We start from the raw sequence: 57,135 nt of genomic DNA, 5'->3' as shown, positions 1-57,135 counted from the left end.
AAGGACTTTGCTGCGATCGGAGCGAAAGTCCATGGATCTTCGATCCCCGGCCCTCACGCACGGCGTTCGGGCGTTCGAGACGGGCGCGAGCCAATGGCTCGCAAACGCCCGCTCTCACCCCCGCCTGCACGGGGATGACGGCACTGTCAACACTCGGGCAAAAATGCGCTAGGGCAATTTCATATCAAGTGTTCGCGTATGTCACCGGAATGCGTCCCTCTCCCGCTTGCGCCAAAACCGCTCTAGGGCGCCTGTCACGCGTCCTGCGCCGGTGAGTCGCCGTATCTTCGGCTGTAGGCCCCGCACCGCGCTGTATCCGCGCGGCGCCCGGCTGTTCCGGCCGTGGAACGCAGTACCCCGGTGCCCGGGCCCGGGATTCCGGAGACGGCGGCGGCCGGATCGCGTAACGTCTGGCGCTGGCCACTGCCTCCGGACCGCCGACATGCCCGAGTCGTCCCAGCTGCTCGCCTTCGCGCTGATCTCGCTCGGCATGGTGCTCACGCCCGGGCCGAACATGGTCTACCTGATCTCGCGTTCGATCAGCCAGGGCGCGACCGCCGGGCTGATCTCGCTCGCCGGCGTCGCGCTCGGTTTCGTGTTCTACATGGTCTGCGCCGCGCTCGGCATCACCGCGCTGGTGATGGCGGTGCCGTACGCCTACGACGCGCTGCGGCTGGCCGGCGCCGCCTATCTGCTGTACCTGGCCTGGCAGGCGGTGAAGCCCGGTGGGCGTTCGCCGTTCCAGGTGCGCGACCTGCCGAAGGACGGCCCGCGCAAGCTGTTCCTGATGGGCCTGCTGACCAACCTGCTGAACCCGAAGGCCGCGGTGCTGTACCTGTCGCTGCTGCCGCAGTTCATCAGTCCCGAGCACGGCAACGTGCTGATGCAGTCGCTGCTGCTGGGCAGTGCGCAGATCGCGATCAGCGTGATGGTCAACGCGCTGATCGCGATCATGGCCGGGTCGATCGCCGGATTCCTGGTGGCGCGGCCGCTGTGGCTGACGGCGCAGCGCTGGCTGATGGGCACCGTGCTGGCCGCGTTCGCGGTGCGGATGGTGAGCGAGGCGCGGCGCTGAGCAGGCATTGTCGTCGGGTGAAGCATGTGTTCGTAGGAGCGCGCCATGCAGTCCTTTCCGCCGCAGTGAAAAATGGGCCGTCGCCACGGGCGGTGTCAGTGAATAGCCCGCACCTGGAGCCAAAGGAAGATGAGGTGTTAGTCCATCGTGATGGGCTTGGCTATTGATTGGCACGGCCCGTGGCGACGGGGCTTGTCTCACCGCAACGGTGAAGACTGCCTGGCGCGGCATCGCGCGCATGGCGCGCTCCTACGGTGGATCAGGCCGGACCGTTCGGCGGTGCGGGCGCCATCGCCACCGCCGCGCCACGCTCGGCGCTGTCGCGCGCCGCTTCCAGGACCCGCATCACCCCGAGCGCCTGCGGCGCGGTGACCGGCGGCGGGGCGCCATCCACGATCGCGTCGCGGATGCCGGTGTAATAGTCGCGGTAGTCGCCGGGCACGCTCGCGGTCGTCTCCCGGCGCAGGGCCCCGCCGTCGGCGCGCACCAGCTCGCCCGGCAGCGGGTCGTGGTCCGAACCTGCCGATCCCGGCGCGATGCCGGCGCGCAGCCGGTCCTCCTGCGGGTCCAGCCCGTGCTTGATCCAGCTGCCGCCGGTGCCGTGCGCGGCGAAACGCAGGCCATTGGCAACGACCAGGGTAGACGCGTGCAGCACCACCCGCCGCCGCGGCCAGCGCAGCGTCACCTGGAACCAGTCGTCGACCTGCGCGTCCTCGCGCATCCGGGCCAGGTCGGCCTGCACCGCGTCGGGCATGCCGAACAGTTGAAGCGCCTGGTCGACCAGGTGCGGGCCGAGGTCGAACCACAGCCCGGCGCCCGGCCCCGGGCGCTCGCGCCAGCGGTCCGGCACCTGCGGGCGGAAGCGGTCGAAGTGCGAGTGCAGTTCGACGATCGCGCCCAGCGCGCCCTCGCCGATCAACTTGCGCAGGGTGAGAAATTCGGTGTCCCAGCGCCGGTTCTGGAATACGCTGACCAGGCGCCCGACGCGGTCAGCCGCGGCGACGACGGCTTCCGCCTCGGCGACGGTGACGGTGAACGGCTTGTCGACCACCACGTGTCGCCCGGCCGCGAGCGCCGCCAGCGCCAACGGCGCGTGGGTGCGGTTGGGACTTGCCAGCACCACGAGGTCGACGGCGTCGTCGTTGAACGCGGCCTCGGGATCGACCCGCACGCGCACGTCGGGGAAGTCCGCCCGCACCTTGGCGGCGTCGCCCGACACCACCGTATGCAGCCGCAGCCCGGGCGTGTGCGCGATCAAGGGCGCATGGAACACCTTGCCGACGAAACCGTAGCCGACCAGGGCGACGTTCAGCGGCGTCACCGGCACGCCACCGCCCGGCGAGGCTGGCGACTCGCCTGCACGATCACCACTCGAACAGCTTGAAATAGGTCTGCGGCGGGTTGTCGCCCTCGGCATCGACGATGCCGTCGCCGTCGCGGTCGTACAGGTGGTACACCGGACCGCGCGAGGGCTGCACCCGCACCACGCGCACCTGGCCGGCGACACGGTACTCGGTGATCACGTCGCCGTTGGCCTCGGTGCGGGTGTTCTCGACCGCGTCGGCGGGGATCTCCGGGCCGGGGGGCGCCCCGTCCATGGTGGCGCAGGCGCCGAGCAGCAGCAGTGGGATCAGCAGCAGGGCCTTCATCGCGGACTCCGGGACGGGATGCCGCAATTATGCGCCGGTTCGCGGCCACGGGCCGTGATCGTTGCCCGGCAGGTGCTGGGCCGTATCGACATTCAAGCCCAAGCTCGGTGGTCCCCCTGTGGGAGCGACGGAAGTCGTGACTGGCCGCCCGCGGAGTCGCGACTCCCGTCGCTCTCACAAGAACGGTTGCGCCCGTTGTGAACCATTGCCGCGACTTCCCGGCGCCTGCACCCGCACACCGCCTGAATCATGAAGCGAATGTCGATACAGCCTAGAATCGGCGCATGACACGCCTGGTCCTGATCGACGGTTCCTCCTACCTCTACCGCGCCTTCCATGCGCTGCCGCCGCTCACCAATGCCCAGGGCGAGCCGACCGGCGCGCTGTTCGGCGTGGTCAACATGCTGCGCGCCACCCTCAACGAGAAGCCCGACTACGTCGCCTTCGTGGTCGACGCGCCCGGCAAGACCTTCCGCGACGACATCTATCCCGAGTACAAGGCCAACCGCCCGCCGATGCCGGACGAGCTGCGCGCGCAGGTGCAGCCGATGTGCGACATCGTCGAGGCGCTGGGCATCAGCATCCTGAGCGAGTCGGGGGTCGAGGCCGACGACGTGATCGGCACCCTGGCGCTGGCGGCGGCGCAGGACGGTATCGAGGTCACCGTCTCCACCAGCGACAAGGACTTCGCCCAGCTGGTGCAGCCGCGGATCGCGCTGGTCAACACCATGAGCGGCAGCCGCCTGGACAGCGAGGAGGCGGTGATCGGCAAGTTCGGCGTCCGTCCGGCGCAGATCGTCGACCTGCTGGCGCTGATGGGCGACACCGTCGACAACGTGCGCGGCGTCGACAAGTGTGGCCCCAAGACCGCGGCCAAGTGGCTGGGCGAGTACGAATCGCTGGACGGCGTGATCGCCAACGCCGGCGCGATCAAGGGCAAGATCGGCGACAACCTGCGCACCGCGCTGCCGCGATTGCCGCTCAATCGCGATCTGGTGACGATCAAGACCGATGTCGCCATGGCGCGCGGCCCGCGGCAGCTGCAGCTGCGCGAGCGCGATGCCGACACGCTGCGCGTGCTGTACACCCGCTACGGCTTCACCCAGGCGCTGCGCGATCTGGACGCCGCCGCCGCCGCGCCGCCGGTCGCCGGCGAGGGGCGACGGATCGGCGTGCGCGGCACCGAGGCCGGTTATGCGCGGCCGGCGGCGAGCGCGGACGGCACCGCCGATCCGGCGTTGGCGGTCGCCGGCGAGTACGAGGCGATCCTCGAGCGCGCGCAGCTCGATGCCTGGATCGAGCGCCTGCGCGACGCCGGCGAGTTCGCCTTCGACACCGAGACCGATGCGCTCGATCCGATGCGCGCCAACCTGGTCGGCATGAGCTTCAGCGTCGAGCCCGGCAGGGCCGCGTACCTGCCGCTGGCGCACGACTACGGCGGCGCGCCGCCGCAGCTCGACCGCGACGAGGCGCTGGCGGCGCTGCGGCCGCTGTTCGAGGACGCGAGCAAGAAGAAGCTCGGCCACCACGGCAAGTACGACCTGCACGTGCTGCGCCGGCACGGCGTCGACGTGCAGGGCTATGCCGACGACAGCATGCTCGAGAGCTTCGTCTACAACGCCACCGCCAGCCGCCACGACATGGACTCGCTGGCGCTGCGCTACCTCGGCTACACCACCATCAAGTACGCCGACGTCGCCGGCAAGGGCGCCAAGGCGATCGCGTTCTCGCAGGTCGCGATCGACGACGCCACCCGCTACGCCGCCGAGGACGCCGACGTCACCCTGCGCCTGCACCGGCTGCTGGCGCCGAAGCTGGTCGCGGTGCCGTCGCTCGAGCGCGTGTACCGCGAGATCGAGATCCCGCTGGTGCCGGTGCTGGCGCGGATCGAGGCCAACGGCGTGCGCATCGACGGCGACGAGCTGCGCCGGCAGACCGCCGACCTGTCGCGGCGCATGCTCGCCGCGCAGCAGAAGGCGACGGAACTGGCCGGTCGCACCTTCAACCTCGACTCGCCCAAGCAGCTGCAGGCGCTGCTGTTCGACGAGCTGAAGCTGCCGGCGGTGCTGAAGACGCCCAAGGGCCAGCCCAGCACCAATGAAGAAGCGCTGGAGGCGATCGCCGACCGGCACGAGCTGCCGCGGGTGATCCTGGAGTACCGCGCGCTGGCCAAGCTGCGCAGCACCTACACCGAGAAGCTCGCGGACATCGTCAATCCCGACACCGGCCGCGTGCACACCAGCTTCCACCAGGCCGGCGCCGCCACCGGGCGGCTGGCGTCCAGCGACCCCAACCTGCAGAACATCCCGATCCGCACCGAGGACGGCCGCCGCATCCGCCGTGCCTTCGTCGCCGATCCCGGCAACAAGATCGTCGCCTGCGACTACTCGCAGATCGAGCTGCGGATCATGGCCCACCTGTCGCAGGACGACGGGCTGCTGCAGGCGTTCGCTTCCGGCGCCGACATCCACCGCGCCACCGCGGCCGAGGTGTTCGGGCGGGCGATGGACCAGGTGACGCCGAACGAACGCCGCGCCGCCAAGGCGATCAACTTCGGCCTGATGTACGGCATGAGCGCGTTCGGCCTGGCGCGCAATCTCGGCATCGGCCGCGGCGAGGCACAGGACTACATCGCGCTGTATTTCTCGCGCTATCCGGGCGTGCGCGACTTCATGGAACGCACCCGGCAGCAGGCACACGACCAGGGCTACGTCGAGACGGTGTTCGGCCGGCGGCTGTACCTGGAGAACATCGCCGCCCGCAACCAGGGCCTGCGCGCCGGCGCCGAGCGCGCCGCGATCAACGCGCCGATGCAGGGCACCGCCGCCGACATCATCAAGCGCGCGATGATCGCGATCGATGCCTGGCTGCAGACCCAGGCCGGCGCCGCGCGGATGATCCTGCAGGTGCACGACGAACTGGTGTTCGAGGCGCGGGCGGACTTCGTCGACACCCTGCTGGCCGAGGTGGTGCCGCGGATGACCGGCGCCGCCGAGCTGCGGGTGCCGCTGGTGGTCGACAGCGGCGTCGGCGACGACTGGGACCAGGCGCACTGAACCGGGCCGCCCGGAACGAGACGGCTCCGGACGATTTCGTAGAGCCGAGCTTGCTCGGCTGCGCGGGCGCCGGAGCCGGGAGCAGCGGAGCAAGCTCCGCTCTACGGGACAGGGATGCCGCGCCGGCCGGTGGCGGGCCGGCCCCCCGGGTAAACGGGGGCTGAATTCTTCCGGGAAATAATCGAAATCTTCACGAACCATCCATGTAGGAAGTGGTCATATAGCTCGCGACAGATGCAACGTCTGTCGCCGATCTCTCCCTTCCCCTGGAGTGATCCCGGAACGTAAGGCTTCTCCCCGAGCCCCGTTCCACCGAGCCCCGCCGGCCCCCCCTGCCTGCGGGGCTTTTTATTTGTGAAGCCGGGAATGGGGAATCGGGAATCGGGAATCGCAAAAGCAAGCTCGGAGGCGGCGGGCCGAAGCCTGGTGGCGCCTGGCTTCATACCATTCCCGATTCCCCATTCCTGGCTCTTCAGTCCGTCTCCCGCCGCCAATTCAGCGAGCCGCGGTTCTCGAGGGTGCTGGACTCGATCTCGATGTCGAAGCCGCGGCTGAGCAGGTATTTCAGGGTCAGCACCTGGCCGGTGCCGAGCAGGGACACGCCGAAACCGACGTACAGCCGCGGCGACAGCTGCTTGCCGACGCCGAGCACGCTGCCGCCGAGCGCGCGGGATTGGCTGACGCCGGCGTTGTCCAGGCCGATGCTCGAGCCCAGCTGCGAGGCCAGGATGCCGCCGCCGGCCGACAGCGCCGCCGAGGCGGCATCGAGCTGGCGGCTCTCGTCGCCGCTCGTGCTCGACAGCGAGCGGCCCAGCGCCAGGTAGGCCAGGGCCTCGGACTGGTCGCGGGCCGGATCGGTCCAGACGTCGGCCTGCGGCGCGGAGGCGCGGCCGGTGACGTCGATCCCGGCGGTCAGCTGCTCGGCCTCGATCCGCCGCTCGGCGCGGATGTCGAGCACCGGGTCGGAAATGACGTCGTTGCTCCAGACCAGGTTGCCGCGGGTGATGCGCAGCGCCTGGCCGTAGGCCTCGTAGCGGCCGCCGACCTGCAGCGAGCCGCTGCCGCGCATGTCGCGCCCGGGCGTCTGCCGCACCCGCAGCTGGCCGCCGAGCGTGCCCTCAAGGCCGAAGCCGTTGAGCACGACGTCCTCGCCCATCACCAGGGTCAGGTCGAGCTGCAGCGCGGTCGGCGGGCCATCCTCGGGGTCGACCGGATCGAGCACCACCACGTCGGGCGAGGCCGACACGCCGTCGTCCAGCCGTTCCAGGTCGATCCGCGCCTCCGGCACCGTGACCGTGCCGGCGACCTCCAGCGGCCGGCCGGCGCCGTAGCGGACGGTCAGGTCGGGATCGGCGATCGCGCGCAGGTCGCGGGTGTCGGAGACCAGCAGGTTCTCGCCGCGCAGGGCGAGCTCGAGCGGCGTCGCCGCGGCGTCGCCGCTCCATCCGAGCGAGCCGTCGATGTTCAGGATGCCGTCGCCGGAGCGCACGCTGCCGGCGATCCGGGCGCTGCCGTCGGCCAGCGCATCCAGGCGCACGTCGCCCTCGGTCAGCACGATCGCCAGCGACGGGATCTCGGTGCTGAAATCGCTCAGCCGTGCCTGGCCGGCCAGCTGCGGTTCGGCGCGAGTGCCGCCCAACGTGACCTGGCCCGCCAGTTGGCCCTGCGGCTCGACGATGTCGGGCGAGAACAGTTCCAGCCAGGTCAGCTCGTCGACGTCGAGGGTGACCTGGCCGGCCAGCGGCGAGTAGGCGTCCCAGCCGGTGCGCACCTCGGCGCGTACGCGGCCGCGCTCGCCGATCACCGTCGACAGCGTGCCCGTGATCGCCCGTGGGTCGAACTCGGCCTCGAGCTGCAGCGCGTCGTAGCCGATCACGTCGCGACGTGCGCGCTCGCTGAAGCGCAGGCCGCCCTCGTCCGAGCGCACGCTGACGTTGCCGCTGTAGGCGTTGCCGACCGGGCGCACACGCGCATCGAGCGCGACCTCGCCGCGCAGCTGCCAGGGGCGGCCGTCGTCGCGCTCGGGCAGGTACGGCTCGGCCAGCGCCAGCGGCAGCTGTCGGCCGGTGGCGGTCAGGCCGTTGCGCGGCCAGTCGGCTTCGATGCATAGCGAGCCGCCGCCGTCGCTGCCGAAGCAGGACTCGGATACCCGCCAGTTGGCGCCGTCCTGGGCGAAGCGCGCCGGGCCCTGCAGGGTCCAGGCGGCGCCGCGCGCCGGCGCCAGCCGCAGCGATTCCAGCACGCCCCGCCAGCCGCCGCCGCGCTGGTCGGCGCTGCCGGCCAGGTCGAGCGCCCCGATCTCGCCGCGCGCGCTGGCGCTCGCGCGCAGCGATTCGATCGCGCCGCTGGCCTGCACCGACACCGTGTCCAGCGCGACGCCCGCGTTCACGCCGCTGGCGTCGATGTTCAGCTCGCCCTGCCGGCCGCGTTGCCACGGCAGCCGGCCGCGCACGCTGGCGCGTTCGGCGCTGTAGGTGCCCCAGGCCAGGCCGCTGCCGTCAAGGTCGACGTCGATATCGGGCGCGGTGCGCGCACCGGTCAACCGCAACTGCCCGTCGAGACGGCCGTGCGCGTCCGGCAGGAAGTCGTCGAGCCGCAGCGGCGCCAGCTCGGCGTCGATGTCGAGGGTGTCGGTGACGCTGCCGCGGGCATCGACGCGGCTGCCGCCGAGTGACAGCGCGATCTCGCCCTCGTAGTGGCTGGGCGCGCCCTCGGCGGCATCGGCGGCCGGGCCGTGCATGGCGAAATGGCCGCGGCCGTCCAGCGCGCGGCCGCGCAGGCGACCGCCGAGTTCTTCGGCATCGACCTCGATGTCGAGGCCGCCGTCGTCGCGGGTGGCGCCGCGGGTCGCCAGGCGGCCGTTCACCGCGCCGTTCCAGTCGGGCACGAAATAGCCGGGATCGAAGCCGTCGAGCACCGCGTCGATGTTCCAGCCCAGTGCCGGCGCCCAGGCGACCTCGCCTTCGCCTTCGAGGGCGCCGCTCGGCATCGTCGCGCGCAGCGCCCGCAGGGTCATGCGCTCGCCGTCGCCGCGGCCGTCGAGTTCCACCGTCGCGCTCTGGCCGTCGCGGGCCAGGGTGGCCTTGCCGATCGCGGCCCAGGCGGCCATGCGCCCGGCGATGCCGAAATCGGCGTCGGCCGTGACCGGCACGCCGGGCGTGCCGTCCGCGGACGCGGCGGCGCCCCAGCGCAGCCCGCGCGCCGTCACCGCGAACTTGCCGGTGGGGTCGGCGCTGTCGCGGAAATCGGCGCGCCCGCGCAGGGTCACGGTGCCGTCGAACAGTTCCAGTGCCAGCGGCTCGGCCTCCAGCACCTGGTTTTCCAGCCGCAGCACCGAAGGCAGCACGATGGCGGCGAAGTCGCCCTGCGAAAACCGGCCCTGCAGCTTGGCTTCGCCGCCGACGCCGTCGGCGGTGAGCGAGAACGCGACCGGGGTCCCCGGCTCGCCGCTGCCCGTCAGCAGGCCGGGATCGAGCGCCTCCGAATCGGCGCGCAGGCGCCAGCCGGGATCGTCGCGGCCGCGCAGGGTGAGCACTGCGCGCACCGGGGCCGGCGCATGGCCGGAGACCGCCACGTCCAGCCGCGTCACGTTGCCGCGCGCGACCAGGCCGATGCGCGGCCGGGTGCGGCCGGCCGGGGCCGGCAGCAGCGCGCTGCCGGTCAGGTCCATGCGGTAGTCGGCGCGCGGCGCGTATTCGCCGTGCAGGGTGAAACGGCCGCGATCGCTGTCGGCCTGCAGCCGCTCGACGCGCAGGCGACCGTCGCGCGCGTCGAGCCCGCCTCGCAGGCTGTGGATGTCGATCAGCGGCCCTTCCGCGCCGATCACGCGGAAGCCGTCGACGACGATCGCATCGGCCTGCAGCGCCAGCGGAAGCGGCCCGATCCGTGGCAGCGACTCCGGCCAGCGCGGCAGCTCGACCGGCTCGTCGCCGGACGGCGGCAGCGTCAGCACCGCATCCTCGACTTCCAGCGCGTCCAGCCGCAGCAGGCGGCCGAGCAGCGGGCGGATGTCGGGGTCGATGGTGACGCGTGCGGCCGCGAACGACAGCGTGCCGGGATCGGTGCACTGGCCGAACGGCACCGGCTCGCCGTCGCGGTCGGGACAGCTCTGCATCGCGAAGCGCACGTCGTGCATGGTCAGCGGGCCCGAGGCCGGCCCTTCCGCCTCGCGCCATTCCAGCGTGGTGCCGGCGGGCAGCCGCGCGACCACCTGCGCCAGCAGGAAATCGCGGCCGCCCAAGGTCATCAGCAGCCAGTAGACCAGCAGGCCCGCCGCCAGCAGCAGCACGCCCAGGCCGATCGCCGAGCGCAGCGCCAGCCAGCGCAGCCGCGCGCGCCGGCGCGCGCGCAGTTCGGCGATGCGCGCGTCGCGCTCTTCTGGCGTGAGGTCCGGATCGAGCCGGCGGCGGCGGAGGATCGGGGCCATCAGAACGCCGAGCCGATGTCGAGGTGCAGGGTGAACGGCGAGTCGGGATCGTCGAGGCCGCGGGCGATGTCGAAGCGCAGCGGGCCCACCGGCGAGCGCCAGCGCACGCCGATACCGACGCCGGTATGGAAGTCCGGGTTGTCACCGTCGAAGGCGCTGCCGCTGTCGACGAAACCGGCGACGCCGAAGCTGTTCTCGAAATAATGCTCGAACTCGACGCTGCCGGTGACGACGTTCTTGGCGCCGAGCGCGAAATTGCCCAGCTGCGGACCGACCTCGCGCCAGTCGTAGCCGCGGATGCTGCGGTCGCCGCCGGCGTAGAAGCGCAGGCTCGGCGGCATGTCGACCAGCGCGTTGGTATAGGTGTGGCCGAGCTCGCCGCGCACGATCAGCCGGTTGCGCTCGCCGATGCCGTGATACCAGCTGGCGCGGGCGTGGATCTGGGCGAACGAAGCGTCCGAGCCCACGCCCTCGACGCCGCCGCGCAGCACGACGTTGCCGCCGATGCCGCGGGTCGGGAAGATGCGGTCGTCGACGTCGACGTATTCGGCGCGCAGCGACGGATAGCTGAAGGTCGCGTAGCGGTAGTCCGGCACCGCGTCGGGGTCGTCGCCGTTTTCCTCCACGTAGGCCCAGCGCTCGCGCAGCACGTGCATCGAGGCGATCAGGTTGATGTGCTCGTTGTACTGGCCGCTGCGGCTGCCGACCAGCTCCACACGGCGGGTGTCGATGTAGTCGGTCTGCTCGTCGGCGGCCTGCAGGCTCACCGTGTACCAGCCGTCGAGCCAGGCGAAGGCGGGAATGCGGTACTGCAGGGTGAGGGTCTTGCGGCGCTGCGCGTAGTCCAGCTGCCACAGCGCCTTGTGGCCGCGGCGGTTGACGTAGCGGCGTTCCTCGCCCAGGCGGATGCCGGCGCCGCTGTCGGTGCCGTAGCTGATGCCGGCGGTCTGGACCTTGCGCTTGGCCGGCGTCAGGGTGACGTCCACCGGCACGCGGCGGTCGGCGACCGCGTTCTCCGGTTGCGGGTTGATGTCGATGCCGCTGAAGTAGTCGAGCCGGGTGAGCGAGGTGCGCAGGCGGTCGAGACGGCCCTGGTGGTAGTACTCGCCTTCCTGCCAGTAGATCAGCTTCTCCAGCAGGTCGTCGTTGACGATCGACTTCGGCGTCTGGGCGAAGGTGACCGGGCCCATGTTGTAGCGCTCGCCGCTGGTCCAGACCAGCTCGATGTCGGCGGCCCGTTCGGCGCGCGTCACCGCCACCCGGCGGGCGCTGAAGTCGGCGTCGAAATAGCCGCGTTCGGCCAGGCGCCGGCTGATCCGCGCCTTGCTCGCTTCGTACACGGAATGGTCGAACACCGCGCCGCGCGACGGTGCGAACGCGCCCAGGTCCTGGCGCAGGTAGCGGTCGTCGCCGCCGGCGCCGATGATGGCGATGTCGCGGTTGCGCACCCGCACCGGCTCGCCGGGGTCGACGGTGACGGTCACCGACACCGCGCCGTCGCTGCGCGTGCGTTCGACCCGGATGTCCGGCGAGTAGTAGCCGAACGGCTCCAGCGCCTCGCGGGTCTGATCCTCGGCCTCGCGGATCATGTAGCCCAGGCGCCGGCCGGGCACGTCCTTGCCGACGGCATCGACCAGCGACAGCGACACCCGCACGTTCTCGGTCATGGCCTCGTCGAGGCCGCGGATCTCGACCTCGCCGACCTGGACGGCATGGGCGGTACCGCTGCCCAGCAGCAATACGAATGCGAGGATGCCGGGCAGACGCACCACCACCGGAGGCGGGCACTTTGCAATCGGGGAGCGTAAGCAAACGGGCATGCACCGAGCATACCGGGCCGCCATCAATTCTCCATTAACGTAGTCGGGTCGATCACGGCCGGGACGCCGGCGACAACATGCCGAAACACATGGAGGTCACGCGCGACGAGCGTCGCTCAGATCGCCCCTCCCGGCATGGAATCGCGAGACAACGGCAAGAGATGGGCGAGACAACGGCAGGAGATGGAAACCGGCCGGGAGCATGCCTCCCAGCCGGTGCGGGCCCGCGGGGGAACAAGCAGGGGATCAGCTGCGATTGAAGACGATGCCGCAGCGCTTGCGTTCGGATGCGGCTTCCAGGGCTTCCATTTCACCCTTCATCGTGGCCAGGTCCGTCGCAGCTCTGTGGCCGTGGGTAAAGAACAGCGCAGGCCAGAACACGACCAGGCCCGCGGCCACGATGGCCTGATCCTGGTGGTGATGACGGCGCTCGGCCTTGACGGCGTCATGGGCCTTGTTCGAGACCTGGATCGACTCCGCGGCGATCTGGTCGCAGGACAGATTTTCGTAAGGCGCTTGCGCCGTGTAGGCCGGCCTGACGTTCTCCGGTTTCGGGGCGCAGGCCGCCAGGGCGATGGCCGCGACGGCGGCAAGACAGGGAAGGGTTTTCATCGGTATCGGCTCCTCTTGAGTGGGTATACCCACCCTTCTGCTTCGGGAAAAGGAAACCGCACAGGACACCGTTGGCGCGAGTGCATTGCAATGTGTCGGACCACATCAGTCGTGGACGATCTCCACGCGCAGGACCAATACGGTGCGATCCGGACGGATGACGCGGACCGGCATCACACCGCGTGCGTCCGCGGGAATCCGCAACCGGAACCGCAGGTCGCCGCCGACATCCACGACCTGACCGGCGGCTTCGACCCGTGAGCCGGCCGGCGCGCGCCCCTCGACGGTGCTGCTGGCCCGGGCACGGCCGGGCACGCCAACATGGCTGCCGGGAACGGTGAAGCCGGGCTGGCGATAACGGGGTCGCTCCATGGCGGGTTCCGGTCGCGATGGGAGGGAGGCGGCCTGATCCTCGACCTCGGTCGCCGGGGGCGACAGGCTGCCGGCGACGCCGATGGTCATGAGCAGGCTGATCCCTGTGCGCCGCGTGACGCTCATCACACCACCTGGTGTCTGTCGTACTCAGCGGAGTCCGGCAAGCGTTTCGCGAGCCATCCGGCCATGCCTGTCCCGCGCGCCCTAGAACCTCACCGAGAAACGGGCGTTGACGCCGTGCTCGCGGGCATCGCTGCCGAACTGGCCGCCGTAGCCGAATTCGAACAGCGAGTGGGCGCTGGTGCGGGCCGCGAATCCGGCTTCGGCCACCATCGCATTTTTCTCCACCGGCACGCCGCGGACGCTGAACGCGTCGCCGCCATCGAACGCCAGCCAGGTCTCCGGCGTGCGGTGGCCGCCGACGCGCCGGTAGCCCAGCATGCCGCGCAGGCTCAGCCAGGTCTGTTCCTGGCCGGTCGCGTTGAGATTGATTGCGAAGCGTGCGCCCAGGGTGCCGACGTTGACCCGATTGGCGACCCGCGGGCCGTGCAGCGCCGCCAGGCCGCCGGCCTCGTCGATCGCGCCGTGGTGGACCCGGATGTTGGCGTACTGCAGGAACGGCTCGACCTCCCAGCGCTCCCGGTCGAACCGGTAACCGGCCTCGATCACCGCCTGGCGGGTGCGGCCGTTGAACGTTGCCGATGCGCGCTCGTCGAAGTCGGCAAAGGCGATCCGGCGTTCGGTATCGATGTCGTGGTGGGCCTGGATCCACGCCGCGCGCACGCCGAAACCGCCCCAGTGGCCGCCGCCGTAGACGCCGAACAGGCGGTTGTCGGCGCGGCCGCGGTCACCGAGGCCGCGCAGGTTGAAGTCGGTGCGGCCGGTGCCGATCATCGCGCCGACCTGCCAGCCCGCAGCGAAGCGATGGTCATAGCCGAGCAGCAGATCGCGGGTGCTGTGGTCGATGCGGTGGGCGTTGCCGTCGCCGTCGATGTGGCCGCCGCCGCGGTGGGCGTCGATCCACAGTCCGTGGCCGCGGTCCTCGCGCCCCTGCATCGCGAATCCGTCGGCGCCGCTGCCGGCGCGCTGCATTACCGCGGCGCGCGGCGCGCCGCTGCTCTCCACCAGCACCGAACGCAGGCTCGGGTACAGCTCGCCGGACAGCTGGTCGAAGGCGACGGCGGCCTGGCCGGCGTTGAAGTAAATCAGCGATTGCAGCAGCGGATCGCTGTCGGACAGGCCGTCCGCGGCGGCGGCGACGGAGGCCTGGTTCCAGGTTTCGGCCGCCGAGGCGAACGACGCGCCGCGGCTCACGTCCAGATCCACCGCGAACGGCGAGTAGATCAGGTCGAAGGCGAGGAACGGCGTGTCCGTGTCTTCGAGGCCGGTGAAGGCGCCGGTGACGCCGCCGCCGGCGGACAGGATGCGATAGCTGCGGCCGAGCACGGACTCGCCGTGCACCAGAGCCGGGGCCACGGTGCCGCCCTGCACCTGCGCGCTTCCGCCGACGGCGATGCGATCGGATGCATCCGACGCCAGATCGACCTGATAGAACGAGCCGGCAAACTGGCTGTAGTCGCCTTCGAAGGTCAGGGTGCCGATCCCGGCATCGAACGCATCGCCTGGCGCGATGGTACCGACAATCGCGGTATCGCCCAGCGTGCCGTTGCCGCCGAGCCATCCCCACACCCGGGTGCCGCCGCCGGAAAGGGTGCCCTCGACCACGGCGAAGCCGTCATCGTAGACCAGCAGCTCGCTGCCCTGCAGGCTGCCGTTGAGGAGGAAGGTGCCGTTGACGACCTCGACATCGTCGGTCAGGGCGTTGTCGCCGTCGAACTCCAGGATGCCTCCAAGCACCGAAGCGCCGGCGAAGCGGTTGTGACCGGACAGGCGCAACCAGCCTTCGCCATCCTTGAACAGGCTGCCTGGGCCGCCGATGTCGTTGGTCCAGTCGTCCCAGGCGTCGCCTTCCCAGACCTTGGCGCCGCCGGCGGCCTGGTCCATGTCGACCACCGTGTCGTCGCGCAGCATGCCCGGGCCCTTGATCGCCTTTTCCAGGTCGAGCAGGCCCCAGCCGTAGATCTCGTCCACGCCGGCCTCGCCCAGATCGGTGGCGGTGGTCAGCATCACGTCGCGGACCTGCGTATTGTCCAGGTACGGGAAGCGCTCCATCAGCAGACCCAGCGCGCCGGTGACGTGCGGGGTGGCCATCGAGCTGCCCTCGTAATCCGCATACCGCGGCTGGTGCTCCGTATCGAGGATATCGTCCAGGGCGGTGGCGAAGGCGTTTGGCCGGGTGATGTCGATCCCGACCTGGATGTAATACTGCTGCTGCTCGGCGTCGCCGGCGATGGTCAGGCGGTAGTTCTCCAGTCTTTCCTCGACGCTGTCGCCGGGGGTGTTCTCCTGCTTGGCCAGGCCCAGTGCGATGGCGATCTGGATGAGCCGGTTGGGGCTGTTGTCGTAGGGGTCGAAAGTGGTGCTGTTGATAGCTCTGCCGGGCGCGGCGATGCACCAGTCGCGGGTTTCGCCGCAGATGCTGGAAAAATCGCTGCGCTGCAGATCCTGGTCAACTGCCATCACCGATACCCAATTGTCCTCGAACTCCGGAAGGAAGGCCGGCAAGGTCGCCTCCACGCCGGCATGGGTCAGGACGCCTTCATTGCCGTCCTCCTTTGTTCCCGACTCGTTGCCGGCCGCGAACACGAACAGGACGTCATGGTCGCGTACGGCCCGCAGGGCCGCGTCGTGGATGGGCTGGTCGTCCTCCTTGTCCTGCTGGTAGAGCTTGGCCACGTCGTCGAAGGTACCGCCCAGTTTCGCGCCCGTGCCCCAGCTGTTGCTGATCGCGCGGACGCCCCGTTCCACCAGGTCATCGAAGCCAAAGGCAATCACTTCGCTATTGAAGGTCGTGAAGTTCGACCCCCAGCGCTCCGGAAGCAGCGCGCGCAGCTCCTCGGCCGTCATCTGCGGTAGTTTTTGTTCGGTCAGGGAGTCGTTGAGGCCGGCAAGGGCGTCGGGCAGCAGCGTGTCGGTGGCCCCTAGAGCGTCGGTGGAGGCGGCAAACAGATGGGTACCGAAGGCCACGCCATGCATGCCGGATCCATCCCGGCTGGCGGCAATGGTGCCGGCGGTATGGGTGCCGTGGTCGCCGAAGATCAGCATGCCGATGCCGCCGTCGGCCACCAGAGAGGAGCCGTCGGTGAACGCAACCTCGGTGCGAATTCCGTCCAGGCGTCCGGATCCAGCGAATTCCGGGTGGTCGGCAAAGGTCCCGGTGTCCACGATGCCCAGGCTGATTCCGTTGCCGCTGAGTCCGCGCGCATAGGCGTATTGCGCGCCGATCGCGCCCAGCCCCCAGTCGGCCCCGAACTCCTCGGTCGCCCAGCTGTCCGGATCGCCGATCTCGCCCGGTTCCTGGTAATCCTGCGCGGCAGCCGTGGCGCTGAAGCCGAGCAGCAGCGCGCAGGCCACGGCGCGCGCGAGCGAAGAGCGGGCGGGGCGACGCATGGAGCAGGCAGCGGTCATCCTTCTGGAAGCCGGACGCATGGGGGTCTCCTTGGCGGTTGGCTTTCGTGAGCGGGGGAGGCGGCGCGCAACCGCGGCCCGGCCCGGCCCGGTGACCGGAGTCGCTGCAGGCCACGCCCAGTCCCTTGACTCGCGAAACCGGCACCGGACAGGACATGTCCTCCCACTCCGGCGTTTCCCGAAACATTCACCGTGACGGAAAGGTCGGGAGGACAGAGGCGCAGATGACGGTGAGTCGCTTGTCCGGCGTGGCGGCGAAGATCCGCTTCGATGATGGTCCGCGTTCCCGATCGGGCCCTGTCCAACGGCACCTGCATGTGCGTCTGGATCGAGCGAGATGAGCAACAGGAAGTGCACTCTGCGCCTTGTCATGGCGCTCGTTGTCGTGGTTCTCGGCACGGGAGCCTTCGCGCAGGACACGGGTCCTGATCCCGTCGTGGAGAACGCCGGAACCTCTCTTTTCCCGTCCGAAAGCACGCGTGGCATCGAAGCCATCCTCGATCAGCTCGCCGAACCCGATGAAGCCAACCTCGACTCCCTGGAGGGGCTCCTCGCGCCGGCGAACACGAACAGCCCCCGCGACACGATCATCAGCTTCCTCAAGCGGACCCAGCGCTACTACGACCTCCTGCAACAGGACACATACACGGCGGAGGACGACGCGGAACTGCAGCATCTGTACGACGAGATGCAGTGGTTCTTCGATCTCAGGAACGTCGCACCCTCGCTGCGGCAGGATGTGGCCGTGAACTCCGCGGTCTATCTGCGAGAGATCATCGACCGGGTCGGCCTGCCCCCGGTTGAACGCATTCCGGACCGGAAACAGATGCTCGCCGCCCTCGATGCGGGCTACCCGCCCGCATGGAAGATCGGCAGCAGTCCGCTCGTCATCGCGCGCATCGATGATGGACCCAACCAGGGGAAATATCTGTTCAGCGAGGAAACGCTGGAGACGGTCGAGGATCTATTCTGGCAACTCAGATCGTTTCCGTACCGCAGCACATCCGCACAAGGCTTCTACGAGGCGTCGTTTCTGACGCCGCGCCCAACCCTCCAGGCATGGTCGGACGAACTGCCCGCCTGGATGCACAAGGGAATCCTGGGGCAGACCATTTGGCAATGGATCGCAATGGCCCTGCTCTTTGCCGTTGCTTTCATGTCGATCTGGTTCCTGTCGTCCATCCTCAAGCGGGCGACGCGGAACGCCGCGCCCCTTGCGCGCGATTCGACGCTGCTTCTCGTGCCGCTATTTGCGATGTTCGCCAGCTATCTGCTCTATGACCTGATCGGCGACAAGATCTTCATCACCGGACCGGTTTTCCAGGCTGCCGTCTATATCATTTACGGCATAGCCCTGTTCGCGGGCGTCGTCTTCCTGTTCTCGCTCGGAACCGTGCTGATCGAGCTGGCAGCCTCGACCGAGCGCGCGAAACGGCGCCCGACCGACATCCATCTGGCGACCCTCGGCATCCGCGTTGTGAGCATCATTGCGATCGTGGCCGCCCTGCTGAAAGGGATGCACCTTCTGGGCTTCTCGCTGGCCACCATTCTTGCCGGTGCCGGCGTGACCGGGCTCGCTGTTGCGCTGGCTTCGCAGAACACGCTGCGCAACGTTTTCGGCAGCCTCATGCTGCTCCTGGACAAGCCTTTCGAGGTTGGCCAGCGGATCAAGCTCCAGGGCTATGACGGCGTTGTCGAAGATATCGGAATGCGCTCCACCCGGCTGCGGCTGCTTTCGGGGCATCTGGTCAGCATTCCCAACGAAAAGGTTGCCGGGATGGATGTCGAGAACGTCGACATGCGCCCATCCATCCGGCGCACGATCGACCTTCCCCTGGCCTACGATACGCCGCAGGAGAAGATTCAACGCGCCGTGGCGATCCTGCGTGAAATCCTGTCCGTGCCCGATGCCGGCGCTGCGGAATCGGACGGCGCATCGCCGCCCCAAAGGGATTCGCATCGTGGGCAGGATCCAGGAACGGGGCATCCGAACGAGGCCATCAATCACCCGGACCGGCCGCCGCGCGTCATCTTCAACGAGATCAACCCCGATTCCCTCAACATCACGGCCACGTACTGGTACGGCCCGCCAGACCATTGGGCCTATCTGGAGCACTGCCAGATAATCAATCACGAAATCATCCGTCGCTTTCGCGAAGAAGGTCTATAGCTTCCTTGGACACAAGTTCCAAGTACAGCACCACACCACAATCGGTGGCTTCAGGAAAGTTCGAATGAAGATGAGAAGGTCGAGTCGAGTCGCAGGCATGCGCTTCGTTCTGGCCGGGGTGTGCGCTTTGCTGATGTCCTGCAGCAGGAGTGAGGTCGCCACCGTGGAGGAAGACGCCGCGGTCATAGAGATGGGCGTTGCGGCGATGATCGACAGGGCTTCCACGTCTGCCGATCTGCCGAAAGCCTGCGAGGACTACGCCAAACGCGTGGAAGCGTGTATCGGCCGTATCGATGGTCATCCATCGGCATCGTCGCTGGAGGACTCACTCGATCATGCCAGGTCGCAGTGGGCGGAGGCGCCAGACGCGCATGCCCTCGCCTCTTCCTGCAAGGCTGCGAACAAGGGATTCGCAGAAACGGCGGCAACGACAGGTTGCGAGTGATTGCCGACGATCGGCCGGCACATCGAGTATCGATTCGACCGAATCGCTACCGGCTGGCTTCGGGTGTACGGGTCAGGGGTATCCTCTCGCCGCAGCCTTCCCGCAGGGCGACAGTCGTGTTTTCGGCGCCGGCGAGATGGCTCTGCAGGAAAGCGCGCGCCTTGCGCCAATCGCGGCGTACCGTGCGGTTCGTCACACCCATGAGCTCGGCGATTTCGGTCTCCTCGAGACCGCCGTAGTAGCGCAGTTCGACCACCCGTGCCAGCCGGGGGCTGATTTCCGCAAGCGACTCGAGCGCCTTGTCGAGTGCAAGCACCTCCTCCAGCCGGCCGTCCTCGGCTGCCGGCTCCCCGATCGAAGACAACCTTTCCGCAACCTGGTAGCCGCCCCGCTTGCTGGCCAGGGCCCGGCGCACCTCGTCGACCAGGACGAAACGCATCGCGCGGGCGATCAGGGAGACCAAGTGCGGGCGGCTGCTGGCCGAGACCTGCGAGCGCACCAGCTTCAGCCATGCCTCGCTGATCAGCGAGGTCGGGGACAGCCGCGGGTCCATCTGCTGCCGGATCTGGGAACGAGCGATCCGGTGCAGGTCCTGGTAGATCAGGCCGTAGATCCGGTTCCAGGCATCGCCTCCGGTCTGTTCGGCTTCAACCAGGAGCTGGGTGACCGACTCGGCCGTTTCATCGCCGAGTGCAGGTGTCGGCATATCCCCTGGTGAAGACGAAAGCAGATTTTGGCTGTACTTCATGTCCCCTCAAGCTCTGATTTCACGAATCCATCGAGTGACAGAGAGTTGTTCGGACAACCGCGGCAGCGCTTGATCCCAGCATAAGTCGAGCACGAGTTCATATGACGTGAAGGCTAAACCCTGATCGCAACCGGGCGTGCCCGGTCAGGCACACGGTATCCGGACTGACAACACTATGAGGAATCTGCAATGAAGCATTCGAACAACCTCCGCATCCGGGTCGTACTCGCCCTGGCCCTTCCGGCGATGGCAGGCGCAACCGATGCCGCCGCCGTGGAGGCGGTCGACAGGTTCTACATTTCGGCCGGCGCCTACAAGGCCAACAACGACGTCACGCTGCGCCGGGATTCCGCGTCGGGAACGACGCAGGGCACGCACGTCGATCTCAAGCGCGACTTCGGCCTGGACATGGACAAAACGGAATCCTACCTTGAGATCGGCGGCACGATCGGCCGGCGGCATCGACTCAAGGCGTTCCGCTACGGCCACGACGCCAGTGCCACGCGGGTCCTCGAACGGGACCTCGTCATCGGCGACGATATCTACCGCGAAACCGCCGCCGCCACGGGCGATATCGACATCGACCTGCTTGGCGCATCCTATTCCTGGCTGCTCCATCATGGAGAGCGAAGCGCCTTCGGTATCGGCCTGGGCGCGATCCGCTACAAGGTCTCGGCGAACCTGGCCGCCGCGCTTGACAACGATGGCGAGATCGAAGCCGTTGCCAGTTCGATCTCGGAGTCCCACTGGGCACCGCTGCTGCACCTCGAGTACATCCGTTCGATCGCGGACCATTGGCGCGTCGGCGTCGACGCGTCCTACGTGCGGAAATCGGGCGGCAAGGTTTCCGGCGATGCCATCGACCTTGGAGTGAAGGCCGAGTTCTTCCCCTGGGAGCACTTCGGTTTTGCGCTGCGTTACAACTACAACGACATCGACCTGGAGTTCGAGCATAGCGGGCACCGCGACGAGATCAACATCAAGAACCGCGGGCCGCAACTGGTCGCGACGTATCGGTTCTGAGACAGCCCCGATGTCGCCGGAATCTGCCTCATCATCCCCGGGATCGTCCCCGGGCCGGGCACGGCGCAAGCTTGCAGGGGCGATCGTGCTGCTGGCCCTGCCTGTGGCCGCGTTCGCCGGGGATGCGGTGGCTCAGGGGGGCGAATCGGGCGCCATGGAACGGCCTCGCACCTGCCTGGTGCTGGGTGGGGGCGGCGCGCGCGGCGCCGCCCACATCGGCCTGCTGAAGGTGCTCGAACGCGAACGTGTGTCCGTCGACTGCATCGTCGGCACATCGATGGGTGCGATCGTCGGCGGCATGTACGCAGCCGGCTACGGCGCCGACGAGATCGAGGCGATCCTGCAGCATGTCGACTGGCAGTCGGTGCTTCATGACCGCCCCCCGCGCGCGCAACGCACGATGCGCCGCAAGCGTGACGATCTGCGCCGACTGGGCGGGATCGAACTGGGCCTGAGAAACGGCAAGATCGCGCTTCCACGCGGCATGATCCAGGGCCAGCGACTGGAATTGCTGCTCCGCCGGCTGCTGTTGCCGACCTGGCGGATCGAACACTTCGACGACCTCCCCATCCCCTTCCGCGCGGTCGCCACCGACATCGTCACCGGCGACAAGGTCGTGTTCGAGCGCGGCGACCTGGCCATGGCGATCCGCGCCAGCATGTCGGTACCGGCCGTGTTCGCGCCTGTCCGCATCGACGGGCAGCTGCTGGTCGACGGCGGCATCGTCGACAACGTCCCCATCGACGAAGCGCGCAAGCTCGGTGCCGAGCGCCTGATCGTGTCCCGGGTCGGGTCCCCGCTGCTCGACGAGGCACACCTGAACACGCCGCTGGATGTCAGCGAGCAAGCCTCCCGTGCGCTGATGAAGCGTATCGTCGAGGCCCAGATTGCAACCCTCGACGACCATGACCTGTTGCTGACGCCGCCACTGGGCCAGTTCGGCGCACAGGAGTTCAACCGGACGGCGACGGCCAGCGCCATCGGATTCAAGGCCGCGGACGCGCTCACCCCGGAAATCCGTCGATTCAGTGCGTCGCCGGCCCAATACACCCGATTCCAGCAGCATCACACGCTGCCCGAACACGATGCTCCGTTGATCGCCTTCATCGACGTCCTGCGCGAGTCGACCCGTACCGGCGACTACGTTGCGCGCGTCACCCGGCGCCATGTCGATTCCCGCCTTGAGCTTGGTGCGTTGGAGTCGGACCTGGGCACGATCTACGGCGAGGACCGCTACGAACAGCTGCAATGGCGGCTGGTGAACGATGAGAACCGGGCCGGGCTGGTCATCGAGCCGCAGGACAAGCGCTGGGGGCCGGGTTTCATCCACGCAAGCCTGGGCCTGTCCAGCGATTTCGACGGAAACAGTGATTTCCAGCTCGACGCAGAGCTGACCCAGACCGGCCTGACGGCGATGGGCGCGGAAGCGCGTTTCGGCCTCGGTCTCGGCAGGATCGAGCGCCTGACCGCGGAGTTCCACCAGCCGATGAGCGACGGCCGGCACGCCCTGCTGTGGCACGGCGGCTACCGGGCCTTCGACGTTCCCGTGGACGCGTCCGCCCATGACAGCGCGGCCAGGTACCGCTACAGCGCATGGGGCGGAGGGCTGACCTGGTCGTACTCCATGCGCAACCATTGGGAGCTGTCGGCTGGCGTCGAACGCGGGCGGGAACGGACCCGCTTGCAGGTCGGCGACGGCGGAGAACGCACCCGTTCCGACCTGGGCAGCCTGGTGCTCGGACTGGCCAACGACACGCTCGACAGCGTCAGCTTCCCGCGTCACGGCCAACGCCTCGAAGCCACCCATCGGGTGTACCGGGAGGCGCTTGGATCCGACCTGCGCGCCGGTGTCACTCGCCTTGCCTGGGACGTCGCCTGGTCGCGCGGCTCGCACAGTCTGCTGATCGGGCTTCACGGTTCATCGGCGCAGGTCGACGCAGGACAAGCCTTGGACGCCTACGGATTTCTCGGCGGGCTCGGCCGGCTTTCCGGCTATCAGGACGATTCGATTTTCGCGATGCAGACCGGGCTTGCACGAGCGATCTACTACCGTCGCCTTGGTCATGCCGACTCCCTGTTGTCGATGCCGCTGTACTTGGGCGGAAGCCTGGAAATGGGCGGATACTCCAACGACCGCAGCTTCCTGGACTCGAACGACCTGATCGGCGCGGGCAGTCTCTTCCTGGGAATCGATACCCGCATCGGTCCGGTCTTCCTTGGATACGGGCGGGCGGAACACGGCGCCAGCTCTTTCTATTTCAAAGTGGGATCGTTGCTGCGCGATAGCCATTGACGTCGATGGGACACCGCGCCTTTATCCGCTTCAACCCAACCATGAGGAGCGAACCATGAGCACGAAAATTCCCATGCCGGCACTGGCCGCATTTCTGGCCTGCTTCGGATTGCCATCGTCCGCCGCCGCACAAGCGACCGTGGAGTGCATTTCGCACGACTACCGCTACAGCGAATGCTACGCACCGCTCGAGCAGCCGCAGCTGGTCTACCAGAAGTCCCACTCCGCCTGCATCATCAACAAAACATGGGGGTTCAACCCCGCGACCAGCCGTGTCTGGGTGTCGGATGGATGCTCCGGCGTCTTCGCCGACGCTGGCGGCTACCACCACGGCGTGGCCGGCACTGCAGACGGGAACGCACGTCAGTACGACCAGCACGGGCATGATGCGGGCACACTGGTCGCCGGGGCCGTTCTGGGTGCGCTGATCGAAGGCGCGGCCGATTCCAGGCACGATCGGCGCCACACGCACAGCAACGCCCGGCGCTACAGCACGCCTTCCGGATACAACGGATGCCACGGTGTCGGGTGCCTGATCGACAACCCTGATCAGACGGTGACCGACGACCGTCCCCAGTTCGACAGGGAGGGCAACCCGAACTTCGACACCCAAGGCAACTATCAGGGTTGTCACGGCATTGGTTGCGATGTGGATGACCCCGGTTCGGACAACTACGGCTCGGACGACCCTCCGGAGCCGGGCCAGACGGAGTTCTCCGACGACTCCGGCGGCGATTCGGACGACTCCGGCTCGGATGATCCTCCGGAGCCGGATCAGACGGAATTCTCGGACGACGACGATTGATCTCTTGCGTCCGGGCAACCATCGCTGCTAAGGGCTGCCCGGTCCGCAGCATATGGGACAAGGAGAACAACATGCAGATCAAGCATGCAACCGCACTGGGAGCGCTCCTGTTGCTGTCGGCTTGCAGCGATCCCGCTGACAAAGATCCGGGGGCATCGCCATTTCCGGCAGGCATGCAGAGTGCAGCCGCCAGCGACAACGACACCGCGGAAGTTGCCCCGGATCGGCCTGCAAGCGCTGCGCAGAGCGCGAGCGATGATGACGACTGTTACAGCAAGGCCCAGAGTCAAGCCGAGCTGACAGAGTGTTCCGAGGATGACCTGAAGCCGGTCGATGACGAGCTGAACAAGCGCTACAGGGAAATGGAAGCGCGCCTGAAGGACGATGACGACACGAAGAAGCTGCTCATCGATGCGCAAAGGAAGTGGGTGGCATTCCGCGATGCGGAATGCAACTTGTCCACGGTCAGATCGTCAGGCGGTAGCATCCATCCCATGAACTTCAACAACTGCGCGACAGACCTGACACAGAGACGCGTCAATGATTTCCAGGGCTATCTGAATTGCGGCAAGGAAGATGGCGGCGATGACGAATGCGCAATTCCTGGTGCGAACTGAATCCATAGGCTTCGATGACTACGGCGATACCAATGACGCGGACGACAGCAGCCTGGACGACTCGAGCGAAGACGACCGACCACCGCGGTCGCAGATAACCCCCTCCTGCTGCATCACGCATGTGTCGCAACGATCAGAAAACGAGGACGTTCTGAATGAACACTGGAAAACTGTGAGCCGCGCGGCCCACGGACTCCAGAAGCGAGGAGAGCAAGATGAAAGCCAAGAATACGGCAACCATGTTGGGAGCCCTTGTTCTGCTGTTGGGATGTACCGACGTTTCGGTTGACAATGGGCAACAGACATCAACGGCCGCGAAAGATAGTGCGCAAGCCGCCATCGTCGAGAAGCCGGACAAACCCCTCGGGCCGGACAGGCATGACTACAAGTCAGCCTATACGTCGCTGCAGAAGGCCGTGGCTGCAGACGACAAGGCAGCCGCATCCAAGCTGGTCAGTTACCCGCTGGTGGTATCGCAGGGGGCCGTGCAGAAGACTGTTGCAACGCCCGGCCAGTTCGTCGCGGAATACGACACCATCATTACCCCCGCGGTGCGCGAAGTGATCGTCGAGCATGATTTCGACACCGTGGTGGCCAATCGTTATGACCGTTCCGACGATGCAAACATGTTCATGACCGGTGCCCTCCTGGGTGCTGTGGCAGAAGGCGTTGCGCGCTCGTGGGGCCGGCGCCACAGCACCAGCAACAATCACTATTACCAAGGCTATGCCGACTACTATTACGACGGCTGCCATGGCGTCGGCTGCCTGGTGGACCCCCCGCCGCCGGTGAGTACCTATGACGACTATGCCGGCTGCCACGGCGAAGGCTGCCTTGTCGACGACCCGGATGCGACGCCGGATTACCCCACCAAGCCGGATGCGTTCATAACGGATGATCCACCAGAGCCGGGCCAGACAACGTTCTCCGACGATTCGCCACCGGAGCCGGGCCAGACAACGTTCTCCGACGATTCGCCGCCGGAACCCGGGCAGACGACGTTCTTCGACGACGGCTCGGACGAGCCATTGGAGCCGGGCCAGACGGAGTTCTCCGACGACTCCGGCGACGATTCGGACGGCGTCGAGTCCACTTCCGATGACGACAGCGATGCCGATGACACGGACGACGGCAACCTGGACGACGCTTCCGATGACGACAGCGATGCCGATGACGTGGATGACGGCAGCCTGGACGACACGTCCGATGACGACAGCGATGCCGATGACGCGGACGACGGCAGCCTGGACGACACGTCCGATGACGACAGCGATGCCGATGACACGGACGACAGCAGCTTCGACGACTCGAGCGAAGACGACTGACCACCGCGGTCGCAGATAAACCTCCATGTTGCATCACGCATGTGTCGCAACGATCAGAACACGAGGATGCCCCAGATGAACACTGTAAATTCAATCACCATCATTGGCATGCTGCTGCTGTTGTCTGCATGCGGCGGCTCGCACGACACCGCGTCGGAAGCATCGACACCAGTGGCCGAAGCGCCGGACCCTGCCGCGCCCCCGGCCGGGGCAGTGGTGGATCCATCCGTCGCTGCCGCTGCGGGCGATGCGCAGCCTTGCATCGGCGCCGACGTGGAACTCACTGACGCGCGCCGCAAGGAATATCTCGAGCTCGTTGCCGACGCAATGGACAACAAGGTGAAGCCCGAGGCGGTGGAGGTAGTCCGCTTCATGGGGATCGGCACATGGAGCGCCGTATTTGCGACCACGCCGATCGCGGACCCTGGCTGGTTGGTATTCGAGTCCACGGATCGCCGGCAGCAGTTCAAGGACGTCTGGGGAGGGGAGGCTGATGAAGACGACAGGCAGGGATTGGCCGAATGGGCAGCGGGACTGGGCGCGCCGGCCGATTTCGCGGCGTGCTTTGCCGAGACGGTCATCAACTGACGTACGCAGATCGCCCACATGTCGCATCACCCATGTGCCGCAACGATCAGAACAAGAGGAGGCTCTGGATGAACGCTGGAAACTCAATCGCCCTCATTGGCATATTGCTGCTGTTATCTGCATGCGGCGGCTCGCATGACGCCGCGCCGGAAGCGTCGGCACCGGCGGCCGAAACGCAGGGCGCCGCCTCCTCTGACGGCACCGATGGCGCAGGCAATGGCGGGGCTGTGGATGCATCTGCGGCGCCTGCCGAAGACGACACCTTGGTCGCAGCGGACATCGAATCGATACTCGGCGGCAATGCGGATGATTACAGATCGGCCTTCCTGGCCTTGCAGAAGGCCGTGGCTGCAAGCGACAAGGATGCCGTGGCGCAGATGGTTCTATATCCGCTGGATGGCGCCATCGACGGAAAACAGACCATCCGGGACGCCGGCCAGTTCGTACGGGAGTACGACAGAATCGTCACGCCTGCGATTGCCGATGCAGTCGCCCGGCAGAAGTTCGCCGACCTGATGGCCAACAAGAACGGCCTCATGTTCGGCAATGGCCAGGTCTGGCTGACCGGCATCTGCGAGGACGATGCCTGCGAAAAGCAGTCGATCCTGGTCACAACGCTCCAGGACACGAGCGATCTCGACAACTAGACTGGTAGTCCGAAAGCGCGGACGAAACCGAGTGGAATTGGGACTCCCGGACAACGACAACGAGTGGCGGCGGCAATGGCTGTCGCTGCGCGGCAGTTCTGGAAGGCAATGGAGGACCATGAAATGCAACGCAGAACCACAATAACCACGCTGGGGACGCTGTTCTTGTTATGGGGGTGCGGCGGTTCCCCCGGCGCGGATCCAGACGCTTCGGCGCAGGCCGGCGGACAGGACATGGAAACCTCGAAGGCAATGGAAATCCCGAGAAATCCGGCCGGCGGAGAATCCGTGGATACCGTGGAGCCGACGGAGGATGACAGTGAAGTCATCGCCCAGATAGAAACGTTGTTCAGCAGTTCGGAGGAATACAAGGCGGCCTTCATCGCGTTGCAGACAGCCGTGGCCGCGGGCGACGAGGCCGCCGTATCCGAGCTGGTCGACTTCCCGCTGAGCATTTCGGTGGATGGCCGGAGGGTCATCATGAACCCCGAGCAGTTCGTGAACGAATACGACCGGATCATCACCCCTGCAATCGCCTCGACGATCACCACACAAAAGTTCTCGGACGTATTGGTCAACACCCAGGGCGTGATGTTCGGCGACGGCGAAGTCTGGCTCAGCGGCAGATGCGAGGACGAGGCGTGCGAGACGCCACTGGTCTCGATTTCCCGGATCCAGGAAGCGCCCAAGGGCGACGTCGAGTTTCCGCTGACCGTGGACATCGAGCTTTCCGACGCCGCCGCCAAGCGGATGAACAAGGACGCCGAGACCCTCATGGTCTACGTTTCCTACTTCGGGTTTGCGACACCTGCCGCCAAGGACATGGCGGACGACCTGGGCCTGGTGGACCTGGGCTCTGCATCACCCGAACTTGCGCCCAGGAGCCGTCAGGCCGTCTTTGACGGGAGCCAGTTCAAGCGCGACCGCTTGCAGCGCATCTCCGGTGGCCCGCGGGTCAACATCAACGTCCTTTCGGGCCGCCACTCCTCCGAGGACAACATCCTCGATTGCGACTTCTACGAAGACAGCCTGGCCACTGCCACCCGCTCTCCGATCCCCCTTGGCTGCAAACTGCTGCGGGGCGAATGAGGACTGGCTTGAAACGTACGTCCGGTTGCCGTCCGGCTTTGGGACCTGATCCATAACAGTTCGCGGACATTCCCGGCAACATGGGCAACATGGGCAGCACGGCAAGCACACCGCCGGCCCATGCAGGAACACGGGCCCGGAATCACCTTCCGGTCATACCATCGTTCTGCCATAGAAAGGCTCCATGATCATCTTCGAGGTTCGCGCCCTCCTGCTTTTCGATCGCTACACCGGCATGCCGGAGGAAGAGCGCCGCCGGCGCCTGGCCGAGCTCGAGCGCGAGGATCCGCATCTGCACGGCGCGCTCGCCGCGCTCCTGAAGGCCGATGCCAGTATGGACACGCGGCTGGACCGTTGGTCATTGGATGTGCTCGCCCCGCTGCTCTCGGACTACGAGGCGCCCCCGGCGCCCGACAAGCGCATCGGCCAGGAGGTCGGGAACTGGCGGATCATGGACACCATCGCCCGCGGCGGCATGGGTACCGTCTACCAGGTGGAGCGCATCGACGGCCAGTACCAGCAGATCGCCGCCCTGAAGTATGTCCGTGCGGATATTTCATCGCCCAGGCTGGTCAGCGCGCTGCTCAACGAACGGGACGTGCTGGCCCAGCTCAATCATCCCGACATCGTGCCGCTGCTGGACGGCGGCATCGACGATGAAGGCTATCCCTGGTTCGTGATGCAGCGGGTCGATGGCGAACCGATCACCTCATGGTGCGACCATCAGCAACTGGCGATCCGAAAGCGGGTCGAGCTGTTCATCGATGCCTGCGATGCCGTGGCCTATGCGCATGCACGCGGCACGCTGCACCAGGACCTGAAGCCCTCGAACATGCTGGTGACGCCGGAAGGTCGGCCGCGCCTGCTGGATTTCGGGCTGTCGAACTCGCTGGTCGATGCCAACGTAGGAGACTACAAGCAGCTGGCAATGACGGCGGGCTACACGCCTCCGGAACTGAAAAAGGGAGAAAGCCCGGGATTCACGACCGACATCTACGCCCTCGGCGTCGTCCTGTACCAGCTGCTCTGTGCCCGCCTGCCGGTCAAGCCTGCCGCGATCCGGCATGTCCCCATGCCTCCCAGCCGGCTGGCCGAAGGCATCACCGACAACGAGGCCAGCGCGCGCGGCGCCAGCGGGCAACACGAACTGGCCTGCCAGCTGAAAGGCGAACTGGACGCGATCGTCCTGCGCTGCGTGGCGACCGATCCGGAAGCCCGCTATCCGGACGTCGAATCGCTGCAGGCCGACCTGCGCGCCTGGCTGGCCACGCGGCCCGTCGCCGCCCACGGACAGGGATTGCGCTATCGCTTCGGCTGCTTCGTCCGGCGCAACCGCGACTTCTCCATCCTGGCAGCCGCCGCCGTCATCGTTGCGGTGGTCGTGTTGGCGCTCTGGGCGTGGCAGACCCAACGCGCACGGGGCGAGGCCGTGGTGGCCCACCGGGTGAACCAGTTGCTGGAAAGCACCCTCGGCATGGCGACGCTTTCCGGGCTGGGCGACATGCCGATGCAGGCGACCGAACTGCTGGACCATGCCGAACGCACCCTGCGCGAGCAGGCGCGGGAAGGAGAGGCCGGGAGCCCGGAAGTGCTGGCACGCGGCCTGTCCCTGCTGGCACGGAGCCGTGCCCTGACCGGCCACTACCCGCGCGCCGAGGCACTGGCGCGGGAGGCCCTGGAGCACAGCGGCCAGGACGCGTTGCAGACCGCCTTCAACCTGGCGACGCTGGCCCGGATCCAGAACCTGCAGGCCCGGCATGCAGAGGCCGAACGCACGGCAAGGCAAGGGCTGGCCGCGCTGTCGCTGCGCCTGACCGACCCGTACCGGCTGGCCTGGGTGCGGCTGCAGGACCAGCTCGCGATCGCGCAATCGGGACAGGGGCAATCGAAGCTCGCATTCAAGACCCTGGCGCGGGCCATGGCCGAAGCGCGCGAGCTGTCACCCTCGATCGGCGATCCCGTCCTGGCGCAACTGCTGATCCAGCGCGGCACCTGGTATCGCTGGCGCATGCGGTTGGCCGAGTCCGAGGCCGATCTCCTGCAGGCGATCGAACTGGCCGGACAGATCGACCCGGTCACCGCCGACGATGCTCGCGAATCGCTCATCCGCACCGTGCGCGCCTCGCGCAAGTCGGGACGCGAGGCGCGGGCGCTGGCGATGGCGAAGAAGCTGCTCGACAGTCGCCAGCGCACACTGGGCAGCCAGCACATCCAGACCGGCCAGGCGTGGACCGAACTGGCCTTCATGCAGGGCATCAATTCCGACTACGACTCGGCACGGGCATCACTGCAACACGCACATGACCTGGTCGAACCGCCGCTCGGAGCAGACCACCCGGCCGCGGCACGGATCTACATCGGCCGCGCCTTCGTTGAGATCCATGCCGGACGGGTCGATGAAGCCATTGCCCTGACGGAGAAGGCGCGGGTGATCTACGAAACACACAACGGTCCGGCCCACGAATTCACCCTGCACGCCCGCTCCCTGCTCGCCAACCTGTACTGGTCGCGTGCCTCGATGACCGGCGACGAAGAAGCGCGCAAGAAGGCATTGCTGCTCCTGGAAACGGCCCTCCAGGATGCGGAACGCGCCCACGGCACCGTGGACTCGATCCACCGGGTCGCCTATGCCGACCTGCTCCGGGGCGCCGGGAAAAAGCAGGAAGCCCGCCGGCAACTGGTGCGGGCACGAGAGGACACATTGTGGCAGTACGGTGCGGACAGCCAGGAAATGCTGGGACTCCAGCTGTCCGAGGCTTCGCTCATGGCCGGCGACGACGTCGATCCCGAGGCGACGGAGGTGGCTCTGGACCGGCTGATCGCCGATGCCGCGAGGTTCGACACGCTCTACGCCATCGCCATCCTGCATACCGCCTGGCTGGTGAAAGGGAGCTGGCTGCAGGGCCGGCACCGGCTCGACGAGGCGGCAACGGCGTTCCGGAATGCCCGCGAAGCGGCGGAGCGCGCCGGCCACCAAGGCTGGGTGACCACGGCCGAGCGCCGGCTCGCCGCATTGGAACAGGCCGTCATCGCGCTTGCCGAAGCCGAGCCGCGACGGTGATGCGGCGCCAGGGGGAACCTCCGGATAAGTTCGGGAGCTCCCATGGGGCTTGCGATGTCCTGTCACGCGGCCAATTTCCGATAACACCCATGATCCTCACCGGTTGCCGTCTGCGGCAGCATCAACGGCAGGAGTTCGACTACCCGATGCCCCAAGCGCGGATCCGCCCTCCCCCCACGACATGAGGCGTGACACGATGAAATCCTCCGCTTTTGTCCTGGCGACCGCGCTTGTACTGACCATGGGCGCCTGCGCTTCGCCGCAAGCGGCCGCGACCGGACTTCCCGCCGCGGCGGCACACGATACCGAGTTCCTGAATTGGGTCGTCTCGCTGGGCGATGCCGCCGAAAAGGATCCGAAGTACCGGCGGATTCCGCTGGACACCCCCGCGCGGGTGAATGCCTTCACCGAACGCCTGCACCGCCTGTACCGGGGCCAGACCGGCGAAGCCGAGTTCAGGGCCTGGGTCGATGCGGAGTACCCGGGCCACACCTACGAGCAGGATTTCATTGTCCAGTACCTCGCCCTTCATGGGCATGGCGGGTACTGAACCGGAGACCGATGCCATGCGCGCAGGCAGGACGCCCGGAGGCCGCCCCATGTCGAAACCGTCCCGTACGCATGGCCGATTGCGGTGGATCGCACTTCCGACGCTGCTGTGCGCCGCCATGGCCATCCCGGGCCTGCATGCGCAACAGCGGGCGTACGCGCCGGAGAATCTGCGGACGCTTTCCATACCGGACCAGACCCGGGTCATCCGTCTGGAATACAGCGAACAGTCGGGGGGACGTTCGATCCCCGGCGACCAGTTGCGCTTCTATCTGGACCAGGTCAACCGCTCCGACTGGACCTTCAGCCGTATCAAGCAGGACATCGCCCGCTCCCTCGGCGACGGCCATGCCGGCGGGGGCGGCCCCGACCCGAGCATCGTCTGCGAAAGCGAGCGCGGTCGCTACGCCGAATGCCGCACCGGCTGGGCCAACGCGGCCCTGTCCCGGAGCCTGTCCTCGACCCGCTGCATCGAAGACGTGAACTGGGGCGTGCGCCCGGGTCTGGTCTGGGTCGACCAGGGCTGCCGCGCACGCTTCGTGGAAGCCATGGCCGCCAACGAGACCATCCGCTGCGAAAGCCTGCGTGGCAGCCGTCAGGAGTGCCGGACCGGCTTTCGCGGCCAGGCGCTGCTGACCCGCCAGCTTTCGTCCACGGCCTGCATCGAAGACCGCAACTGGGGGCAATCGCCGGGCCTGGTCTGGGTCGATGCGGGCTGCCGCGGCGAGTTCACCCGGGTCCCCGGAAGCGCTCCACCGCACCGTCCCACCCCGTCGCCGGTCGCCGGCTACACGGTGACCTGCTCGAGCCCGGACGGGCGTCCATACAGCTGTACCTGGGACAGCCGACAGGGCCGCCCCGTGCTGGTCGAACAGCTGTCGCAGAATCCGTGTGACGAAGGGCTGGGCTGGGGCTACGTGGGCGACCGGCTGTGGGTGAACCGGGGTTGTCGCGCACGTTTCGGCGTGGCCGGCTCGGCAAGGCCCGAGTACAACGTCCAGTGCACCAGCAGCGCTGGCGCGATCAGCTGGTGTGAATGGGACGACCGCAAAGGCCGGCCCCGGCTTGCCCAGGAGTTTTCTTCCGGCCTGTGCCGCGAGGGCCGGACATGGGATTATCTGCCACGCCGCGGTATCTGGGTCAGCAATGCCTGTAGTGCGCGGTTCTCGAATAGATAGACTGCAACCCGAACAACGGGAATTGATCCCATGAAACACGGTTTCCCGCGTGCGGCATGCCTTGCGATCCTGGCCGTGCTGCTTGTGTCCGCAGGCGCAGGGCCGACCAAAGCACAGAATGACGCTGCCGATGCGGCTGATGCCACTACAGCGCCCAGGGAGCTGACGGTCGGGTTGTACGTCAGTCCTCCATTCGTGATCAAGAAGGACGACCGCTACACCGGCATGGCCATCGACCTGTGGGACGAGTTGGCCGACCGGCTCCATCTGCAGGCCAGCTATGTGGAGATGGAGACATACAGGGAACTGGTCAACGCCACGGCCAGCGGAGAGGTCGATGTCGCGGTGACCAACCTGACCATCACCCGAAGCCGGGTGGAACGCATCGACTTCACCCATCCCTGGTTCGACGCCGGCCTCAGGATCATGGTCAGCAACGAGCGTCGCGCGGGTTTCCGGGGCCTGATCGCGGGACTGAACCAGTCGGGCCACTTGCGGGCGTATGCATGGATCGCCTTGGTGATCGTCGCCGCCACGATCCTGGTAACCGTGTTCGACCGGCATTTCGACAAGGAATTCCCGCGCAGCTGGCGCGACGGCATTGCCGAGAGCTTCTACGCCGTCATGTCGATCACCACCTCGGGCAAGTCGCCGTCGCGCAAGAACCTGTTCGGCTGGATCGGCCGGATCTGGCAGGGTCTCTGGCTGATCTGCGGCATCGCGGTGCTGGCTTACGTCACCTCGTCGGTGACCAGCGTGATGACCACCCTGTCGTTGACCAGCCAGATCAACAGCGTCGCGGACCTGCCCGGACGTCCGGTCGCGGTCTTCTCTGGCAGCGTGGCCGAGGAATACGCCCGTCAGGCCGGGCTGGATGCCCGCAGCTATGCGCACATCGACGAAGCCGCCGAGGCCCTGGTCGACGGTCGGGTTGCCGCGATCATCGGCGATGCACCCGTGCTCGAGTATTTCGCCCATGACAACCCGGACCGGCCGGTCGCCGTGGTGGGCGCGATCTTCGAGCCGGACAAGTACGGGTTCGGATTGTCGCGCCATAGTGCATTGACGCGACCGCTCACCGTGGAGCTGGTCGGCGCGCATCGAAGCGGCCTGATCGAGGAGATCAGGACCCGCTACTTCGGCGAATCGCCATGAACAGGCCCCTTCTCCATCGACGCCCGGTCCTCAGATCGACAGATGCTCGATCGCGGCGACGCTGCCGAGGCGGTCGCTCAGGCGCCTGAGCAGGGCCAGGCGATTGCGGCGCAGGGCCGGGTCGTCGGCGTTGACCATCACCGCATCGAAGAACGCGTCCACCTGCGGCCGCAGCCGCGCCAGGTGCGCCAGCGCGTCGACGTAGTCGCCATGGGCGAGCGCGTGGCCGGTCTCGGCATAGACCGCTTCCACCGCCTCGGCCAGCGCCAGTTCCGCCGGTTCGCTCAGCAGGGCGTGGTCGACCTGGCCCGGGATCGCGCCGTCGGCCTTGCGCAGGATATTGCGGATGCGCTTGTCGGCCGCGGCCAGTGCCCCGGCCTCGGGCAGCGCGGCAAAGGTGCCGACTGCGTCGATGCGGCGGTCGAAGTCGTAGAGCGAGGGTGAGCGCTTCGCGGCCACGGCGGCGAAGTGCTGCGCCGGTACGCCCTTGTCGGCGTAGTAGCCGCGCAGGCGGTCGAGGATAAAGGGATAAATCTCCTCGTAATTGACTTCACTTAAGGAATTAAGTTGTCCCCATACCACTTCATTAATGGGCACGCCAAGACTCTGTGCGTGCGCCTTGGCCGCTGCACGCTCACTAGCATGCATCGACATGATCTGTCCGAGCACTTCGCCAGAGGCGGAGCGGATGAGGTCATTTAGATTCAAGTCGAAACCGCTTTCGATGATTGTCCGGGCAAGGCCAAGCGCATTGCGCCGCAGCGCGAACGGATCCTTGTTGCCGGTCGGCTTCAGGCCCGCGGCGAAGCCGCCGGCCAGGGTGTCCAGGCGTTCGGCGATTGCCAGTACCTTGCCGACGCCGGACAGGGCGATGTCGTCGCCGGCGAAGCGCGGGCGATAGGCCTCGTCGAGGGCGTTGGCCAGCGCCAGGCGGTCCTCGCGCGGCAGGTCGTCGAGCGACGGGTCCTGCGAGGCGTAGTAGCGGCCGGCGATGCCCTGCAGCTCCGGAAACTCGTTTACCAGCCGCGACTGCAGGTCGGCCTTGGACAGTTCCGCCGCGCGCCTGGCCAGCGCCGGGTCGACGCCGACCTGCGCCGCGATCGCCTCGGCCAGCGCCGCCACCCGCGCGACCTTGTCGGCGACGCTGCCCAGCTTCTGCTGGTAGGTCACGGTGCGCAGTCCGGCGTTCATCGATGCCAGCCCCTGCTTCATGTCCTCGACGAAGAAGAACTTGGCGTCGGCGAAGCGCGGGCGGATCACCCGTTCGTAGCCCTTGCGCACCTCGGCCGGATCCTTCGACTCGATGTTGGCGACGCCGACGAAGTGCTCGCGCAGGCGCCCGTCCTCGCCGAGCACCGGGAAGAACTTCTGGTTCGCCTCCATGGTCGCGATCAGCGCTTCCTGCGGCACCGCCAGGAACCCGGCCTCGAACGCGCAGCCCACCGCCTGTGGCCATTCGACCAGGCAGTTGACCTGCTCGAGGTTGTCGCCGTCGATGCGCGCCGTGCCGCCCGCGGCCTGCGCCGCCTGTGTCACTTCCCGCACGATGCGTGCGCGGCGCTCGTCGGGGTCGGCCAGCACCTTGGCCGCGCGCAGGGCGTCGAGGTAGTCGTCCGCGTGCGCGATCCATACCGTCTTGTCGTGCATGAAGCGATGGCCGCGGCTCATGCGGTCGGCCTGCACGCCGAAGACCTCGCCGCCGACCACGGCGTCGCCGAGCAGCAGCACCAGCCAGTGCACCGGCCGCGCGAACGCATGCGCGTGCGCGCCCCAGCGCATCGGCTTGGGAATCGGCATCGCCGCCAGCGCCTCGCGCAGGATCTCCGGCAGCAGCGCCGCGGTCGTCGCCCCCGGCCTCACCGTGCGGTGCACGAAGCGCTCGCCCTTGGCGTCGCGGGTGCGTTCGAGTGCCGTCCACTCGACGCCGGCCTTCGAAGCGAAGCCCTGCAGCGCGCGGGTCGGCTGGCCGTCGGCATCGAGCGCGATGTTGAGATAGGGGCCGAGGACTTCCGAACGCTGCTCGGACTGCTCCGTGGCCACGCCCGGCAACAGCACCGCCAGCCGACGCGGGGTGTACAGCGGTTTCGCATCGCCGCGCTCGACCGCGATGCCGCGCTTCGACAGCCCGTCGAGAACGCCGTCGAACAGCGCCTGCGCCAGCCCGGGCAGTGCCTTGACCGGCAGTTCCTCGGTGCCGAGTTCGATGAGCAGGGGCGCGAGCCGGGTCATGCCTTGTCCTTCCGCGTTCGAGCGAGGCGTTCGAGCCGGACCGCGTTCTTGGACAGCAGCGCGATGCCCGCGATCGGCGGCAGCAGCAGGCCGAGGAAAAACCAAAGCCAGGCGCTGCGTCCGGTTTCCTGGGCCCAATACGCGCAGAACACGCCGAACAGGAATGCGACCAGTCCGTATGGTGCGAAATCGCCGCCAATCGTGCTCATGCCGCTTCGGCCTCGCGCTTCAGCCCCGGGAACCCGAGCTTCTCGCGCTGCCCGTGGTAGCTCTCGGCCACCGCCTGCGACAGCTTGCGCACGCGCAGGATGAAGCGCTGGCGCTCGGTCACGCCGATCGCGCGCCGCGCGTCGAGCAGGTTGAAGCAGTGCGAGGCCTTGCACACCTGCTCGTAGGCCGGCAGCGGCAGGTCGAGGCCGACCAGCTTCATCGCCTCGGCCTCGCAGGCGTCGAAGCGGTGCAGCAGCTCCGGCACGTCGGCGACCTCGAAGTTGTAGGTGCTCTGTTCGACCTCGTTCTGGTGGTACACGTCGCGATAGGTCACCGGGGTGCCGTCGGGGCCGTGGGTCCACACCAGGTCGAACACGTCGTCGACGTTCTGCAGGTACATGCACAACCGCTCGAGGCCGTAGGTGATCTCGCCCAGCACCGGCCGGCACTCCAGGCCGCCGGCCTGCTGGAAGTAGGTGAACTGGGTGATCTCCATCCCGTTGAGCCAGACTTCCCAGCCAAGCCCCCAGGCGCCGAGCGTCGGCGACTCCCAGTTGTCCTCGACCAGGCGCAGGTCGTGCACCTGCGGATCGACGCCGAGCGCCTCGAGCGAGCCGAAGTACTGCGCGACGATGTCGTCCGGGCTCGGCTTGAGCACCACCTGGTACTGGTAGTAGCGCTGCAGGCGGTTCGGGTTGTCGCCGTAGCGGCCGTCGGTCGGGCGCCGGCACGGCTGCACGTAGGCGGCGTTCCACGGCTCCGGGCCCAACGCGCGCAGGAAGGTCGCCGGGTGGAAGGTGCCGGCGCCGACCTCCAGGTCCAGCGGCTGGATCAGCACGCAGCCGCGCTCGGCCCAGTAGACGTTGAGGCGCTGGATCAGCTGCTGGAAGGTCGGACCACTCATGTTGAACCGCTCATGTCGGAGCACGCATGTCAGGATCAGGGCTCGAAACGCGGGCGCGCTAGTATAGCGGCCACCTCCGCGCCGCCCGGCGCCCGCACCGGTCCGGCCATCTCCGCGACAGCGAGCACGCCTTGAACGACCTGCGCCATTCGCATCCCGATCGCCCCGCTTCCCGGCTGCCGCCGGGGCGGCTGGCGCTGGAACCGGTGCTGGACGCGCTGGTCGTCGACGGCCTGGTCGATGCGCAGCAGGCGGAGCGCGCGCGCGTCTCCGGCCGACACGGGCGCGGTCTCGACGCGGTGCATCCGCTGGTGCTGCTGGCCAACCTCAAGCTGCCCTCGGCGCGCGTTGCGGGCACCGATCTCGGCCTGGAACAGCTGACCGAATGGCTGGCCGAGGCCAGCGGCCATCCGTACCGGCGCATCGACCCGACCCGGCTCGACGTGGCCGGCGTCACCGAGCTGATCTCGCATGCCTACGCCCGCCGTCACCGCATCCTGCCGCTCGAGGTGACCGGCGAGCACGCGCTGATCGCCACCAGCGAGCCGCTGGCGCTGGACTGGCTGCCGGACCTGCAGCGATTGTTGCGGCGGCGCATCGACCTGGTGGTGGCCAGCCCGCTCGACCTGCACCGCTACACCATGGAGTTCTTCGGCGTCACCCGCTCGATCCGCGGCGCACGTGACGTGCGCGAGGGCGGCAGCGAGGCGCCGAGCTTCGAGCAGCTGGTTGAGCTGGGCCGCTCGGGCGACGTCAACGCCGACGACCATCACATCGTCCACATCGTCGACTGGCTGCTGCAGTACGCCTACCAGCAGCGCGCCTCCGACATCCACCTGGAGCCGCGCCGCGACATCGGCCGGGTGCGCTTCCGCATCGACGGCCTGCTGCACAAGGTGTTCGAGATGCCGCCGCCGGTGATGAACGCGGCGATCAGCCGGATCAAGGTGCTCGGGCGCATGGACCTGGGCGAGCGCCGGCGGCCGCAGGACGGCCGCATCAAGACCCGCTCGCCGGGCGGCAGCGAGGTCGAGATGCGCCTGTCGACCATGCCCACCGCGTTCGGCGAGAAGACGGTGATGCGCATCTTCGATCCGGACACCGCGTTCAAGCCGATCGAGCAGCTCGGCTTCGACGCCGCCGAGGCCGTGGCCTGGAACGACCTGGTGCAGCGCCCGCACGGCATCGTGCTGGTCACCGGCCCGACCGGCTCCGGCAAGACCACCACGCTGTACTCGGCGCTCAAGCGCCTGGCCACCCCGGACCTCAACGTCTGCACCATCGAGGACCCGATCGAAATGGTGGCGCCGGAGTTCAACCAGACCCAGGTGCACGCCGCGATCGACCTCACCTTCGCCTCCGGCGTGCGCACCCTGCTGCGCCAGGACCCGGACATCATCATGATCGGCGAGATCCGCGACCTCGACACCGCACAGATGGCGGTGCAGGCCTCGCTCACCGGGCACCTGGTGTTGTCGACCCTGCATACCAACGACGCGCCCTCGGCGGTCACCCGCCTGCTCGACCTGGGCCTGCCGCACTACCTGATCGCCTCGACCCTCAACGGCGTGCTGGCGCAGCGCCTGGTGCGCACGCTGTGCCCGCACTGCAAGCTGCCGCGCGCGGTACCGGACGAGGCCTGGCAGGCGTTGCTCGGCGCCGGCGCGCGGCCGCCGGCCGGGGAGACGCAGGGCGCGGTCGGCTGCCTGGAATGCCGCAACACCGGCTATCTCGGCCGCGTCGGCCTGTACGAGCTGATGCCGGTCACGCCGGCGCTGCGCAAGCGGATCCGCCCGGACATGGAGCTGGCCGGCTTCGCCGCCGCCGCGCAAGAGGGCGGGCTGCGCACGCTGCGCGCCGCCGGCGCCGCCAAGGTCGCGCAGGGGCTGACCACGGTGGAGGAAGTGCTCACGGTGCTGCCGCCCCGGGAGTGACGGAGATGCAATCGGAAGCCGGGACTCCACGTTCGGATTCTGGATTCGCTCAGAGATGGGGAGCGGTCTGCAGCCGTAAGTCGAGCCCACGGAAATGACAACGACGGGGCTTTGGCGCCGTCCTCCCCGCAACGGCGGGGCAAAGACAGGCTTTCGGGGGCGTCATCCCGGCCTGCGCCGGGATGACGGGTCGAGGTGCGTATGCTTTCCTCACTCCTCACTCCTCACTCCTCACTCTTGCTCCCATGCCCCACGCCATCCCGCCCCTGCTGATCATCGATGCCGGCCAACCCGTCGCGCCCCTGCGCCGGCACGGCGATTTCGCGCACTGGATCCGGGTCGCGGCCGGGCTGGGGCGTCGCGAAGCGGTGGCGGTGAACGTGGAAGCGGGCGACGCGCTGCCGGCGTGCGCGGGCTTTTCCGGCGTCATCGTCAGCGGTTCGGCGGCGATGGTCACCGAGCGCCTGGACTGGAGCGAGCATGCCGCCGCCTGGCTGCGCGACGCTGCGCAGGCCGGGCTGCCGCTGTTCGGCATCTGCTACGGCCACCAGCTGATCGCGCATGCGCTCGGCGGCACCGTCGGCGACAGTCCGGGTGGGCGCACGATGGGCACGGTGGAGGTCGCGTGCACCACGGCCGCGCACGAGGACCCGCTGTTCGCGGCGCTGCCGGCGCGCTTCGCCGCGCAGGTCACGCACCTGCAGAGCGTGCTGCGCGCGCCGCCGGATGCGGTGGTGCTGGCGACGGCCGGGCACGATCCCTGCCATGCGTTCCGCTGGCGCGATCGCGTCTGGGGGGTGCAGTTCCATCCCGAGTTCAGCGCCCTGCACATGCGCGGCTACATCCGCGCCCGCGCCGACCTGCTGCGACGCGAAGGCGCCGATCCGGAGCGCCTGGCCGCGGCGGTGCGGGCCGCGCCGCAGGCGCGCCGCCTGCTGCGGCGCTTCGCGCGGCGGGCGCGTACACTGGCAACGATTCTGACCGATCGGGGACATGACGATGACGGAAGCAAGGAAGGCGTCGGCGGGTAGCGGCGCGGAATGGTTGCTGGCGGGATTCTCGCTGCTGCGGCGCTCGCCGCTGGGATTGGGAGTGCTGGGGGCGATCTTCGGCCTGCTGAGCGCGGTGCCGATGCTGTTCGCGGAGAGTAATATCGGCATGTTCTTCGCCCTGCAGGTGCTGCTGGTGCTGCTCGGGCCGGTGCTGATGGGCGGTTTCATCCACGCCGTGCACGAGGTCGAGAGCGGGCGCCAGGCACAGCCCGGTCATTTGCTGCAAGGGTTTCGCGAGGGCAAGGCGCTGCGCCTGGTGGCGCTGCTGCTGCCGCAGGTGGCGCTCGGGATCGTCGCCGTGCTGCTGCTGGTGGTGATGGTGGGGCCGGCGCAGCTGCAGGAAGCGATCGCCGTGCTCGAGCAGGTCGAGGGCCAGGCCAATCCCGATCCCGCACTGTTCCAGGAACTGCCGGTGGGCGCCTTCCTGCTGTGGCTGCTGACGGTGTTCGTGCTCGGCGTGGTGACCTACTTCTTCACCTTCGTCGCCACGCCGCAGATCATGCTGGAGAACCGCGGTGCGTTCGCGTCGATGAAGCGCAGCTTCCGCGCCTGCGTGCGCAACATCCCGGCGATGCTCGTGTTCTTCGTGCTGCTGATCATCATCGCGTTCCTGGTCAGCCTCGGCGCACAGCTGGTCGCGATCATCGCCCGCGTGGCCGCCGGGCCGACGGCGATGCAGTTCGTGTCGCAACTGCTGCTGATGGCGGTGCTGCTGCCGGTGATGATGGGCGCGACCTACCGCGCCTGGAAGCAGTTGCTGCCCGGGGACGGGACCGGAACCGCCGCCGCTGCGCCGCCGCCGTCCGGCATTGAAGTCTGAGGAAACCGCAGGCGCGGCCCGCTGTTTCTTCCGGCGAGGAGGCGACGCGGTCGCCGGAATCGCGGAAAGCCAGTGCGCGGCGGGCGGCGGGTGAAGAGCGGCGGATGCATCGCGGGCGGTCCGGCACGGCGCCCCGGTGCGGGACACGCCGTGAATCCGTCCATGGAGGCTCGTCGACGCCATCCATGGCGTCGACGGTCCCGCACCGGGGCGCCGCGCCGGCCCTCGAGATCGCGTGGGCGCTTCATCGCGGACATGGCGTGCTGCTACGAAAGACGATCGGCTGCTTCAGCCCAGCGCGCGTTCGACGGCGGCCTGCAGCACGGTCTGCATCGCCGCCAATAGCCACAGCGCCGTGGCGCCGCCGGCGACCGCCTGCGCCGCGATCCAGGCGCGCGCCCAGCGCGGCAGCCGCGGTGTCGCATCGCCGGCCTGCAGGACCATGGCGCCGGCGATGCGGTCGTGCAGCGCCCGCCGCTGCGGTGGCAGCGCGGCCAGGACGTGGCCGAGGTTGAGCGTCAGCCAGGACAGCGCGCCGGCGACATGGCGCAGCAGGGCGCGCGCCACGCTCACGCGGCCGCCGCTCTCGTCCACCACCTGCAGGCCCAGCGCACGCTTGCCGGCCGTCGCCTGCCCGGGCGCGGCCTCGCAGGCGACGTGGTAGAGCAGGCCGAGGACGACGAACGCGGCCAGCGGCGGCGCCAGCGTGGCGGCCACGGCATCGGTCAGCATGTGTGCCGCGGCCTGCAGGCGCGGGTCTGCGATGGCCTGCAGCAGGCCTCCCAGTAGCGCTCCCGGCGCGGCCAGCGCGGCCACCAGCGCCGCGGCGACGGCATCGGCGAGCCGCGCGAATGACGCGACGATCCGCTCGGAGCCCGCAAGGAGACGAGGCCAGCCGAACAGCAGCACCGGGACCGCGACCAGTGCGGCGTCCAGCGACCATGCCGCATAGCGTTGCCAGAAGCCGGCCGCCGCCGGCGCGGTCACGGCCGCGGGCGGTCGGCTTCGTCGCCGCCGCGGTCGTCCTGCGGCTTCGACACCAGCAGCCGTGCGGCGACGATGCCGGCCTCGTACAGCAGGTACATCGGGATCGCCAGCATCAGCTGCGAGATCACGTCCGGCGGGGTGATCACCGCCGCCAGGACGAACATGCCGACGATCGCGTAGCCGCGCCACTCGCGCAGCTGCGTGGGCGTCACCCAGCCCAGCAGCGACAGGATCACCAGCGCCACCGGCAGCTCGAAGCTCAGGCCGAAGGCGAGGAAGATCACCAGCACGAAGTTCAGGTAGGCATGGATGTCGGTCATCATCGCCACGCCTTCGGGCGTGACGCTGGTGAGGAAGCCGAACACCGCCGGCAGCACCAGGAAGAACGCGAACGCGCAGCCGATGTAGAACAGCAGCACCGCCGAGACCAGCAGCGGCATCGCCAGCCGCTTCTCGCGCCGGTACAGGCCCGGCGCCACGAACGCCCACAGCTGGTACAGCAGCCACGGCATGGTGGTGACGACGGCGATGAAGAGCGCCAGCTTGAGCGGCGCGAAGAACGGCGAGGCGACCTCGACCGCGATCAGGTGCGCGCCTTCCGGCAGCTTGTCCAGCAACGGCTGCGCCAGCTGGCCGTAAAGGCGGTTGGCGAACGGCAGCAGGCCTAGCAGCACCAGCACCACGCCGGCGATCGCGCGCATCAGGCGCGAGCGCAGTTCGACCAGGTGGTCGAGCAGGCTGCTGTCGGTGGCGCTGTCAGCGTCGTTGGACATCGTCGTGGTCGTCGGGGGTGCCGGATCCTGCCTGCGGTGCGTCGGGGTCTTCGTCGTCGTCGGCAACCTGCCCGCCGTCGTCGTGAACGGGGGTCTCGTCGGTGTCGGCCTCGGCGATCGCGTCGGGATCGGCGATGCCGGCCTCGACCTCGCGCGCGGTCTCCCGCACCGAATCGCGCACCGCGTCGACCTCGCGCTTCACGTCGTCACCGACGCCGCGCATCGAGCTGTCGACCTCGCGCATGGCCCCCTCGGCGTCGTGCAGGCTGCGCTTGAGTTCCTCGGCGGCCAGTTCGCTTTCCAGTTCCGACTTCACCGAATGCCACTGCGCGCGCCCGCGACGCACCCACAGGCCGACGAAGCGCGCAGCCTTCGGCAGCCGCTCCGGGCCGAGCACGATCAGCGCCACGATCGCGATGAAGAAAATCTCGCTGAAGCCGATATCGAACATGGCCGGGCGCCGCGGGACGCGGCGTCAGCGCGGGGTCTTGTCGTCGTGCCGCTGCTTCTCGCGGGCGGCCGCGTCGTCGCTGTCGCGGTTGTGGTCCTCCAGCTGCGCCGACGGCTTGTCCTCGTCGCTATCGGCGTCTTTCACGCCCTTCTTGAAGCCCTTGATCGCCTCGCCGAGATCGCGCCCGGCGCCGCGCAGGCGCTTGGTGCCGAAGACCAGCAGCACGACCACCAGCACGATGATCCAATGCCAGATGCTGAAACTGCCCATGGGGTGCCCGAAAATTTGGAAAGAGGCTCAGGATACCGCAGCCGTGCTGCCGGATGCGGTCGCGTTGGCGATGAATGCGCGCGCCGCCGGCAACGTTGCGACGGAGCGCCCGGAACCCGCCGTCGCCGGACAGGTCCGGTTATGGTGAATCGTCGAGCGGCTCGCTACGGATTTCGCCCTCGGGCACCGGCTCGAACGGCTGCGGCATGGGCGCGTCGGCCGGCGGCGGCAACGGCAATGCCTCGGTGCCGGCAGGCGGGATCACCGGGCCCGGCGCCACCGGCACGCCGCCGGTGCCGCGGTTGGCGCGGGCGATGGCGGTGGCCTCCTCGAGGCGGTCGCGGAAATCGACCACGGCGTTGGAAGGCGGCTGCGGCACGCGGCCCTCGAAGATCATCCGCGGGGTGATGCCCTGGCCGTAGACGGCCCGGTTGGCCGCATCGTCGATGCTCAGCACCGCGCCATCAAGGGCGACGCCGGCGAACAGGCCGCGCGCGCGCGACCACGACCAGATCTCGGCCTGTAGCTGGCCGTCGGTGGCGGTGGAGGCATTGCGGCCGAGCGGGCCGGCGGCGACGCCGGCATCGGCGCCGAGGGTGAACTTGCCGTTGACCAGCGATTCCAGGCTGCGGTCGTTGCGGAACACCAGCACCACGTCCGCCGACTGCACCCCGACCTGGAAGCCGATGCTGCCGCCGGTCAGGGTGACGAAGACCGGCTGCGACCAGGTACCGTCGGGGCTCCTGACCGACATCATGCCGTGGCCGCGACGCCCGCCGATCACCAGCCCGGCCTTGATGGTGTCGGGCACCACCACGATCGCGCGCGCCTCGTCGAGCAGCTTGTCGGGGATGGCGCTCTCCGGGATCGCCTGGATCTCCGTCAATACGCGCACCGCGTTGCGCGCGCGCGCATCCTCCTGCGGGCCGGCGAAGGCGTTGGCGGCGGCCGTCAGCGCCAGCGCCGCCAGGGTGGCGAGCAGCATCAGGCGCGGGACGGGCGTACGACGGGACGGCAGGGGCATGTGGGAGCTCCGAAGGTCGAAGGATCGGGCGATGGAAGAGGGACCATGCGCGGCGGTGCAAAGTTCAGGCTAGGGCCGGGGCAATGAATCGCCGGTGAGCCGTCGTCTCGCTGACAGGCGCCGCTCGCGCCTGTCATCCTATGCCGATGACCGCGCCCGTTCATCCTCCCGCCATCGACACTGCGCCGGCAACCGGTCCGGAACAGGCGTTGCTGCTCGTGAACCTGGGCACGCCGGCGGCGCCGACGGCGGCGGCGGTGCGCCGTTACCTCGCCGAGTTCCTGTCCGACCGCCGGGTGGTGGCGCTGACCCGCTGGCTGTGGTGGCCGCTCCTGCATTTCGTGATCCTGCCGTTGCGCGCGCCGCGGGTGGCGAAGCTGTACGCCAAGGTCTGGATGAAGGACGGCTCGCCGCTGGCGGTCTACACCGCGCGCCTGGCGCAGGCGGTGCAGCGGCGGCTGCCGGAGCTGCGCGTGGCGCACGCGATGCGCTACGGCGAGCCGGCGTTGGCGGCGGGCCTGCGAGCGCTGCGCGACGCCGGCGCGCGCCGGGTGCTGGTGCTTCCGCTGTATCCGCAGTACTCGACCACCACCACCGCCTCGGTGGCCGACGTTGCCGCCACGGTCGACGGCGTCGACGTGCAGGTGGTGCCCGACTACCACGACGATGCCGGCTGGGTGGCGGCGGTGGCGGACTCGGTGCACGCGCACTGGGAGACGCACGGGCGCGGCGAGCGCCTGCTGTTCTCGTTCCACGGCATTCCGCAGCGGCTGGTCGACGCCGGCGATCCCTACCAGGCGCAGAGCCGCGCCAGCGTCGCCGCGATCGCCGACGCGCTCGGGCTGCGCGACGAGGACTGGCTGCTGGCGTTCCAGTCGCGCTTCGGCCGTGAGCCGTGGCTGCGGCCGTACACCGACCGGACCCTGCTCGCGCTGGCCGAAGCGGGCGTGAAGCGGGTCGACGTGATCTGCCCCGGCTTCGCGGTCGACTGCCTGGAGACGCTGGAGGAGATTGCGCAGCAGAATGCCGAACTGTTCCGCGCGCATGGCGGCGACGCGCTGCGCTACATCCCCTGCCTCAACGCTGCGCCGGAACACGCCGGCGCGCTGGCGGCGCTGGCGCGGCGGGCGCTGGCGGAACGCGACTGATGCGGGAATTCGAGGTCGGCATCGCCTGCGGCCGCATCGCCGGCCTGCGCAACGGCAACACCGGCGCGCCGCGGGTGCTGGCATTGCACGGCTGGCTCGACAACGCCGCCAGTTTCCTGCCGCTGGCGCCGTACCTGGCGCACCTGGACCTGGTGGCGCCGGACCTGCCCGGGCACGGGCGCAGCGCGCATCTGCCGCCCGGGACCGACTATTCGTTCCCCGGTGCGCTGCACAGCGTGCTCGACGTGGCCGACGCCCTGGGCTGGGAGCGCTTCGCCCTGCTCGGGCATTCGATGGGCGCCGGCATCGCCAGCCTGGTCGCCGCCGGCTGCCCGCAGCGGATCGAGCGCCTGCTCGCGATCGAGGCGCTGGGCGCGCTGCCGGAGGATCCGGCGCGCACCGCCGTGCGCCTGCGCGAGGCGGTGGCCGCCACCCGCGCGCTGCGCGGCAAGCGGTTGCGGCTGTTCGTCGATCCGGCGCCGGCGATCCGCGCCCGCATGCAGGCCAACGGGCTCAGCGAGCCGGTCGCGCGGCTGCTGGTCGAACGCGGCCTGCTGGCGGTCGACGGCGGCCACGTCTGGAGCAGCGATCCGCGCCTGACCCTGCCGACCCCGGTGCGCATGATCGATGCCCAGATCGACGACCTGGTCGCCGGCATCGCCTGTCCGACCCGGGTGATCTACGCCGACCCGCCGCAGCCCTACCTGCCCGAACCCGAGCGCAGCCGGCGGGCGCGGCTGCTGCCGCGGGGCGAACTGGTCGTGGTGCCGGGCAGCCATCACCTGCACATGGAGGATCCGGCGGCGGTCGCCGCCGCGATCGGCGACTTCCTGGGCCCACGCGCCGCCGCGGCCGGCGCCTGAACGCCGGCGGAGAGCTTAGGAACGAGTGAAGAGGAACGAGCAACGAGTGGGTGAGCACACCCTTGCGGGCGTGCAGCCACCCGAATTGTCTTGGCCGTACTCCTTAGTAGAAGCGACAGTCCTGTGGGAGCGAGAGAAGTCGCGACCGGCCGCCGGCGCAGCCGCGACTTCCCGGCAGCGGTATGCCTCGCCGCTCCGACAACGTTGTCCCACTCGTTCCTCGTTTCTCTTCACTCGTTTCTAGTTCCCCGGCAGCCGGTCGCGCAGCTGCAGGCCGATCACCGCGCCGCCGGCATCGGGGTCGCGGCCGAACGAGAACACCGCGGCGCGCGGGCCCTTTTCGAAGGCGAGCATGGCGCTGCCGTCGCTGTCCTGCCGCGACAGTGTCTGCCGCCAACCCAGATGTGTCATCGCGCTGCGCGCCTCGGCGAACAGGGCGACGATCCGGCCCGGGGCGCGCAGGCTCAGGACCAGGGCGCCATCCATGTCGAGCACGCTGTCGATGTCGTAGCCGGGAGGCAGGTAGACGTCCTCGGGGAAGTCGGCGGGCAGCGGCAGCGGGGCGCGCGGGCGCATGGGCATCGGCGCGACCGCCGCTGCCGTGGTGGAGAGCCTGTCGCCGTCGTTGCGGGCGATCGCGGCATCGACGGTCTCGCCCGTGCGGCTGCAGCCAGCGAGCGCGACGGCGCCGATCGCGGCCAGCAGCAGCGCGGTGCGCCGCAGGGTGGGCCCGCCGATTCGCATGTTCGATGTCCTCGGTCCGGCCGCGCCGTTGCTCCAGACAACGGTAGCCGGCCGCTCAGCCGGACAGCAGGGCGTGCAGCCGCGCCTTCAGGCGCCGGCCCTCGGCATGGAAATAGTCGCGCTGCAGGCGCCAGTCGGGGCAACGCGCCTCGACCTCGCGCCAGAACGCCGGCGAGTGGTCGGCGTGGACCAGGTGGCACAGTTCGTGCACCAGCACGTATTCGAAGGCGGCCGGCGCACCGAGCACCAGCGACAGGTCCAGCGACAGCACGCCGTTGGCCGCCAGCGATCCCCACTGCGACGACATCGGCCGCAACCGGATACGCGCCGGCGCGCGCGGCAGCCCCGGCAGGTAGCGCGGCAGCCAGCGCCCGATGTCGGCGCGCGCCTGTGCCTCGTAGAAGTCGCGCAGGGTGCGCTGGATCGCCGGGGTCCCGGCGCGCGCCGGCAGCCGGAATTCGACGCCGTCGCCGCTGCTTTGCAGCTGCGCAAAGCGGCCCTCGCTCCAGCACAGCGGCAGCAACTCGCCGCGCAACGGCAGGAACGCGCTGTCGCCGCGGACCAGCGCCACCACGCCGCCGGTGTCCTGCGCCGCCAGCTGTTGCGCCAGCCAGTCGCGGTGTTCGTGTAGGAAACGCTGGCCCGAGATCAGGCTAGCCCGTGGCGGCAGGGTCAGGCGCGCGCCGCGCTCGCCCACCGTCAGGCGCAGCCGGCGCGCGCGCGAATCGCGCACGCGCTCGATCTCGATCTCGCGGCCGTCGTCGAGATGCACGGCGGTGCGGTCGCGCAGCAGCGTGCGCGGACGCGGACCGATCAGGCGGCGCGGGGAGGGGGGCATGGGGAAATTCTATGGGACACGGGACGGGAGGCGGAAAGACGCTGTTCGCTCTCCCCTGCTTGCGGGGCGCTCAACGGCACGCGCACCAGTGGTGCGCAGGCAGTGCCGTCTCGCCTCCCGCAAGCGGGGGAGAGGGGGCGAAAACATGAGCGCCCGTTTCCTCAGGCATCGGCCCGCGACAGTTTCAGCGCCGGTTCCAGCACCGCGAACAGGCGCCGGAACTCGCCGCTCATCAGCGCGAAGCGCGCATCGAGTTCGGCGCGGAGGTCCTCGCGCTCGGTGCTTTCCAACTGGTCGACGGCGCCGTCGAGGAACTTCAGCTTGCGGATCACCAGGTCCTCGCCGAGCACGAACGAGACGTGGTCGTCGAGCGTCAGCGCCAGGCGCGTGACCTGCTTGCCCGACTCCAGATGCCGGGTGATCTCGTCCGACTGCAGGTCCTGGCGCTGGCATTTGACGACCGCGCCGTGATCTGCGGCATCCTTCAGCTCGCATTCCTCGCCCAGGCTGAGGCTGTCGGGCAACGGTTCGCCGGCGATCCAGCCGGTCAGCACCGAGCGCGGCGCCACTTCGGCGTTGAGCGGCAGCGCCGGGAAGCTGCCGAGCGCGCGGCGGATTTCCGAGACCGCGGCTTCGGCGTTCTTGCGGCTGGAGGTGTCGATCACGCAGACGCCGTGCTCGAGATCGAGCAGCGCATCGGTGCGCGACGGCCGCACGAAGGCGCGCGGCAGCAGCTCGTGCACCAGTTCCTCCTTCATCCGCTTGCGCATGCGCCCGCCGGGCTTGCGGCCTTCCCGCTCCTCGAGTTCGGCGAGCTTCTTGGCCAGCATATCGTTGACCACGGCGGACGGCAGCAGCCGGTCCTCGCCGCCCACCGTCAGCCACAGCGCATCGCCGATGCGGTGCGACAACGCTTCGGCGTCGCGGCCGAACGGCGAGATGAAGCCGCGCGAGGACAGCTCCAGCGGACCGACGGGCTTGAGCCGGGTTTCGGCGAGGCCGGCGTCGAGTTCGGACAGGTCGATGGTGGCGGGAAAGCGGAACAGGGTGAGGTTTTTGAAGAACATTTAAGGGCCGGGAATGGGGAATGGGGATTCGGGATTCGGAAAAGGGCCACTGCTCGTGTCATTCCCGCCTGGACGGGAGTGACATCTGCGGGGCTATCGGGATGCTCAGCGCCCGCCGTGAGCGGCGGTTCGATCCTGGTGCGTTTCGTCCGCGGGCCAGGCATGCGCATCGGGCAATGCGGCGCCATCGCCGGAGCCCAGGGCAAGGAAGTCGAACAGCTTCGGATCGCTCAGCTGCGACGGGCGGACGTCGCCGAGCGCGCGCGCGATGGTCTCGACCCGCCCGGGCGTTTCGCGTTCCCAGGCGGCGAGCATGCGCTCGATCTGCTTGCGCTGCAGGTTCTCCTGCGAGCCGCACAGGGTGCAGGGGATGATCGGAAACCCCTTCGCCTGTGCATAGGCGGCGATGTCGGCCTCGCGCACGTAGGCCAGCGGCCGGATCACCACGTGCCTGCCGTCGTCGGACAGCAGCTTCGGCGGCATGCCGCCGAGCCTGGCGTGGAAGAACAGGTTGAGGAAGAACGTGGCCACCAGGTCGTCGCGGTGGTGGCCGAGCGCGATCTTGGTGTAGCCGTGCTCGGCGGCGTAGCCGTACAGCGCGCCGCGGCGCAGGCGCGAGCACAGCGCGCACATCGTCTTGCCCTCGGGCACCACCCGCGTGACCACCGAGTAGGTGTCCTGCTCGAGGATGCGGTACTCGACGCCGATCGAACGCAGGTAGTCGGGCAGCACGTGTTCGGGAAAACCCGGTTGCTTCTGGTCGAGATTGACCGCGGTGATCGAGAACGACACCGGGGCTTTCCTCTGCAGCTGCAGCAGGACGTCGAGCAGGGTGTAGCTGTCCTTGCCGCCGGACAGGCACACCATCACCCGGTCGCCGTCGTCGATCATGCCGAAGTCGGCGATCGCGCGGCCGGCCTGGTGGCGCAGGCGCCTGGCCAGCCGCTCGGCCTGGTGCGCAGCGTTGCGATCGTGGCGCGGTGCGGGTTCGGGCAGGGGCAGGACGTTGCTCATCGTACGCATAGTCTACCGGCTGCGGCCGCGGTGACGGCGCGCCCGGCGAGCGTTAAGCTGCGATCACGATGCATCCCGTCGATCCCGCCGAAGTCTCCCGCAAGCTCACCGAACTCCGGCTCGAGCACCGCGACCTCGATCTCGCCATCGGCCGGTTGCAGGCCGACCGCGGCGACGACGACCTGGCGGTCAAGCGCATGAAGAAGCGCAAGCTGCAGCTGAAGGACGCGATCTCGCGGCTGGAATCGGCGCTGATCCCCGACGAACCGGCGTAGAGCGGAGCTTGCTCCGCTGCTTCCGGCTCCGGAGACCGCGCAGCCGAGCAAGCTCGGCTCTACAGAGGTCGGGCTCCGGAGTCCGCGTAGCGGAGCAAGCTCCGCTCTACGAAGCGGCGGTCGCCGGCGCGGAGGCGGTCAATCCGCGGCGGGCTGCGGCTCCGAGGCCGGTTTCACCGCTTCCGGGCTCACCTTCTCGATGGTGTGGCGCAGCTCGCGGCCGAGGATGATCTTGGCGTCGCGCGCCCAGGCGTCGAGTCGCTGGTCGAAGGTGAGCTTGCTGTTGCCGTCCAGCTTCACCAGCTCCAGCTCGCGCAGCTTGCGGATGAAGCCGCGGAACAGCGACTTGTCGAAGAACTCCGGCGCGGCCGGCGCGTACAGCAGGCTCAGGCGCTGCGCGGCCAGCTGGCACAGGCCCTCGAGCTCACCGGCGCCGAGGGTGCCGGGGCCGTTCTTGGCCAGCACCGAGATCGCGATGTAGTAGCGCTCGAAGGCCTGCTGCAGCGGATGGCCGAGCGCGCGCAGGCGGAACACCTCGTCGGTCTGGCCGGCGTTGCGCTGGAAGATGCCGCCGTCGTCGTCGCTGACCCGCTTCAGCAGCCCTTCGTGCACGAACACCGCGATGGTGCGGTCGATGCGCTCGGCGAACGTGTGCGCGTCCCAGGGCAGGAACAGTTCGCCCTGCAGGAACGGATACACCGCGCGCCCGAGCCGCAGCAGGTTGGCGTGGCTCATGCGGCGGTTGTGCAGGAAACAGCAGGCGATCCAGGCCGAGGCGGTGTACAGGTGCACCACGTTGTTGCGGAAATACGAGAGCAGCACCGCGGTGTCGTCGTCGACCCGGAACACGTCGCCGAGCGGATGCGCGACGCGGTTGAGCGCGCCGATCTCCTCGCCATGGGCGACGATCTCGGCCGGCGAATGCGGCGTCACCGTCACCAGGTCGCTGTACGGCACTTCGGTCAGCAGGGTCTTGGACAGCGCGATCTGCGCCAGCAGGTCGGACTCGCCCATGGCGTGCTTGGGCGTGGACAGCAGCGCCAGCGCCAGCAGGTTGATCGGATTGACGTCGGCGGCGCGGTTGATGTGCTCCTGGATGCGCTGCGCGGTGGCGTCGACCGTGCGCGACAGCCAGTCCGGGCGCTCCTCGTCCGGCAACGGCTTGCCGTCCCAGGCGCTGGCGTGCGTGGCCAGCATGTCGGCCAGCGGGATCGCCTCGCCGAAGTTCACCACCACCTGGCCGTAGTTGGAGCGCAGCACCTTGGGGATGCCCCACAGCAGCTGCCAGATCGATTCCTTCGGCTTGGTCTTGCCCGACAGTTCGTCGAGATAGCTGGTGCCCTCCATCAGCTTTTCATAGCCGATGTAGACCGGCTGGAACAGCACCGGGCGCGTGGGCTGGCGCAGGAACGCGCGCACCGTCATCGACACCATGCCGCCCTTGGGGGCCAGCAGACGGCCGGTGCGCGAGCGCCCGCCCTCGATGAAGTACTCGATCGAATAGCCGCCGGCGACCAGCTGCGCGACGTACTCGGCCAGTACCGTCGAGTACAGCGCGTTGCCGCGGATCGAGCGGCGGATGAAGAACGCGCCGCCCTTGCGCAGCAGGGTGCCGATCACCGGCAGGTTGAGGTTGATGCCGGCGACGATGTGCGGCGGCACGATGCCCTTCGTGTACAGCAGGTAGGACAGCAGCAGGTAGTCCATGTGGCTGCGGTGGCTGGGCACGTAGACGATCTCGTGTCCGGGCGCGGCCGCCTTCAGCGCGTCGAGGTGGTGCACCAGCACGCCGCGGAAGATCCGGTTCCAGACCGTGGTCAGCAGGAAGCTGGCCGAGCGCACCACCGGGTGCGAATAGTCGGCGGCGATCTCGTAGGCGTAGCCGTAGGCCTTCTTCCAGGCATCCTCGGGCTTGCTGTCGTCGCGGCGCGCCTGGTCGGCGATCGCGTCCTTGACCGCCGAGGCCGACAGCACCTTGTCGACCAGCAGCCGGCGGGTCGACAGGTCCGGCCCGATCACCGCCTCGCGGATGCGGTTGAAATGCGTGCGCAGCACCCGCGAGACCTTGCGCACGGTGCGCTCGGGAGTCAGGTCCTCGGCGATGCTGGCGCGCAGGTCGACCGGCGCGGCGAAGCGCACCAGGGTGTCGCGGCCGTTGAGCAGGATGGCCAATAGCCGGCGGAAGCGGCCGACCAGCGCCCAGTTTTCCGAGAACAGCACCGAGAACCAGCCGCTGGCCTTGTCCGGCGAACGGCCGACGAAGATCGAGACCGGTAGCAGCTGCACGTCCAGGGCCGGATCGGCGCGGTGCGCCTCCAGCAGCCGGGCCAGCGATTCGGAATGGGTCTTCTGCGGCGACCGCTTGCCCGGTGCCAGCGCGTTGAGGGCGCTGCCGGCGTTGCGCCGCGACAGCGCCACGTAGGCGCGCTTGCGGCCGAGCGGATCGCCCGGCAGCGGCTGCAGCGGCGAGGGCATGCCGGCGCTGCGGCAGGCGCGATCGAGGATCAGGGCGTTGGAAAGGCCGTAGTCCTCGAGCACATAGCAGACCGGGCGCCGGTCGACGAACTGCTCCGGCTCCGGCGGCTCGATCTTCAGCCCGATCCACGGCGCCAGCAGCCGGCCCAGCATGCGCGCCCACAACGGCGGCCTGGGCGCGCGCGGCGCGCGGACACGGCCGGGTGGCCGCGGTGCCGGCCCGGAGCCGCCGGTCCCGGCCTCGGCACCGGGCGCAGCGGATGGCGCCGCCGGCGTGTCGGCGCGGCCGGAAGCCTCGGGGAAAGGCAGGGGGGACTGGTCGGGTTGCTGCGGCATAGGGCGGCATTATCGCCCAGCAGGGGGCGCCACCGGGGCCGGGACCTGCGGGGGCCCTCAGGTCCCGTCGGCCTGCGGCGCCTGCGGCGGCGCCCGCGACGCAGGCGTGCCGGCACTGGCTTCGGCGTGCCGCAGATAGTCGCTGCGGTACCAGCGGCCGTCATGGCGCTCGACGCCGATCCGGGTGTCCACCGGATGCCCGGCCACCTCGTAGCGCACCCGCAGCAGGGCGCTGTCGCCGGTCTGGCGCTCGAGGCCGATGTCGGCGCCGGACAGCGAAGCGTCCACGTCCAGGCCGTAATCGGCGAGCACCCGCTTGACCTCCGCCAGGAACGGCGACAGCCGGCGCAGGGTGTCCTCCATGCCGGCGGCGGCGAAGGCCTCCTCGTCGTGCAGGCCGGTGGCGCGAGCGGCTGCCGCCAACCCCGCGATCGCCGCATCCGCGCGCGCGGGATCGGCCAGCGGCGCGTCCAGGCCCCAGCGGCCGAGCGCCTCGATCAGCTGCATCCGGCGTTCGCGTTCGTCCTCGTCCAGGGTCTCGTCGTTCTGCACGTAATGCATGGCGAACAGGCTCAACGTCTCCATCGCGCCGCGCAGCTCGCCATCGGCGCCGGCGAACTGGCTGCGGAAGGTCTGGCGCAGCCGGGCTTCCGAGCCCTCTTCGGCCAGTGTTGCCAGCAGGTTCGGCAGTTGCTCGTGCAGCGGCAGTTCGTCCAGTGGCCAGCGGCTGCCGTTCTTCCACGCCGCCTGGAGTCGCGTGTACAGGCCCGGCGGAACCGCGGCACGGGCGAATGCCACCAGATCGTCGTCGTGCAGGTGCCGCGCCGGCAGCCGCACCGCGTCGACCGGGCGGGCGGCGGTCGCGGGCGCAGCGGCGGCGGGCGGCTCGCGCTTGCAGGCAATGGCGGCGCAGGCCAATGCCGCGGCCAGCAGCAGCAGGCGGACGGTTGCGGACATGGTGCGTACTTCCCGGGACGCAGACAGCATCTTGGCCGTGGACTTTGGCCGCGGCAAGTCGCGACGACGCCGGCCGGATGCAGGCGACCCCGGCGCTCCGCCGGTCATGCATTCCCGGCTACAGGTCGCGCACCACCCAGCCGCCGGGCGCCTGTTCGGGGACGGCATCGAGCGCCGCCTGCGCCACCTCGTCGGGCGTCCGGCCGGCCTTCCAGGCCGCCGCCACCGCCGCCAGCCGTTCGCGGGTAGCGCGGGTGTAGGCGCCCTCGAGCTCGTTCTCGGCATCGGCCGCCAGCTTCTGCGGATACAGGCTGCGCGCGTCCTCGCTGTGGTTGAGCAGGGCGATCAGGTGCGCCAGCGCACTGCGGAAGGCCTGCGCGCCGAGCGGCGTGCGCTGGGTGCGCTGCAGGTGCCAGACGGTGAGGTATTCCACCGGCCCGAGCAGCCGGCGCGGGGTGGCGCCGAAGAACTGCCCGGACAGGGCGCCGGCGGAGAACGGGGTGACGTTGTCCGGCAGCCGGGTCGCGCCCCAGGAGCTCAGCGCGCCGCCGGGCAGGTCCATGCGCCGCAACGCGGTGCCGAAGGTCTCGGCCAGCAGCCGCTTGGCGCGCTCGTCGTCGCTCTCGGCGACCACCGCGAGCAGGCGCAGGAACATCGGGTAGTGCTCCTCGCCGAGCCGCCGCGCCAGCCGCTTGAGCACCGTCAGGCGGTACTCGGCGTCGCCATGCGCGGCCAGCGCCGACACCAGGCGGTCGGCGGCGGAGCGCAGGGAGGCGGGGGAAGGCACGGCTTCGGTCATGACGGCGCCGCGGTGGGGACGGCTTCGGACTCTAGCGCGGCGGGCATGCCGCGCGGAAGCGGTTAGGCAAGGGCGTCGAGGATCGCGTCGGTGGCGTGGTCGGCGGCCTGCGACAGGTCGAGTGCGCCAAGGCCGTTCTCGAAGCCGAGATCGCCGGCCAGCAGGCGCGCACCGGGATCGATGTCGTCCCAGGCGCTGGCGGCGAGCACCTGCTCGCCGGGGTCGGTCGCGGCGGCCGGATCGGCCCGCAACGCCTCGCGTGCGACGTCCGGCGCCTGCTGCGGTGCCTGCTGCCGCTGCAGGTCGTCGAGCGCACCCTGCCCGCCCAGCCGGCCGAGACCGGTGACGTTGAGGTGCGGATCGGAACCGATGCTGCTCATGTGCGGCGAAATATCCTGGTGTGCGGAACGCGGAACGGGCCGTTTTCGCGGCGTTGCCGGCAATGTAACGAGGCTGCCGCGCCACTGTCACCCCGGGGCAACCCTAGGTCCGGCGTCGGCATCCGGGCGCTGTTCAGCATCGATCGCGCGGCTGCGCCGGCGTCGGCGGCGCAGCCGCGCCATGCTAGCCTCGCGCCGACGTCGCGGCAATGCGGGTACGCACGGATGGCAGAGAAGGACCAGGGCGCCGACAAGACCGAAAAGCCGACGCCGAAAAAAATCCGCGACGCACGCAAGGAAGGCAACGTCGCCAAGAGCAAGGAGCTGACCAGCACCGTGCTGGTGCTGGGCTGGATCGCCGGCGCCTGGATGCTGATGGGCTTCATGCACACGCGCATCAGCGCGCTGTTCGACCAGAGCCTGGAGGCGGTCGGTGCGCCGTTCTTCGAGACCCTGCCGCGGCTCGGCTACCTGGCCTTCCAGACCCTGCTGTGGCTGACCCTGCCGCTGATGCTGCTGGCGATGCTGCTGGCGGCGGTGACCGAGTTCCTGCAGGTCGGGCCGATCGCGAGCATGAAGAAGCTCACCCCGAACCTGGACAAGCTCAACCCGGCCGAGGGCGTCAAGAAGATGTTCTCGATGGACAACCTGGTCGAGCTGGTCAAGTCGGTGCTCAAGAGCGCGGCGCTGCTCGGCATTGGCTACGTCGTGCTGCGCGGCATGCTCGATGGCCTGCTGAAGCTGCCGTACATGACGCCGGCGGCGATGGGATCGGCGATCTGGCACGCGCTGAAGTGGATCGTGATCTGGACGGTGGCGGTGTTCTTCTTCGTCTCGGCGCTCGACGTCTGGTACCAGAAGTTATCCTACATCAAGAAACTGAAGATGAGCCGCCGCGACATCAAGCAGGAGGTCAAGGAGAACGAGGGCGACCCCTACGTCAAGCAGCGGCGCAAGCAGTTGCACCAGGAATGGTCGCAGCAGAACATGCTCAGCTCCGTCCGCAAGTCGAGCGTGGTCGTGACCAATCCCACCCACATCGCCATTGCCCTGCAGTACGAGCACGGCGAGACCGAGCTGCCGGTGGTGGTGGCCAAGGGCGAAGGGCACTTCGCCGAGATGATCAAGCAGGCCGCCGAGGAGGCGGGGGTGCCGATCCTGCAGAACATCCCGCTGGCGCGCGGGCTCAACGAGAAGGTGGAACTCGACGACTACATCGGCAACGAGTTCTTCGAGGCCGTGGCCGAGGTGCTGCACTGGGCCGAGGGCGTGCGCCGCGGCCGCGACGGCATCTGAGCGCTGCCTCGCCGTAGAGCGGAGGGGGGGGGGGGGATCACCCCCCCCCCCCCCC

General features: G+C 68.7%; 48 protein-coding genes. 24 read left to right on the top strand and 24 right to left on the bottom strand.

The features are described 5' to 3' along the window. Positions 1–442: 442 nt before the first annotated feature. Positions 443–1,075 (top strand): LysE family translocator, encoded by a 633-nt coding sequence (locus AB5T46_RS17750; protein ID WP_370565406.1) that lies wholly within the window; start codon positions 443–445, stop codon positions 1,073–1,075. Between the two features lie 259 nt (positions 1,076–1,334). Here AB5T46_RS17750 and AB5T46_RS17745 read toward each other — a convergent pair whose 3' ends face one another. Together AB5T46_RS17745 and AB5T46_RS17740 are read right to left on the bottom strand one after the other, a co-directional pair. Further along, positions 1,335–2,396 (bottom strand): oxidoreductase, encoded by a 1,062-nt coding sequence (locus AB5T46_RS17745; protein WP_370565405.1) that lies wholly within the window; start codon positions 2,394–2,396, stop codon positions 1,335–1,337. 43 nt (positions 2,397–2,439) lie between these two features. Further along, positions 2,440–2,724 carry a DUF2782 domain-containing protein gene (locus tag AB5T46_RS17740; RefSeq protein ID WP_370565404.1) on the bottom strand — a complete coding sequence of 95 codons (285 nt, stop codon included), beginning with the start codon at positions 2,722–2,724 and terminating at the stop codon, positions 2,440–2,442. Positions 2,725–3,008: 284 nt separating this feature from the next. Here AB5T46_RS17740 and polA point away from each other — a divergent pair, with 284 nt between their 5' ends. After that, entirely contained in the window at positions 3,009–5,780 is a 2,772-nt protein-coding gene (gene polA / locus AB5T46_RS17735; RefSeq protein WP_370565403.1) for a DNA polymerase I, read from the top strand. A gap of 472 nt (positions 5,781–6,252) precedes the next feature. Here polA and AB5T46_RS17730 read toward each other — a convergent pair whose 3' ends face one another. From AB5T46_RS17730 to AB5T46_RS17710, 5 genes are all read right to left on the bottom strand, one after another. Further along, positions 6,253–10,206: a translocation/assembly module TamB domain-containing protein gene (locus AB5T46_RS17730; protein ID WP_370565402.1), complete on the bottom strand. Its 3,954-nt coding sequence runs from the start codon at positions 10,204–10,206 to the stop codon at positions 6,253–6,255. Beyond that, positions 10,206–12,026, bottom strand: a complete 1,821-nt coding sequence (locus tag AB5T46_RS17725) for an autotransporter assembly complex protein TamA (RefSeq protein WP_370565401.1) — start codon at positions 12,024–12,026, stop codon at positions 10,206–10,208. Before AB5T46_RS17725 ends, AB5T46_RS17730 begins: the two co-directional genes overlap by 1 nt. 246 nt (positions 12,027–12,272) lie before the next feature. Next, positions 12,273–12,638 (bottom strand): hypothetical protein, encoded by a 366-nt coding sequence (locus AB5T46_RS17720; RefSeq protein ID WP_370565400.1) that lies wholly within the window; start codon positions 12,636–12,638, stop codon positions 12,273–12,275. 105 nt (positions 12,639–12,743) lie between these two features. Next, the gene (locus AB5T46_RS17715; protein ID WP_370565399.1) at positions 12,744–13,100 is read right to left on the bottom strand and encodes a hypothetical protein; all 357 of its coding nucleotides are present in this window, start codon (positions 13,098–13,100) and stop codon (positions 12,744–12,746) included. A gap of 117 nt (positions 13,101–13,217) precedes the next feature. Then, positions 13,218–16,523 carry a S8 family serine peptidase gene (locus AB5T46_RS17710; RefSeq protein WP_370565398.1) on the bottom strand — a complete coding sequence of 1,102 codons (3,306 nt, stop codon included), beginning with the start codon at positions 16,521–16,523 and terminating at the stop codon, positions 13,218–13,220. A gap of 355 nt (positions 16,524–16,878) precedes the next feature. Here AB5T46_RS17710 and AB5T46_RS17705 point away from each other — a divergent pair, with 355 nt between their 5' ends. Then, complete coding sequence (locus AB5T46_RS17705) at positions 16,879–18,711, top strand: mechanosensitive ion channel family protein (RefSeq protein ID WP_370565397.1); 1,833 nt, start codon at positions 16,879–16,881, stop codon at positions 18,709–18,711. 97 nt (positions 18,712–18,808) lie between these two features. Then, positions 18,809–19,156 (top strand): hypothetical protein, encoded by a 348-nt coding sequence (locus AB5T46_RS17700; protein WP_370565396.1) that lies wholly within the window; start codon positions 18,809–18,811, stop codon positions 19,154–19,156. 46 nt (positions 19,157–19,202) lie between these two features. Here AB5T46_RS17700 and AB5T46_RS17695 read toward each other — a convergent pair whose 3' ends face one another. Further along, positions 19,203–19,904 (bottom strand): ECF-type sigma factor, encoded by a 702-nt coding sequence (locus tag AB5T46_RS17695; RefSeq protein WP_370565395.1) that lies wholly within the window; start codon positions 19,902–19,904, stop codon positions 19,203–19,205. Between the two features lie 189 nt (positions 19,905–20,093). On the opposite strand from AB5T46_RS17695, the gene AB5T46_RS17690 reads away from it, so the two are divergent. The 12 genes from AB5T46_RS17690 (at position 20,094) to AB5T46_RS17635 (ending at position 34,234) form a co-directional block, all read left to right on the top strand. Next, positions 20,094–20,927: a hypothetical protein gene (locus tag AB5T46_RS17690; protein WP_370565394.1), complete on the top strand. Its 834-nt coding sequence runs from the start codon at positions 20,094–20,096 to the stop codon at positions 20,925–20,927. An 85-nt stretch (positions 20,928–21,012) separates the two neighbouring features. Continuing rightward, positions 21,013–23,220: a patatin-like phospholipase family protein gene (locus AB5T46_RS17685; protein ID WP_370565393.1), complete on the top strand. Its 2,208-nt coding sequence runs from the start codon at positions 21,013–21,015 to the stop codon at positions 23,218–23,220. A gap of 55 nt (positions 23,221–23,275) precedes the next feature. Continuing rightward, complete coding sequence (locus AB5T46_RS17680) at positions 23,276–24,025, top strand: DUF3011 domain-containing protein (RefSeq protein ID WP_370565392.1); 750 nt, start codon at positions 23,276–23,278, stop codon at positions 24,023–24,025. Positions 24,026–24,096: 71 nt separating this feature from the next. Next, entirely contained in the window at positions 24,097–24,642 is a 546-nt protein-coding gene (locus tag AB5T46_RS17675) for a lysozyme inhibitor LprI family protein (protein ID WP_370565391.1), read from the top strand. A 215-nt stretch (positions 24,643–24,857) separates the two neighbouring features. After that, on the top strand, positions 24,858–25,967 hold the full coding sequence (locus AB5T46_RS17670; RefSeq protein ID WP_370565390.1) for a hypothetical protein: 1,110 nt from the start codon (positions 24,858–24,860) through the stop codon (positions 25,965–25,967). 75 nt (positions 25,968–26,042) lie between these two features. Continuing rightward, the gene (locus AB5T46_RS17665; protein WP_370565389.1) at positions 26,043–26,555 is read left to right on the top strand and encodes a hypothetical protein; all 513 of its coding nucleotides are present in this window, start codon (positions 26,043–26,045) and stop codon (positions 26,553–26,555) included. Positions 26,556–26,623: 68 nt separating this feature from the next. After that, positions 26,624–27,202: a hypothetical protein gene (locus tag AB5T46_RS17660; RefSeq protein ID WP_370565388.1), complete on the top strand. Its 579-nt coding sequence runs from the start codon at positions 26,624–26,626 to the stop codon at positions 27,200–27,202. A 123-nt stretch (positions 27,203–27,325) separates the two neighbouring features. Continuing rightward, complete coding sequence (locus AB5T46_RS17655; protein WP_370565387.1) at positions 27,326–28,291, top strand: hypothetical protein; 966 nt, start codon at positions 27,326–27,328, stop codon at positions 28,289–28,291. A 184-nt stretch (positions 28,292–28,475) separates the two neighbouring features. Continuing rightward, positions 28,476–31,352, top strand: a complete 2,877-nt coding sequence (locus tag AB5T46_RS17650; protein ID WP_370565386.1) for a protein kinase domain-containing protein — start codon at positions 28,476–28,478, stop codon at positions 31,350–31,352. A gap of 196 nt (positions 31,353–31,548) precedes the next feature. Then, positions 31,549–31,902: a hypothetical protein gene (locus AB5T46_RS17645; protein WP_370565385.1), complete on the top strand. Its 354-nt coding sequence runs from the start codon at positions 31,549–31,551 to the stop codon at positions 31,900–31,902. A 49-nt stretch (positions 31,903–31,951) separates the two neighbouring features. Next, the gene (locus AB5T46_RS17640; RefSeq protein WP_370565384.1) at positions 31,952–33,079 is read left to right on the top strand and encodes a DUF3011 domain-containing protein; all 1,128 of its coding nucleotides are present in this window, start codon (positions 31,952–31,954) and stop codon (positions 33,077–33,079) included. 30 nt (positions 33,080–33,109) lie between these two features. Beyond that, on the top strand, positions 33,110–34,234 hold the full coding sequence (locus AB5T46_RS17635) for a transporter substrate-binding domain-containing protein (protein WP_370565383.1): 1,125 nt from the start codon (positions 33,110–33,112) through the stop codon (positions 34,232–34,234). Between the two features lie 30 nt (positions 34,235–34,264). Here AB5T46_RS17635 and glyS read toward each other — a convergent pair whose 3' ends face one another. From glyS to glyQ, 3 genes are read right to left on the bottom strand one after another with little or no spacing between them, the layout of a single operon-like run. Beyond that, on the bottom strand, positions 34,265–36,463 hold the full coding sequence (gene glyS, locus AB5T46_RS17630; RefSeq protein WP_370565382.1) for a glycine--tRNA ligase subunit beta: 2,199 nt from the start codon (positions 36,461–36,463) through the stop codon (positions 34,265–34,267). Beyond that, positions 36,460–36,672, bottom strand: a complete 213-nt coding sequence (locus AB5T46_RS17625; protein ID WP_370565380.1) for a hypothetical protein — start codon at positions 36,670–36,672, stop codon at positions 36,460–36,462. Before AB5T46_RS17625 ends, glyS begins: the two co-directional genes overlap by 4 nt. Then, positions 36,669–37,577 (bottom strand): glycine--tRNA ligase subunit alpha, encoded by a 909-nt coding sequence (gene glyQ / locus AB5T46_RS17620; RefSeq protein WP_370565379.1) that lies wholly within the window; start codon positions 37,575–37,577, stop codon positions 36,669–36,671. Before glyQ ends, AB5T46_RS17625 begins: the two co-directional genes overlap by 4 nt. A gap of 131 nt (positions 37,578–37,708) precedes the next feature. Between glyQ and AB5T46_RS17615 the strand changes: the two genes are divergently transcribed. The 3 genes from AB5T46_RS17615 to AB5T46_RS17605 all read left to right on the top strand — a co-directional run bounded on the left by AB5T46_RS17615 (position 37,709) and on the right by AB5T46_RS17605 (position 41,383). Then, positions 37,709–39,511 (top strand): GspE/PulE family protein, encoded by a 1,803-nt coding sequence (locus tag AB5T46_RS17615; RefSeq protein WP_370565378.1) that lies wholly within the window; start codon positions 37,709–37,711, stop codon positions 39,509–39,511. Between the two features lie 245 nt (positions 39,512–39,756). Beyond that, the gene (locus AB5T46_RS17610) at positions 39,757–40,542 is read left to right on the top strand and encodes a glutamine amidotransferase (RefSeq protein ID WP_370565377.1); all 786 of its coding nucleotides are present in this window, start codon (positions 39,757–39,759) and stop codon (positions 40,540–40,542) included. Further along, positions 40,505–41,383 carry a BPSS1780 family membrane protein gene (locus AB5T46_RS17605; RefSeq protein WP_370565376.1) on the top strand — a complete coding sequence of 293 codons (879 nt, stop codon included), beginning with the start codon at positions 40,505–40,507 and terminating at the stop codon, positions 41,381–41,383. Before AB5T46_RS17610 ends, AB5T46_RS17605 begins: the two co-directional genes overlap by 38 nt. A gap of 288 nt (positions 41,384–41,671) precedes the next feature. On the opposite strand, the gene AB5T46_RS17600 is transcribed toward AB5T46_RS17605, so the two are convergent. The 4 genes from AB5T46_RS17600 to tatA are packed head-to-tail and all read right to left on the bottom strand — an operon-like array spanning position 41,672 to position 43,864. Further along, entirely contained in the window at positions 41,672–42,370 is a 699-nt protein-coding gene (locus tag AB5T46_RS17600) for an RDD family protein (protein WP_370565375.1), read from the bottom strand. Continuing rightward, the gene (gene tatC / locus AB5T46_RS17595) at positions 42,367–43,143 is read right to left on the bottom strand and encodes a twin-arginine translocase subunit TatC (RefSeq protein ID WP_370565374.1); all 777 of its coding nucleotides are present in this window, start codon (positions 43,141–43,143) and stop codon (positions 42,367–42,369) included. Before tatC ends, AB5T46_RS17600 begins: the two co-directional genes overlap by 4 nt. Continuing rightward, positions 43,127–43,594, bottom strand: coding sequence for a Sec-independent protein translocase protein TatB (gene tatB / locus AB5T46_RS17590; RefSeq protein ID WP_370565372.1), 468 nt, complete (start codon positions 43,592–43,594; stop codon positions 43,127–43,129). The genes tatC and tatB overlap by 17 nt, the downstream gene beginning before the upstream one ends. Positions 43,595–43,618: 24 nt before the next feature. Next, positions 43,619–43,864 carry a Sec-independent protein translocase subunit TatA gene (gene tatA / locus AB5T46_RS17585; RefSeq protein ID WP_370565371.1) on the bottom strand — a complete coding sequence of 82 codons (246 nt, stop codon included), beginning with the start codon at positions 43,862–43,864 and terminating at the stop codon, positions 43,619–43,621. Here tatA and AB5T46_RS17580 point away from each other — a divergent pair. Continuing rightward, positions 43,848–44,012, top strand: a complete 165-nt coding sequence (locus AB5T46_RS17580) for a hypothetical protein (protein ID WP_370565370.1) — start codon at positions 43,848–43,850, stop codon at positions 44,010–44,012. The two genes, tatA and AB5T46_RS17580, sit on opposite strands and share 17 nt — an antisense overlap. Here the strand turns inward: AB5T46_RS17580 and AB5T46_RS17575 are convergent. Beyond that, positions 44,004–44,888, bottom strand: coding sequence for a lipid-binding SYLF domain-containing protein (locus AB5T46_RS17575; RefSeq protein WP_370565369.1), 885 nt, complete (start codon positions 44,886–44,888; stop codon positions 44,004–44,006). The genes AB5T46_RS17580 and AB5T46_RS17575 overlap by 9 nt on opposite strands. 146 nt (positions 44,889–45,034) lie before the next feature. On the opposite strand from AB5T46_RS17575, the gene hemH reads away from it, so the two are divergent. Both hemH and AB5T46_RS17565 read left to right on the top strand, forming a co-directional pair. Next, positions 45,035–46,036, top strand: coding sequence for a ferrochelatase (hemH, locus tag AB5T46_RS17570; RefSeq protein WP_370565368.1), 1,002 nt, complete (start codon positions 45,035–45,037; stop codon positions 46,034–46,036). Continuing rightward, a complete protein-coding gene (locus AB5T46_RS17565) occupies positions 46,036–46,899 on the top strand; it encodes an alpha/beta fold hydrolase (RefSeq protein WP_370565367.1) in 864 nt (287 codons plus the stop codon). Before hemH ends, AB5T46_RS17565 begins: the two co-directional genes overlap by 1 nt. A 240-nt stretch (positions 46,900–47,139) precedes the next feature. Here the strand turns inward: AB5T46_RS17565 and AB5T46_RS17560 are convergent, their stop codons facing one another. The 4 genes from AB5T46_RS17560 to ttcA form a co-directional block, all read right to left on the bottom strand. Then, a complete protein-coding gene (locus AB5T46_RS17560; protein WP_370565366.1) occupies positions 47,140–47,643 on the bottom strand; it encodes a hypothetical protein in 504 nt (167 codons plus the stop codon). A gap of 55 nt (positions 47,644–47,698) precedes the next feature. After that, complete coding sequence (locus tag AB5T46_RS17555; protein ID WP_370565365.1) at positions 47,699–48,481, bottom strand: M48 family metallopeptidase; 783 nt, start codon at positions 48,479–48,481, stop codon at positions 47,699–47,701. 161 nt (positions 48,482–48,642) lie between these two features. Beyond that, entirely contained in the window at positions 48,643–49,548 is a 906-nt protein-coding gene (locus AB5T46_RS17550; protein WP_370565364.1) for a recombination-associated protein RdgC, read from the bottom strand. A 105-nt stretch (positions 49,549–49,653) separates the two neighbouring features. Beyond that, complete coding sequence (gene ttcA / locus AB5T46_RS17545) at positions 49,654–50,571, bottom strand: tRNA 2-thiocytidine(32) synthetase TtcA (protein ID WP_370565363.1); 918 nt, start codon at positions 50,569–50,571, stop codon at positions 49,654–49,656. A gap of 59 nt (positions 50,572–50,630) precedes the next feature. Here ttcA and AB5T46_RS17540 point away from each other — a divergent pair, with 59 nt between their 5' ends. Then, positions 50,631–50,837, top strand: a complete 207-nt coding sequence (locus AB5T46_RS17540) for a YdcH family protein (protein WP_370565362.1) — start codon at positions 50,631–50,633, stop codon at positions 50,835–50,837. 138 nt (positions 50,838–50,975) lie between these two features. Here the strand turns inward: AB5T46_RS17540 and plsB are convergent, their stop codons facing one another. The 4 genes from plsB to AB5T46_RS17520 all read right to left on the bottom strand — a co-directional run bounded on the left by plsB (position 50,976) and on the right by AB5T46_RS17520 (position 55,784). Further along, entirely contained in the window at positions 50,976–53,648 is a 2,673-nt protein-coding gene (gene plsB, locus AB5T46_RS17535; protein WP_370565361.1) for a glycerol-3-phosphate 1-O-acyltransferase PlsB, read from the bottom strand. 57 nt (positions 53,649–53,705) lie between these two features. Further along, positions 53,706–54,605, bottom strand: a complete 900-nt coding sequence (locus AB5T46_RS17530) for a hypothetical protein (RefSeq protein WP_370565360.1) — start codon at positions 54,603–54,605, stop codon at positions 53,706–53,708. A gap of 118 nt (positions 54,606–54,723) precedes the next feature. Next, the gene (locus AB5T46_RS17525; protein ID WP_370565359.1) at positions 54,724–55,404 is read right to left on the bottom strand and encodes a hypothetical protein; all 681 of its coding nucleotides are present in this window, start codon (positions 55,402–55,404) and stop codon (positions 54,724–54,726) included. Positions 55,405–55,466: 62 nt separating this feature from the next. Next, positions 55,467–55,784: a hypothetical protein gene (locus AB5T46_RS17520; RefSeq protein ID WP_370565358.1), complete on the bottom strand. Its 318-nt coding sequence runs from the start codon at positions 55,782–55,784 to the stop codon at positions 55,467–55,469. Positions 55,785–56,009: 225 nt separating this feature from the next. Between AB5T46_RS17520 and sctU the strand changes: the two genes are divergently transcribed. After that, positions 56,010–57,080: a type III secretion system export apparatus subunit SctU gene (sctU, locus tag AB5T46_RS17515; RefSeq protein ID WP_370565357.1), complete on the top strand. Its 1,071-nt coding sequence runs from the start codon at positions 56,010–56,012 to the stop codon at positions 57,078–57,080. The last annotated feature ends 55 nt before the right edge of the window (positions 57,081–57,135 follow it).

Source organism: Luteimonas salinilitoris (assembly GCF_041300785.1).
Taxonomy (GTDB): domain Bacteria; phylum Pseudomonadota; class Gammaproteobacteria; order Xanthomonadales; family Xanthomonadaceae; genus Luteimonas; species Luteimonas salinilitoris.
This window is presented reverse-complemented; position numbering and strand designations above follow the sequence as displayed.

Excerpts from the sequence above, each read along its gene's own strand:
- AB5T46_RS17690 (WP_370565394.1), top strand. The coding sequence starts at position 20,094 with ATGAAGCATTCGAACAACCTCCGCATCCGGGTCGTACTCGCCCTGGCC.
- tatA (WP_370565371.1), bottom strand. The coding sequence starts at position 43,864 with ATGGGCAGTTTCAGCATCTGGCATTGGATCATCGTGCTGGTGGTCGTG.
- AB5T46_RS17660 (WP_370565388.1), top strand. The coding sequence starts at position 26,624 with ATGAACGCTGGAAACTCAATCGCCCTCATTGGCATATTGCTGCTGTTA.
- plsB (WP_370565361.1), bottom strand. The coding sequence starts at position 53,648 with ATGCCGCAGCAACCCGACCAGTCCCCCCTGCCTTTCCCCGAGGCTTCC.
- AB5T46_RS17520 (WP_370565358.1), bottom strand. The coding sequence starts at position 55,784 with ATGAGCAGCATCGGTTCCGATCCGCACCTCAACGTCACCGGTCTCGGC.
- AB5T46_RS17540 (WP_370565362.1), top strand. The coding sequence starts at position 50,631 with ATGCATCCCGTCGATCCCGCCGAAGTCTCCCGCAAGCTCACCGAACTC.
- AB5T46_RS17525 (WP_370565359.1), bottom strand. The coding sequence starts at position 55,404 with ATGACCGAAGCCGTGCCTTCCCCCGCCTCCCTGCGCTCCGCCGCCGAC.
- AB5T46_RS17565 (WP_370565367.1), top strand. The coding sequence starts at position 46,036 with ATGCGGGAATTCGAGGTCGGCATCGCCTGCGGCCGCATCGCCGGCCTG.
- AB5T46_RS17725 (WP_370565401.1), bottom strand. The coding sequence starts at position 12,026 with ATGCCCGTTTGCTTACGCTCCCCGATTGCAAAGTGCCCGCCTCCGGTG.
- AB5T46_RS17550 (WP_370565364.1), bottom strand. The coding sequence starts at position 49,548 with ATGTTCTTCAAAAACCTCACCCTGTTCCGCTTTCCCGCCACCATCGAC.
- AB5T46_RS17605 (WP_370565376.1), top strand. The coding sequence starts at position 40,505 with ATGACGATGACGGAAGCAAGGAAGGCGTCGGCGGGTAGCGGCGCGGAA.
- AB5T46_RS17625 (WP_370565380.1), bottom strand. The coding sequence starts at position 36,672 with ATGAGCACGATTGGCGGCGATTTCGCACCATACGGACTGGTCGCATTC.
- AB5T46_RS17700 (WP_370565396.1), top strand. The coding sequence starts at position 18,809 with ATGCGCTTCGTTCTGGCCGGGGTGTGCGCTTTGCTGATGTCCTGCAGC.
- AB5T46_RS17740 (WP_370565404.1), bottom strand. The coding sequence starts at position 2,724 with ATGAAGGCCCTGCTGCTGATCCCACTGCTGCTGCTCGGCGCCTGCGCC.
- AB5T46_RS17655 (WP_370565387.1), top strand. The coding sequence starts at position 27,326 with ATGCAACGCAGAACCACAATAACCACGCTGGGGACGCTGTTCTTGTTA.
- AB5T46_RS17560 (WP_370565366.1), bottom strand. The coding sequence starts at position 47,643 with ATGCGAATCGGCGGGCCCACCCTGCGGCGCACCGCGCTGCTGCTGGCC.
- AB5T46_RS17730 (WP_370565402.1), bottom strand. The coding sequence starts at position 10,206 with ATGGCCCCGATCCTCCGCCGCCGCCGGCTCGATCCGGACCTCACGCCA.
- ttcA (WP_370565363.1), bottom strand. The coding sequence starts at position 50,571 with ATGCGTACGATGAGCAACGTCCTGCCCCTGCCCGAACCCGCACCGCGC.
- AB5T46_RS17635 (WP_370565383.1), top strand. The coding sequence starts at position 33,110 with ATGAAACACGGTTTCCCGCGTGCGGCATGCCTTGCGATCCTGGCCGTG.
- AB5T46_RS17720 (WP_370565400.1), bottom strand. The coding sequence starts at position 12,638 with ATGAAAACCCTTCCCTGTCTTGCCGCCGTCGCGGCCATCGCCCTGGCG.
- sctU (WP_370565357.1), top strand. The coding sequence starts at position 56,010 with ATGGCAGAGAAGGACCAGGGCGCCGACAAGACCGAAAAGCCGACGCCG.
- glyS (WP_370565382.1), bottom strand. The coding sequence starts at position 36,463 with ATGACCCGGCTCGCGCCCCTGCTCATCGAACTCGGCACCGAGGAACTG.
- AB5T46_RS17650 (WP_370565386.1), top strand. The coding sequence starts at position 28,476 with ATGATCATCTTCGAGGTTCGCGCCCTCCTGCTTTTCGATCGCTACACC.
- hemH (WP_370565368.1), top strand. The coding sequence starts at position 45,035 with ATGACCGCGCCCGTTCATCCTCCCGCCATCGACACTGCGCCGGCAACC.
- AB5T46_RS17670 (WP_370565390.1), top strand. The coding sequence starts at position 24,858 with ATGAAAGCCAAGAATACGGCAACCATGTTGGGAGCCCTTGTTCTGCTG.
- AB5T46_RS17715 (WP_370565399.1), bottom strand. The coding sequence starts at position 13,100 with ATGACCATCGGCGTCGCCGGCAGCCTGTCGCCCCCGGCGACCGAGGTC.
- AB5T46_RS17580 (WP_370565370.1), top strand. The coding sequence starts at position 43,848 with ATGCTGAAACTGCCCATGGGGTGCCCGAAAATTTGGAAAGAGGCTCAG.
- AB5T46_RS17695 (WP_370565395.1), bottom strand. The coding sequence starts at position 19,904 with ATGAAGTACAGCCAAAATCTGCTTTCGTCTTCACCAGGGGATATGCCG.
- AB5T46_RS17675 (WP_370565391.1), top strand. The coding sequence starts at position 24,097 with ATGCAGATCAAGCATGCAACCGCACTGGGAGCGCTCCTGTTGCTGTCG.
- AB5T46_RS17680 (WP_370565392.1), top strand. The coding sequence starts at position 23,276 with ATGAGCACGAAAATTCCCATGCCGGCACTGGCCGCATTTCTGGCCTGC.
- AB5T46_RS17665 (WP_370565389.1), top strand. The coding sequence starts at position 26,043 with ATGAACACTGTAAATTCAATCACCATCATTGGCATGCTGCTGCTGTTG.
- AB5T46_RS17610 (WP_370565377.1), top strand. The coding sequence starts at position 39,757 with ATGCCCCACGCCATCCCGCCCCTGCTGATCATCGATGCCGGCCAACCC.
- AB5T46_RS17750 (WP_370565406.1), top strand. The coding sequence starts at position 443 with ATGCCCGAGTCGTCCCAGCTGCTCGCCTTCGCGCTGATCTCGCTCGGC.
- AB5T46_RS17705 (WP_370565397.1), top strand. The coding sequence starts at position 16,879 with ATGAGCAACAGGAAGTGCACTCTGCGCCTTGTCATGGCGCTCGTTGTC.
- AB5T46_RS17530 (WP_370565360.1), bottom strand. The coding sequence starts at position 54,605 with ATGTCCGCAACCGTCCGCCTGCTGCTGCTGGCCGCGGCATTGGCCTGC.
- AB5T46_RS17645 (WP_370565385.1), top strand. The coding sequence starts at position 31,549 with ATGAAATCCTCCGCTTTTGTCCTGGCGACCGCGCTTGTACTGACCATG.
- glyQ (WP_370565379.1), bottom strand. The coding sequence starts at position 37,577 with ATGAGTGGTCCGACCTTCCAGCAGCTGATCCAGCGCCTCAACGTCTAC.
- polA (WP_370565403.1), top strand. The coding sequence starts at position 3,009 with ATGACACGCCTGGTCCTGATCGACGGTTCCTCCTACCTCTACCGCGCC.
- tatB (WP_370565372.1), bottom strand. The coding sequence starts at position 43,594 with ATGTTCGATATCGGCTTCAGCGAGATTTTCTTCATCGCGATCGTGGCG.
- AB5T46_RS17640 (WP_370565384.1), top strand. The coding sequence starts at position 31,952 with ATGTCGAAACCGTCCCGTACGCATGGCCGATTGCGGTGGATCGCACTT.
- AB5T46_RS17575 (WP_370565369.1), bottom strand. The coding sequence starts at position 44,888 with ATGCCCCTGCCGTCCCGTCGTACGCCCGTCCCGCGCCTGATGCTGCTC.
- tatC (WP_370565374.1), bottom strand. The coding sequence starts at position 43,143 with ATGTCCAACGACGCTGACAGCGCCACCGACAGCAGCCTGCTCGACCAC.
- AB5T46_RS17710 (WP_370565398.1), bottom strand. The coding sequence starts at position 16,523 with ATGCGTCGCCCCGCCCGCTCTTCGCTCGCGCGCGCCGTGGCCTGCGCG.
- AB5T46_RS17555 (WP_370565365.1), bottom strand. The coding sequence starts at position 48,481 with ATGCCCCCCTCCCCGCGCCGCCTGATCGGTCCGCGTCCGCGCACGCTG.